Annotated in this window: 56 protein-coding genes, 1 tRNA gene and 2 pseudogenes (1 of these 59 only partly in view); 20 read left to right on the top strand and 39 right to left on the bottom strand. The window is 72.4% G+C overall.

Annotated features, from left to right (window positions below; translation table 11 throughout):
* From AB0H52_RS19015 to AB0H52_RS19005, 3 genes are all read right to left on the bottom strand, one after another.
* A protein-coding gene (locus AB0H52_RS19015; RefSeq protein ID WP_357948892.1) for a protein kinase crosses the window boundary here: on the bottom strand, positions 1-809 show its 5' portion. 664 nt of this gene lie to the left of the window's left edge; only the first 809 of its 1,473 coding nucleotides appear in the window; it begins with the start codon at positions 807-809; its stop codon lies beyond the left edge, outside the window.
* 90 nt (positions 810-899) lie between these two features.
* The gene (locus AB0H52_RS19010; RefSeq protein WP_151490517.1) at positions 900-1,667 is read right to left on the bottom strand and encodes an enoyl-CoA hydratase/isomerase family protein; all 768 of its coding nucleotides are present in this window, start codon (positions 1,665-1,667) and stop codon (positions 900-902) included.
* Positions 1,668-1,868: 201 nt separating this feature from the next.
* Positions 1,869-4,241 carry a M4 family metallopeptidase gene (locus tag AB0H52_RS19005; protein WP_151490518.1) on the bottom strand — a complete coding sequence of 791 codons (2,373 nt, stop codon included), beginning with the start codon at positions 4,239-4,241 and terminating at the stop codon, positions 1,869-1,871.
* A 209-nt stretch (positions 4,242-4,450) separates the two neighbouring features.
* Between AB0H52_RS19005 and AB0H52_RS19000 the strand changes: the two genes are divergently transcribed.
* On the top strand, positions 4,451-4,942 hold the full coding sequence (locus AB0H52_RS19000) for a protealysin inhibitor emfourin (protein ID WP_192580307.1): 492 nt from the start codon (positions 4,451-4,453) through the stop codon (positions 4,940-4,942).
* A gap of 10 nt (positions 4,943-4,952) precedes the next feature.
* On the opposite strand, the gene AB0H52_RS18995 is transcribed toward AB0H52_RS19000, so the two are convergent.
* The 5 genes from AB0H52_RS18995 to AB0H52_RS18975 all read right to left on the bottom strand — a co-directional run bounded on the left by AB0H52_RS18995 (position 4,953) and on the right by AB0H52_RS18975 (position 6,721).
* Entirely contained in the window at positions 4,953-5,243 is a 291-nt protein-coding gene (locus tag AB0H52_RS18995; RefSeq protein ID WP_357948888.1) for a histidine phosphatase family protein, read from the bottom strand.
* Entirely contained in the window at positions 5,240-5,596 is a 357-nt protein-coding gene (locus AB0H52_RS18990) for a histidine phosphatase family protein (RefSeq protein ID WP_357948885.1), read from the bottom strand. Before AB0H52_RS18990 ends, AB0H52_RS18995 begins: the two co-directional genes overlap by 4 nt.
* A gap of 71 nt (positions 5,597-5,667) precedes the next feature.
* Complete coding sequence (locus AB0H52_RS18985) at positions 5,668-6,087, bottom strand: VOC family protein (RefSeq protein ID WP_151490521.1); 420 nt, start codon at positions 6,085-6,087, stop codon at positions 5,668-5,670.
* 35 nt (positions 6,088-6,122) lie between these two features.
* Positions 6,123-6,524 (bottom strand): helix-turn-helix transcriptional regulator, encoded by a 402-nt coding sequence (locus AB0H52_RS18980; RefSeq protein WP_151490522.1) that lies wholly within the window; start codon positions 6,522-6,524, stop codon positions 6,123-6,125.
* Positions 6,525-6,644: 120 nt separating this feature from the next.
* Positions 6,645-6,721 (bottom strand) — tRNA-Thr (locus tag AB0H52_RS18975).
* Between the two features lie 342 nt (positions 6,722-7,063).
* Here AB0H52_RS18975 and ugpC point away from each other — a divergent pair.
* A complete protein-coding gene (ugpC, locus tag AB0H52_RS18970; protein WP_151490540.1) occupies positions 7,064-8,155 on the top strand; it encodes a sn-glycerol-3-phosphate ABC transporter ATP-binding protein UgpC in 1,092 nt (363 codons plus the stop codon).
* Between the two features lie 170 nt (positions 8,156-8,325).
* Complete coding sequence (locus AB0H52_RS18965; protein WP_151490541.1) at positions 8,326-8,634, top strand: hypothetical protein; 309 nt, start codon at positions 8,326-8,328, stop codon at positions 8,632-8,634.
* A gap of 51 nt (positions 8,635-8,685) precedes the next feature.
* Here AB0H52_RS18965 and rlmB read toward each other — a convergent pair whose 3' ends face one another.
* Positions 8,686-9,819 carry a 23S rRNA (guanosine(2251)-2'-O)-methyltransferase RlmB gene (rlmB, locus tag AB0H52_RS18960; protein ID WP_151490542.1) on the bottom strand — a complete coding sequence of 378 codons (1,134 nt, stop codon included), beginning with the start codon at positions 9,817-9,819 and terminating at the stop codon, positions 8,686-8,688.
* Complete coding sequence (cysS, locus tag AB0H52_RS18955) at positions 9,819-11,234, bottom strand: cysteine--tRNA ligase (protein ID WP_151490543.1); 1,416 nt, start codon at positions 11,232-11,234, stop codon at positions 9,819-9,821. Before cysS ends, rlmB begins: the two co-directional genes overlap by 1 nt.
* A gap of 282 nt (positions 11,235-11,516) precedes the next feature.
* Between cysS and AB0H52_RS18950 the strand changes: the two genes are divergently transcribed.
* Together AB0H52_RS18950 and AB0H52_RS18945 are read left to right on the top strand one after the other, a co-directional pair.
* Positions 11,517-12,125, top strand: a complete 609-nt coding sequence (locus tag AB0H52_RS18950) for a helix-turn-helix domain-containing protein (protein WP_357948970.1) — start codon at positions 11,517-11,519, stop codon at positions 12,123-12,125.
* Positions 12,126-12,442: 317 nt separating this feature from the next.
* The gene (locus AB0H52_RS18945; protein ID WP_357948880.1) at positions 12,443-13,666 is read left to right on the top strand and encodes a hypothetical protein; all 1,224 of its coding nucleotides are present in this window, start codon (positions 12,443-12,445) and stop codon (positions 13,664-13,666) included.
* A gap of 161 nt (positions 13,667-13,827) precedes the next feature.
* Here the strand turns inward: AB0H52_RS18945 and AB0H52_RS18940 are convergent.
* From AB0H52_RS18940 to AB0H52_RS18930, 3 genes and pseudogenes are all read right to left on the bottom strand, one after another.
* Positions 13,828-14,187: pseudogene (locus AB0H52_RS18940) on the bottom strand (S8 family serine peptidase); the annotation flags it as partial.
* Positions 14,188-14,303: 116 nt separating this feature from the next.
* Positions 14,304-14,966, bottom strand: a pseudogene (locus tag AB0H52_RS18935) (HAD family hydrolase); the annotation flags it as partial.
* 12 nt (positions 14,967-14,978) lie between these two features.
* Entirely contained in the window at positions 14,979-15,929 is a 951-nt protein-coding gene (locus AB0H52_RS18930; protein ID WP_151493162.1) for a DMT family transporter, read from the bottom strand.
* A gap of 86 nt (positions 15,930-16,015) precedes the next feature.
* Between AB0H52_RS18930 and AB0H52_RS18925 the strand changes: the two genes are divergently transcribed.
* Complete coding sequence (locus tag AB0H52_RS18925; RefSeq protein WP_151493163.1) at positions 16,016-16,561, top strand: CGNR zinc finger domain-containing protein; 546 nt, start codon at positions 16,016-16,018, stop codon at positions 16,559-16,561.
* Here the strand turns inward: AB0H52_RS18925 and AB0H52_RS18920 are convergent.
* Genes AB0H52_RS18920 through AB0H52_RS18910 form a run of 3 tightly spaced genes read right to left on the bottom strand, consistent with a single transcriptional unit; the run spans position 16,528 to position 18,149 of the window.
* On the bottom strand, positions 16,528-17,112 hold the full coding sequence (locus AB0H52_RS18920) for a GNAT family N-acetyltransferase (protein ID WP_357948876.1): 585 nt from the start codon (positions 17,110-17,112) through the stop codon (positions 16,528-16,530). The two genes, AB0H52_RS18925 and AB0H52_RS18920, sit on opposite strands and share 34 nt — an antisense overlap.
* 51 nt (positions 17,113-17,163) lie before the next feature.
* A complete protein-coding gene (locus tag AB0H52_RS18915; RefSeq protein ID WP_151493165.1) occupies positions 17,164-17,346 on the bottom strand; it encodes a DUF397 domain-containing protein in 183 nt (60 codons plus the stop codon).
* Entirely contained in the window at positions 17,337-18,149 is an 813-nt protein-coding gene (locus tag AB0H52_RS18910) for a helix-turn-helix transcriptional regulator (protein WP_357948873.1), read from the bottom strand. Before AB0H52_RS18910 ends, AB0H52_RS18915 begins: the two co-directional genes overlap by 10 nt.
* 513 nt (positions 18,150-18,662) lie before the next feature.
* Between AB0H52_RS18910 and AB0H52_RS18905 the strand changes: the two genes are divergently transcribed.
* Positions 18,663-18,977, top strand: coding sequence for a hypothetical protein (locus tag AB0H52_RS18905; RefSeq protein ID WP_151489237.1), 315 nt, complete (start codon positions 18,663-18,665; stop codon positions 18,975-18,977).
* Here AB0H52_RS18905 and AB0H52_RS18900 read toward each other — a convergent pair.
* The 5 genes from AB0H52_RS18900 to AB0H52_RS18880 all read right to left on the bottom strand — a co-directional run bounded on the left by AB0H52_RS18900 (position 18,954) and on the right by AB0H52_RS18880 (position 27,385).
* A complete protein-coding gene (locus tag AB0H52_RS18900) occupies positions 18,954-20,363 on the bottom strand; it encodes a class II fumarate hydratase (protein WP_192580200.1) in 1,410 nt (469 codons plus the stop codon). The genes AB0H52_RS18905 and AB0H52_RS18900 overlap by 24 nt on opposite strands.
* 35 nt (positions 20,364-20,398) lie before the next feature.
* Positions 20,399-23,377, bottom strand: coding sequence for a BTAD domain-containing putative transcriptional regulator (locus AB0H52_RS18895; RefSeq protein WP_357948869.1), 2,979 nt, complete (start codon positions 23,375-23,377; stop codon positions 20,399-20,401).
* Between the two features lie 260 nt (positions 23,378-23,637).
* A complete protein-coding gene (locus AB0H52_RS18890; protein ID WP_151489234.1) occupies positions 23,638-25,305 on the bottom strand; it encodes a fumarate hydratase in 1,668 nt (555 codons plus the stop codon).
* A 70-nt stretch (positions 25,306-25,375) separates the two neighbouring features.
* The gene (locus AB0H52_RS18885; RefSeq protein WP_151489233.1) at positions 25,376-26,812 is read right to left on the bottom strand and encodes a PQQ-binding-like beta-propeller repeat protein; all 1,437 of its coding nucleotides are present in this window, start codon (positions 26,810-26,812) and stop codon (positions 25,376-25,378) included.
* Positions 26,813-26,890: 78 nt separating this feature from the next.
* Positions 26,891-27,385, bottom strand: a complete 495-nt coding sequence (locus AB0H52_RS18880; protein ID WP_151489232.1) for an Lrp/AsnC family transcriptional regulator — start codon at positions 27,383-27,385, stop codon at positions 26,891-26,893.
* Between the two features lie 130 nt (positions 27,386-27,515).
* Here AB0H52_RS18880 and hppD point away from each other — a divergent pair, with 130 nt between their 5' ends.
* The 6 genes from hppD to AB0H52_RS18850 all read left to right on the top strand — a co-directional run bounded on the left by hppD (position 27,516) and on the right by AB0H52_RS18850 (position 33,230).
* Entirely contained in the window at positions 27,516-28,721 is a 1,206-nt protein-coding gene (hppD, locus tag AB0H52_RS18875) for a 4-hydroxyphenylpyruvate dioxygenase (RefSeq protein WP_151489231.1), read from the top strand.
* A gap of 11 nt (positions 28,722-28,732) precedes the next feature.
* Positions 28,733-29,425, top strand: a complete 693-nt coding sequence (locus AB0H52_RS18870) for an RDD family protein (RefSeq protein WP_357948864.1) — start codon at positions 28,733-28,735, stop codon at positions 29,423-29,425.
* Positions 29,422-30,423: an RDD family protein gene (locus AB0H52_RS18865; protein WP_357948861.1), complete on the top strand. Its 1,002-nt coding sequence runs from the start codon at positions 29,422-29,424 to the stop codon at positions 30,421-30,423. Before AB0H52_RS18870 ends, AB0H52_RS18865 begins: the two co-directional genes overlap by 4 nt.
* A complete protein-coding gene (gene hisC / locus AB0H52_RS18860) occupies positions 30,420-31,523 on the top strand; it encodes a histidinol-phosphate transaminase (protein WP_357948858.1) in 1,104 nt (367 codons plus the stop codon). The genes AB0H52_RS18865 and hisC overlap by 4 nt, the downstream gene beginning before the upstream one ends.
* A 134-nt stretch (positions 31,524-31,657) precedes the next feature.
* Positions 31,658-32,212, top strand: coding sequence for a hypothetical protein (locus tag AB0H52_RS18855; protein ID WP_357948853.1), 555 nt, complete (start codon positions 31,658-31,660; stop codon positions 32,210-32,212).
* Positions 32,213-32,339: 127 nt separating this feature from the next.
* Positions 32,340-33,230 (top strand): DUF916 domain-containing protein, encoded by an 891-nt coding sequence (locus AB0H52_RS18850; protein WP_357948850.1) that lies wholly within the window; start codon positions 32,340-32,342, stop codon positions 33,228-33,230.
* A 41-nt stretch (positions 33,231-33,271) separates the two neighbouring features.
* Here AB0H52_RS18850 and AB0H52_RS18845 read toward each other — a convergent pair whose 3' ends face one another.
* From AB0H52_RS18845 to AB0H52_RS18820, 6 genes are all read right to left on the bottom strand, one after another.
* On the bottom strand, positions 33,272-33,613 hold the full coding sequence (locus AB0H52_RS18845) for an LPXTG cell wall anchor domain-containing protein (protein ID WP_151489227.1): 342 nt from the start codon (positions 33,611-33,613) through the stop codon (positions 33,272-33,274).
* Between the two features lie 99 nt (positions 33,614-33,712).
* The gene (locus AB0H52_RS18840) at positions 33,713-34,969 is read right to left on the bottom strand and encodes a PQQ-binding-like beta-propeller repeat protein (protein ID WP_357948847.1); all 1,257 of its coding nucleotides are present in this window, start codon (positions 34,967-34,969) and stop codon (positions 33,713-33,715) included.
* Between the two features lie 91 nt (positions 34,970-35,060).
* Positions 35,061-35,546, bottom strand: coding sequence for an SRPBCC family protein (locus AB0H52_RS18835; protein WP_151489225.1), 486 nt, complete (start codon positions 35,544-35,546; stop codon positions 35,061-35,063).
* A gap of 134 nt (positions 35,547-35,680) precedes the next feature.
* Positions 35,681-35,890: a DUF397 domain-containing protein gene (locus tag AB0H52_RS18830; protein ID WP_151489224.1), complete on the bottom strand. Its 210-nt coding sequence runs from the start codon at positions 35,888-35,890 to the stop codon at positions 35,681-35,683.
* Positions 35,891-36,075: 185 nt separating this feature from the next.
* On the bottom strand, positions 36,076-37,272 hold the full coding sequence (fahA, locus tag AB0H52_RS18825; RefSeq protein WP_278126012.1) for a fumarylacetoacetase: 1,197 nt from the start codon (positions 37,270-37,272) through the stop codon (positions 36,076-36,078).
* Positions 37,269-38,138, bottom strand: a complete 870-nt coding sequence (locus AB0H52_RS18820) for a hypothetical protein (RefSeq protein WP_357948842.1) — start codon at positions 38,136-38,138, stop codon at positions 37,269-37,271. The genes fahA and AB0H52_RS18820 overlap by 4 nt, the downstream gene beginning before the upstream one ends.
* A 94-nt stretch (positions 38,139-38,232) precedes the next feature.
* Here AB0H52_RS18820 and AB0H52_RS18815 point away from each other — a divergent pair, with 94 nt between their 5' ends.
* Complete coding sequence (locus tag AB0H52_RS18815; protein ID WP_151489221.1) at positions 38,233-39,429, top strand: homogentisate 1,2-dioxygenase domain-containing protein; 1,197 nt, start codon at positions 38,233-38,235, stop codon at positions 39,427-39,429.
* Here AB0H52_RS18815 and AB0H52_RS18810 read toward each other — a convergent pair.
* From AB0H52_RS18810 to AB0H52_RS18795, 4 genes are read right to left on the bottom strand one after another with little or no spacing between them, the layout of a single operon-like run.
* Positions 39,426-40,454 carry a tetratricopeptide repeat protein gene (locus AB0H52_RS18810; protein WP_151489220.1) on the bottom strand — a complete coding sequence of 343 codons (1,029 nt, stop codon included), beginning with the start codon at positions 40,452-40,454 and terminating at the stop codon, positions 39,426-39,428. The two genes, AB0H52_RS18815 and AB0H52_RS18810, sit on opposite strands and share 4 nt — an antisense overlap.
* Positions 40,455-40,464: 10 nt before the next feature.
* Positions 40,465-40,947 (bottom strand): 2-C-methyl-D-erythritol 2,4-cyclodiphosphate synthase, encoded by a 483-nt coding sequence (gene ispF / locus AB0H52_RS18805; protein WP_357948838.1) that lies wholly within the window; start codon positions 40,945-40,947, stop codon positions 40,465-40,467.
* 16 nt (positions 40,948-40,963) lie between these two features.
* Positions 40,964-41,659, bottom strand: coding sequence for a 2-C-methyl-D-erythritol 4-phosphate cytidylyltransferase (gene ispD / locus AB0H52_RS18800; RefSeq protein WP_151489218.1), 696 nt, complete (start codon positions 41,657-41,659; stop codon positions 40,964-40,966).
* Positions 41,660-41,715: 56 nt separating this feature from the next.
* Positions 41,716-42,201: a CarD family transcriptional regulator gene (locus AB0H52_RS18795; protein ID WP_007073334.1), complete on the bottom strand. Its 486-nt coding sequence runs from the start codon at positions 42,199-42,201 to the stop codon at positions 41,716-41,718.
* A 327-nt stretch (positions 42,202-42,528) separates the two neighbouring features.
* Here AB0H52_RS18795 and AB0H52_RS18790 point away from each other — a divergent pair, with 327 nt between their 5' ends.
* Complete coding sequence (locus tag AB0H52_RS18790; RefSeq protein ID WP_151489217.1) at positions 42,529-43,197, top strand: hypothetical protein; 669 nt, start codon at positions 42,529-42,531, stop codon at positions 43,195-43,197.
* Positions 43,198-43,242: 45 nt separating this feature from the next.
* Here the strand turns inward: AB0H52_RS18790 and AB0H52_RS18785 are convergent, their stop codons facing one another.
* From AB0H52_RS18785 to AB0H52_RS18770, 4 genes are all read right to left on the bottom strand, one after another.
* On the bottom strand, positions 43,243-43,875 hold the full coding sequence (locus AB0H52_RS18785) for a hypothetical protein (protein WP_151489216.1): 633 nt from the start codon (positions 43,873-43,875) through the stop codon (positions 43,243-43,245).
* 32 nt (positions 43,876-43,907) lie between these two features.
* Positions 43,908-44,966 carry a type III polyketide synthase gene (locus AB0H52_RS18780; protein ID WP_151489215.1) on the bottom strand — a complete coding sequence of 353 codons (1,059 nt, stop codon included), beginning with the start codon at positions 44,964-44,966 and terminating at the stop codon, positions 43,908-43,910.
* 85 nt (positions 44,967-45,051) lie between these two features.
* Positions 45,052-46,218, bottom strand: a complete 1,167-nt coding sequence (locus AB0H52_RS18775; protein ID WP_151489214.1) for an acyl-CoA dehydrogenase family protein — start codon at positions 46,216-46,218, stop codon at positions 45,052-45,054.
* Between the two features lie 41 nt (positions 46,219-46,259).
* Positions 46,260-47,033 (bottom strand): methyltransferase domain-containing protein, encoded by a 774-nt coding sequence (locus AB0H52_RS18770; protein WP_151489213.1) that lies wholly within the window; start codon positions 47,031-47,033, stop codon positions 46,260-46,262.
* Positions 47,034-47,078: 45 nt separating this feature from the next.
* Here AB0H52_RS18770 and AB0H52_RS18765 point away from each other — a divergent pair, with 45 nt between their 5' ends.
* From AB0H52_RS18765 to disA, 4 genes are all read left to right on the top strand, one after another.
* Positions 47,079-47,918 (top strand): UbiA family prenyltransferase, encoded by an 840-nt coding sequence (locus AB0H52_RS18765; protein ID WP_151489212.1) that lies wholly within the window; start codon positions 47,079-47,081, stop codon positions 47,916-47,918.
* A 140-nt stretch (positions 47,919-48,058) separates the two neighbouring features.
* Positions 48,059-48,838 (top strand): hypothetical protein, encoded by a 780-nt coding sequence (locus tag AB0H52_RS18760; protein WP_151489211.1) that lies wholly within the window; start codon positions 48,059-48,061, stop codon positions 48,836-48,838.
* Between the two features lie 87 nt (positions 48,839-48,925).
* Positions 48,926-50,383: a DNA repair protein RadA gene (gene radA, locus AB0H52_RS18755; protein WP_151489210.1), complete on the top strand. Its 1,458-nt coding sequence runs from the start codon at positions 48,926-48,928 to the stop codon at positions 50,381-50,383.
* A 131-nt stretch (positions 50,384-50,514) separates the two neighbouring features.
* Positions 50,515-51,699: a DNA integrity scanning diadenylate cyclase DisA gene (gene disA / locus AB0H52_RS18750; protein WP_151489209.1), complete on the top strand. Its 1,185-nt coding sequence runs from the start codon at positions 50,515-50,517 to the stop codon at positions 51,697-51,699.
* Between the two features lie 6 nt (positions 51,700-51,705).
* Here disA and AB0H52_RS18745 read toward each other — a convergent pair whose 3' ends face one another.
* From AB0H52_RS18745 to AB0H52_RS18735, 3 genes are all read right to left on the bottom strand, one after another.
* A complete protein-coding gene (locus AB0H52_RS18745; RefSeq protein ID WP_151489208.1) occupies positions 51,706-52,425 on the bottom strand; it encodes a hypothetical protein in 720 nt (239 codons plus the stop codon).
* 112 nt (positions 52,426-52,537) lie between these two features.
* Positions 52,538-53,110 (bottom strand): peptide deformylase, encoded by a 573-nt coding sequence (locus AB0H52_RS18740; RefSeq protein WP_151489207.1) that lies wholly within the window; start codon positions 53,108-53,110, stop codon positions 52,538-52,540.
* On the bottom strand, positions 53,107-53,619 hold the full coding sequence (locus AB0H52_RS18735; RefSeq protein ID WP_151489206.1) for an ACT domain-containing protein: 513 nt from the start codon (positions 53,617-53,619) through the stop codon (positions 53,107-53,109). Before AB0H52_RS18735 ends, AB0H52_RS18740 begins: the two co-directional genes overlap by 4 nt.
* 96 nt (positions 53,620-53,715) lie before the next feature.
* Here AB0H52_RS18735 and AB0H52_RS18730 point away from each other — a divergent pair, with 96 nt between their 5' ends.
* Positions 53,716-54,627, top strand: a complete 912-nt coding sequence (locus AB0H52_RS18730) for an A/G-specific adenine glycosylase (protein ID WP_151489205.1) — start codon at positions 53,716-53,718, stop codon at positions 54,625-54,627.
* 126 nt (positions 54,628-54,753) lie between these two features.
* Here AB0H52_RS18730 and AB0H52_RS18725 read toward each other — a convergent pair.
* Positions 54,754-55,683: AAA family ATPase (locus tag AB0H52_RS18725; RefSeq protein WP_357948828.1), on the bottom strand; the 930-nt coding region annotated here is incomplete at its 5' end.

The following is a 55,683-nucleotide window of genomic DNA, read 5'->3' as shown; positions in this document are numbered from 1 at the left end:
CCGCTGGCGGCGACGCCCAGGATGCGGGCCGCCTCGGCGGCCGGTGGCCGGTCGGCGGGGTCGCCGGCCAGGCACCAGCGGTAGAGCCGGTGGATCTCCGCCGGCACGCCGTCGATCTCGGGCAGCGGGGCCGGCTCGACGTGGACGTGGGCGGGCAGCATCCCGGCCTGCGCCTCGGTGGCCGAGGGCAGCCGACCGGTGAGCGTCCGGTGCAGGAGCAGGCCGAGGGCGTACACGTCGCAGGCCGGCAACACCTCGCCGGCCGCCAGCCGCTCCGGCGCGAGGTAGGCCGGCGTACCCAGCAGCCGCCCCTCGAAGTCGACCTCCGGATCGCCGACGGCGGCCGCGATGCCGAAGTCGAGCACCTTGGCGCCGGTGGGGGTGAGCATCACGTTGCCCGGCTTGATGTCGCGGTGCACCAGCCCCTGGGCATGCGCGGCCTCCAACGCCGACGCCACCTCGGCGCAGACCCGCAGCCCGGCGAGGGGTGGCAGTGGGCCGGTGGCCAGCCGTTGTTCGAGGGTGGTGCCGCTGAGCAGCTCCAGCACCACGAACGGAACCTGCACTCCGTCGAGAAGCGACTCCCCGAAGTCGTAGACGCTGGTGACATGCGGATGCGACAACCGGCCGGCCGCCTTGGCCTCAGCCCGGATCCGCTGTCGGGCGGCGACGTCCGAGGCGACGAGCACCTTCACCGCCACGTCCCGTTCGAGCACCTCGTCGTACGCCCGGTGCACCTCGGACATGCCGCCGCTGCCGAGGCGCTCCAGGAGCCGGTAGCGGCCCGCAAGCAACCGATCACGCTGCACGACCGACAGCCTGCCGTACCACCCCGGCCCGACACCACCCGGGATCGAGGTTTCGCAATGGCTGAAACTCCGGCCGCGGTGCCTGCGCGTTCAGCCGCCGGTGGGCGCCTGCCAGGCGAAGCGGGGTGCGCGGCGCTCGGCGACGGCCGCCACGCCCTCCCGGGCCTCACCGCTGTCCGCGACCTTGCGGTGCCACCAGGCGATCCGCGCCGGTCCGGCCCGGTCGTCGATGATCTCCTTGGCCGCGGCGATGCTCAGCGGCGAGCGCTGGGCGATCGTGGCGGTGAGGTCGTCCAGCCGCGCGGCGAGCCGGTCGCCCGGCAGCACCTCGTCGACCAGGCCGATCCGCAGGGCACGTTCGGCGTCGATCAGCTCGGCGGTGAACAGCAGGTGCTTCGCCGCGGACGGACCGACCAGCCGGGACAGCCGCCGGGTGGTCGGCGCCGGGTAGACCAGCCCGAGCCGGGCCGGGGGTACGCCGAACCGGGCGTCGTCGGCGGCGATACGTAGGTCGCAGGCGACCGCGAGTTGGGCGCCACCTCCGACACAGGCGCCCCGGATGGCGGCCACGGTGGGTTTGGCGAAGCGAGCGAGCCGTTCCTCGGCGGCCACCGCGATGCTGGTGTCGCCGGCGTCCAGCAGCTCGGCCAGGTCGCCGAGATCGGCACCGGCGCAGAAGGTGTCGCCCGCTCCGGTGAGCACCACCGCCCGTACGCCTGGGTCGGGTTCCAGCCGGTCGAGCAGGTCGGGAAGCTGCCGCCACATGGCCGCGGTCATCGCGTTACGACGAGCCGGGTTGTGCATCACCACGGTCGCGACCGGTCCGGCCACCTCGACGGTCAACGTCGCGTCCGACACGTCCACCCCTTCCCGCGCCGCACGTCCGACGCCGCCGATCTGGCCCCCGGCGTCGTGCGCCGGTGCCGCGACCATAACGGCGCGAGCCGGGCGGCGATCGGTCAGGTCACACCCGGCACGGCCGTGCTGCTGACGCAGCGTGGCCCGGCGCGAGCCCGGCGGCCTCCGAGGGGAGGCCGCCGGGCCGGTGCGACGGTCAGGTCAGGAGACGGTGAGGGCGGTGTCGTCGACCACGAAGGACGTCTGCAGCGAGGCGTCCTCGGTGCCGGTGAACTTCAGGCTGACGGTCTGGCCGGCGTACGCGGCCAGGGAGAAGGACTTCTGGCTGTAGCCGGTGGCCTTGTTCAGGTTCGAGTAGGTCGCCAGCGTGGCCAGCACCGTCCCGGACGGGTTCAGCACCTGAACGCGCAGCGTGTCGTACGCGACGCTGGTGGTGGTCTCGGCCGAGTCGATGTGCAGCCAGAAGCTGACCGTGTACGACGTACAGCCCGCCGGCAGGGCCACCGACTGGGCGAGCGTGTCGGTGTGGCTGGTCCCGTACCCGTTCAGCCACGCCTTCCACGACCCGGTGCGGGCCGCCTGGCTGCTGGAGCTGGTGATGACTCCGGAGGTGGCCGTCCAACCGGTCGCGCCGGACTCGAAGCCCGGGTTGGCCAGCTTCTGCCCCGGCGCGGTGCAGCCGCCCCCGGTTCCGTTCACGGTCAACGTGTAGGTCGCGGTCCGGGTGACCGAGCCGGCGCCGTTGACGGTCACCGAGTACGTGCCGGGAGGCGTGCTCGCCGACGTGCTGATGGTGAGGGTGGACGAGCCGCCCGAGGTCACCGAGGCGGGGCTGAACGCGGCGCTCGCCCCGCTGGGCAGTCCGGACGCGGAGAACGTCACCGTCTGCGCCGAGCCGCTGGTGGTGGCGGTCGAGACGGTGGTGGAGGCCGAGCTGCCCGGGTTCACCGAGCCGGCGGTCGGCGACAGCGACACGGAGAAGTCGTTGCCGGTCGAGCAGGGCGCGTCGTTGCCGGCCACGTTCACCGCGGTCCAGGCGGCCTGCACGGTCTTGTACTCGGTGGAGCAGCTGCCGTACAGGTCGGTGGCCGCGCGCAGGCTGTAGGCCCGCGCGGTGTTCGCCGGGTTGCTGGTGTTGACGTACGCCGTGTTGGAGGTGAAGTAGACGTCCAGCGCCCGGAACCAGATCTTCTCGGCCTTGGCCCGGCCGATGCCGGTCACCGCGGGGGCGGAACCGCAGACCGGTGAGGTGCCGTACGCGGTGGCGCCGGTGCCCTCGGCGAGGTTGAAGTAGAAGTGGTTGGCGACGCCGGAGGAGTAGTGCACGTCCTTGTTCTTGGTGCTGGTGGACCAGCAGCTGTCGGACGCGCCGTCCAGCGACGGGTTGTACATGTATCGCAGCGGCGTGCCGTTGCCGTTGATGTTGATCTTCTCGCCGACCTGGTAGTCACCCGGGTCGCTCGGCGCGGCGGCGTAGAACTCCACCATGTTGCCGAAGATGTCGCTGGTGGCCTCGTTGAGGCCGCCGGACTCACCGGAGTAGACCAGGCCGGACAGCGCCTCGGTGACACCATGGCTCATCTCGTGCCCGGCCACGTCCAGCGAGACGAGCGGGCGGGAGTTGCCCGAGCCGTCGCCGTAGGTCATCTGGGACCCGTCCCAGAACGCGTTGACGTAGTTGGTGCCGTAGTGCACCCGGCTCGGCACGCCATTGCCGTTGCCGAAGATGCCGTTGCGGCCGTGCACGTTCTTGTAGTAGTCGAACGTCTTCGCGGCGCCGAAGTGGGCGTCGACGGCGGCGGACTGCCGGTTGGAGTTGGCGCCGTTGCCCCACGCGTTGTCGGCGTCGGTAAAGGTCGTGCAGGTGGACGTGCCGTTGTTCATGTCGCAGGTACGGCCGTTGCCGTGCGACGGGTCGATCATTTGGTAGGTGCTGCCGGAGAGCGTCGTGTCGATGCTGACCGTGCCGGTGTAGATGCCCTGGCCGCTGCCGACCACCGACTCGATCTCGTCGTACGACCCGACGGCCGCGCCGGTGGTGGCGTCGGTGATCACGTGCAGCCGGGACGGGGTCTGCCCGTCGGGCTGCCAGCCGCTGACCACGGTCTCCCAGGCCAGTCGGCCCGTGCCGGAGCTGGCGTCGACGAACAGTTCCGGGGCGCCCACGGCCTCGACCTTGCCGGTGAACCCGGCGCGGGCGGCCTTCTTCGCCGCGCCCGCGGTGACCTTGGCCGTGGTGGCGAGGGTCAACGGCGCGACCAGGCCGACCGAACTGCCGGCGTACGTGCCGTTCGGCGCGGTGTGGATGACGAAGTCACCGCCGTACACCCGCAGCCCTTGGTAGGTCCGGGTGTAGCGGGTGTGGGCGGCGCCGGTGACGTCCACCTTGGTGCTGTGCACCTGGTAGGACTCGGCGCTTGAACCCTGGACGGCACCGGGGTTCGTCCGTAGGACGGTTGCCGCCTGAGCCGGCGCGGGGGCGGTGGGCGGAGCCGCGTGCGCCGCGGTGGCGACACAGGTCAGCAGGCCGCTGGTGAGCAGCGCTGCGCTGACGGCGGCGATGGGTCGTTTCACATGCCCTCCTGGAAGGAGAAGAGTGTGACGGGGGTAGTCACGCATGTAGATATAGCTATGTGTTGAGCAAAAGAGAAGGCTTGGAACGCTCCCAGACATCGACACTGGCCGAACGGATGAGTGCCGTGACGAGGGAACCCACGTCCGGTGTCGTGCGTCCGACGGACATGAGACCCGCCTCGACAACCGGCGTTACCATCGCGCTCCTGGTGGCCCTCCTGTCCGGCTGCACCGGCACCGACCGGGGCGGCAGCCCCTCGAGCCAGTCACCCGGCACCCTCGGCCCGACCCCGACCGGCACGACCACCGGCACCCCGCCGACCATCGCCCCCACGATCGCTCCGACCACCCGCGCGGTGGCACCCCAGGTCATGCTGCGGCGCTCCGGCGGCTTCGCCGGGCGCGGTGACGCCGTCACCATCGAGCCCGACGGGCGGTGGACGGCCGTGGACCGGGCCGGCAGCCGGCGTACCGGCCAGCTCGGCACCGCCGACCTCGGCCGGCTGGGCGGGCTCGTCGCCGACCCCCGTCTGGCCGCCGAGGCACGCCAGACCGCCACCCCGAGCGGGTGCGCGGACGCGTTCAGCTACCGGTTGACCGTCGGCACCATCGAGACCGGGTACATCGACTGCCCCAGTGAGGTGACCCCACCACCGGCCACCCGCGCCCTGGTCGATCTGATCCTGCGGGCCACCGACTGACCGCCCGGGATCAGACCAGGTAGTCCGCCGGCAGGCCGGTGCCCCGCAGCTCCGACGGCAGGTGCGCCACATCGTTGAAGGCGACCAGGGTCGGCGGGCCCGCCGGCCCGTACCGGATCACGGTCAGCCCCGCGTTGTGCGAATTCACGCCCAGCCAACGCCGCTCCGGCGCGTCGAGGGCCTGCCGGACCAGCCAGCCGATCAGGAAGGTGTGCGTCACGAGCAGCTCGCGAACCGGCTCGCCGCCGTCGGCTTCCGCAGCGACCGGGCCGGTGAACCGCCGCACCGCCGCCGCCGTCACGCGCGGCCCGTCGGCCCGCTCGGCCGCCGTGAACTGGGCCAGGAAACTGGCGTACGCCGGGGGAAGGCCAGCCGGATCAGTGTCTGCGGGAGGTGGTCACCGGCCAGCTCCGTCTCGTACACCGGAACCCCCGGCAGCGACGCCGCGACCAGGCGGGCGGTCTCCGCGGCCCGGCGCAACGGCCCGTGGTGTACGGCGGTGAACGCGTGGCCCCGCAGCCGCTCGCCGAGCAACGTGGCCTGCCGCCGGCCCCGTTCCGTCAGGCCGGTGTCCGGCTCCGCGACGGCCGGCTCCCCCATCTCGGTCAGGTCCTGCTCACCGTGTCGGGCCAGATACAACAGGCGGGTGATCATGCCCCCCACCCCAACACAACGGGAGGTGCGGGGTTGACCCCGCACCTCCCGACACCGCAATAATCGGCCGGCTACGCCCGCGGGAACATCTGGCCGATGCGGATCCGGTTGCCGAACGGATCCCGGATGCCGAAGTCGATCCCGTAGGGACGCTCGGTCGGCTCGTCGGTGATCTCGACGCCCTTCGCGACGAGATCCTCGTGCGTCTTGCGCGCGTCATCGGTGGTCATGAAGAGGTACCCACCCAGGGCGCCCTTGGTGAGCAGCTCCCGGACCTGCTCGGCGGTGGCCGGGTCCAGCGCCGGCGGACCGGGCTTCTCCAACAGGATCTCGCGCTCCGGGTCGCCGGGCAGGTTGACCGTCAACCAGCGCATGAAACCGAGGTCCTGGTCGGTGTTGACCTCCATGCCGAGCTTGTTCACGTAGAAGTCGAGCGCCTCGTCCTGGTCGAGGACGTAGATCTGGGAGCGGCTGATCGCGTTCATCGTCATGCCCATGACGCTAGAGGTCTCCCCTGACCTGCTGCTTATCCAAAACTACTTGGTCGCGTCCAGGCCTTCGCGAAGCACGACGGCACGTTCGCCGGGGCGGCGCGGGAACGGCGGAAATCGGAGGGCGACTCACCCACGATCTGCCGGAACGTCCGGCTGAACGTGCCCAGACTGCTGAAGCCGACGGCGTAGCAGATGTCGGTCACGTCCCGGTCGGTCTCCACCAGCAACGCCATCGCCCGCTCCACCCGCCGACGTTGCAGGTAACGGTGCGGGGTCTCACCGAAGGTGGCCCGGAAGGTACGGATGAAATGGGACTCCGAGACGAGGGCGATCCGCGCCAGCGCCGGAATGTCCAACGGCTCGGCGTACGCCCGATCCATCGCGTCGCGGGCACGCAGCATCGCCCGGTTCGACTCCTCCACCGCGCGACTCATCGGCCCCCCGCCCTACTCCGTTCGCCACGCTCGTTCAGGCGCTCGGTGGGAACTCCCGTGAGTCCCGTTGCTGTCAACCGGTCGACGCGGGCAGCGCCGCTTGGGAATGCCTGGTGGAATTGGAGCCCCCGGCCGGGATCGAACCGGCGACATCTCGCTTACAAGGCGAGTGCTCTGGCCAGCTGAGCTACAGGGGCGCGTGTGTCGTGGTCAGCATAGCGAGTGACGTCCGGGTATCCCGCTCGCGAGGGCTCCCGAGCACGGGAAACGTCAACAACCCGACGCCCGGGGGTTTCCCGGGGCGTCGATTGATGTCCGACCGTGCCCGAGTGACCGGAATGCGTAGACGGTCTGGCGCGTTCGAGGATCCCCCGCCTTGGCAGCGCGGGGAAACCCGTTTACGGTTCAGTCACACGGACGACAACCCGGGCCGCCCCCGCGACCGGGCCGCCGTCCGCTGACCGGCGCGGACACGTGCCGGTCGCTCCTTCACTCGGATCGTCCGGCACGTTCCTGCCGGTGAAAGGAAGCGCTTCACCATGGCTACGGTCACCTATTCCAAGGCGTCCCGGATCTACCCGGGCACCGAGCGTCCCGCCGTCAACGAGCTGGACCTCGAGATCGGCGACGGCGAGTTCCTCGTCCTGGTCGGCCCCTCCGGTTGCGGCAAGTCCACCAGCCTGCGGATGCTCGCCGGCCTGGAGGACGTCGACGCGGGCTCGATCTACATCGACCAGCGCGACGTGACCCACCTCCCCCCGAAGGCCCGCGACATCGCGATGGTCTTCCAGAACTACGCCCTCTACCCGCACATGACGGTGTACGAGAACATGGCGTTCGCCCTCAAGCTGCGCAAGACCTCGAAGTCGGAGATCGACCGTCGGGTCAAGGAGGCCGCCGGGCTGCTCCAGCTGGAGGAGTACCTCAGCCGCAAGCCGAAGGCGCTCTCCGGTGGTCAGCGTCAGCGTGTGGCGATGGGCCGCGCGATCGTCCGCGAGCCGCAGGTCTTCCTCATGGACGAGCCGCTGTCGAACCTCGACGCCAAGCTGCGCGTGCAGACCCGTACGCAGATCGCGTCGCTGCAGGCCAAGCTGGGCGTCACCACGGTCTACGTCACGCACGACCAGGTCGAGGCCATGACCATGGGTCACCGGGTCGCGGTGCTGCTCGACGGTGTCCTCCAGCAGGTGGACACCCCGCGGGCGCTCTACGACACCCCGGCCAACGTGTTCGTCGCCGGCTTCATGGGCTCTCCCGCCATGAACATCAAGACCGTTTCGCTGAACGAACAGGGTGCCGAGTTCGCCGAGCTGCAGATCCCGCTCACCCGTGAGCAGGTCGCGGCGGCTCGCGCCGAGGGTGGCGACGGCAAGGTGACGGTGGGCTTCCGCCCGGAGGACTGCGACCTGGTCAGCCCGACCGAGGGCGGCATGCCGGTCGTCGTCGAACTGGTCGAGGACCTCGGCTCGGACGCCAACGTCTACGGCCACGCCGCGCTGGGTGGCAACTCGGAGCGCTTCGTCGTCCGCACCGACCGGCGCAGCATGCCGAACATGGGTGACACCGTGTTCGTCAAGCCGCGCACCGGCCGCAGCCACGTCTTCCACGCCGCCACGGGCAGCCGGATCTGACGTAACGCCGTACCGGAAAGGGGTGGTCCGCTTCGGCGGGCCGCCCCTTTTCGTCATACCGGCGGTGGGTTCTCACCCTGTGGTGCCAGCACGGAGATGGCTCTGCGGGGTGACCCGGCTGGGCCGTGCGCGCTCGTACCGTCACGGCACGCCGAACCCGAGGAGACGCCGTGACCGCCACCGCTCACCCGATCAGCCGTTCCGGGCCGTACCGGATCGCCCGCCTGGCCGGGCGCAGCCTCGCCTACTGCGCGACGCTGGTGCCGGTCGCCCTGCTGGCGCTGGTGACCGCCCCGCTGGGCGGAGCCGGTAGCGCCGCCGCGCGCTGGCGTGCCCTGCGTACCGGACTGCTCGCGATGCCGCCGACACCCGCGCCCGGCCGGCGACCCGGCCCGGCCGCGGTGCTCGGCCACGCCCTGCTCAGCCTGCTCCTCGGTCTGGTGGCGCTGCTCTTCGTCGCGTGGACCCACCAGATTTGACGACGAGGGCCCCCTCCCGCGAACGGCGGGAAGGGGCCCTCGTCGATGTCGTTACAGGTCGACGGCGCGCCGACGGGCCACCTCGGCCAGGGTGACCGCGGCGGCCACGCTGGCGTTGAGCGACTCCACCTCGGAGATCATCGGGATGCTGACGGTCAGGTCGCAGGTCTCCCCGACCAGCCGGGACAGCCCGCGCCCCTCGGAGCCGACCACCACCACCAGCGGACCGACGGCGGCCTCCAGGTCGTACAGGTCGGTGTCGCCGTCGGCGTCCAGGCCGACCACCATGAAGCCGGCGTCGCGGCACGCCTTCAACGACCGGGTCAGGTTGGTCACCTGCGCCACCGGCACCCGCGCGGCCGCGCCGGCGCTGGTCCGCCAGGCGGTCGCGGTGATCCCGGCGGCCCGCCGCTCGGGTACGAAGACACCCTGCGCGCCGAACGCGGCGGCCGAACGGATCACCGCACCCAGGTTGCGTGGGTCGGTGACCCCGTCCAGTGCGACCAGCAGCGGTGCCTGCTGCTCCAGGGCGGCGGCGACCATGTCCTCGAACGGCTGGTACGCGAAGGGCGGCACCTGCAACCCGACACCCTGGTGCAGCACTCCACCGGTCATCCGGTCCAGCTCGGCGCGGCTGATCTCCAGGTTGGCGATGCCCCGGTCGGCGGCCGTCCGGATGATCTCGTTGATCCGGTCGTCCATGTCGATGCCCTGAGCGGTGTAGAGCGCCGTCGCCGGCACCTGGGCGCGCAGTGCCTCCAGCACCGGGTTACGCCCGACCAGCAGCTCCGGGGTGTCCTTGGAGGGGTTCGACTTGCGCCCCGGCGTGACCCGCGGGCCACCGGTCCGGCCGGCGGGCCGGCCGCCCCGACCGGCAGAACCACCCCGACTGGCCGGTACGCCCCGACCGCCACCCTTGCCCCAGGTGGTGTCCTTGCTGCCCGGCTGACCGATCTTCGGGGCACGCCCCTCCTCGGCCGCCGCCCGGCGCTCCTTGTCCTGCTTCCAGGCCGTCCGCTGAGGCAGCTTCTCGGTGCCCGAGTAGCCCTTGTGCCACGGTCGTTCGTCGGCGGGCAGGGTGCGTCCCCGCCCGGCGAGGGAGTCCTTGTTCTTGCCGCCGGAGCCCTTGGGGGCACCCGCCTTCGGCGTCAGTCGCCGGCCACGGCGCTGCGAGTTGCCGGCCATCAGTCCTGCTCTCCAATAGTCCAACGGGGGCCCTGGGGGGTGTCCTCGACCACCACGCCGGCCAGCTTGAGCTGGTCGCGTACCGCGTCGGCGGCGGCCCAGTCCTTGCGGCCCCGGGCCTGCGCGCGCTGCTCCAGGGCCAGCGCGATCAGGGAGTCCACCACGGCACGCAGATCATCCGGGCGGCCGCCACCGGTCCAGGCCGGGTCGAGGGGGTCGATCCCGAGGATATCCAGCATTGCCCGCACCACGGCCAGGGTGGTGCGGACGGTCACATCGTCACCGGCGCTCAGCGCGGTGTTGCCGTCCCGGAGGTGCTGTTGCAGCACGGCCAGGGCGGCGGACGTGTTGAGGTCGTCGTCCATGGCGGCGACGAAGCCGGCCGGAAGCTCACCGAGCTGCCCGGCACCGACCCGCTCGACGGCCCGCTGCACGAAACCCTCGATCCGGCGGTACGCGGTGGCCGCCTCGCGGAGCGAATCCTCCGAGTAGTCGATCACCGAACGGTAGTGGGCGGCGGCGTAGTAGTAGCGCAGCTCCACCGGCCGCACCCCCAGCGAGTCCACGTACGCCAGGCCCAACGCGTTGCCCGCCGACTTGCCCATCTTGGCCCCGCCGATGCTGAGCAGCCCGTGATGCACCCAGTAGCGGGCGAACGGCAACCCGGCCGCCTGGGACTGGGCGATCTCGTTCTCGTGGTGCGGGAACGTCAGGTCCAGGCCACCGCCGTGGATGTCGAACTCCGGGCCCAGGTACCGCCAGCACATCGCCGAGCACTCGATGTGCCAGCCCGGCCGGCCCAGCCCCCACGGCGACGGCCAGTAGGCGTCCGCCGGCTCGTCCGGCTTGGCGCCCTTCCACAGCGCGAAGTCGCGCGGATCCCGCTTACCCCGGTCGGGGGCGTCGCCGGCCGACTGCATGGCGTCCGGGGACTGACCCGACAACGATCCGTACGCCGGCCAGGACGCCACGTCGAAATAGACGTCACCGGAGCCGTCGGTGGCCGGGTACGCGTGCCCATCGGTGATCAACTTGGCGATCAGCTCGTGCATTTCCGGGATGTGCCCGGTGGCGCGCGGCTCGTACGTCGGCGGCAGCACGTTCAACGCCCGGTACGACTCGGCGAGGATCAACTCGTTGGCGTACGCGATCGACCAGAACGGCCGGCCCTGCTCGCCCGCCTTGACCAGGATCTTGTCGTCGATGTCGGTCAGGTTGCGGATGAACGTGACCTCGTAGCCGGCCGCCAGCAGCCAGCGGCGCAGCACGTCATAGTTGACGCCGGAGCGAAGGTGACCGATGTGCGGCGGAGCCTGGAGGGTGAGACCACACAGGTAGACCCCCACCTTGCCGGCTTCCCGCGGGACAAAGTCCCGCACCGATCGGGTGGCGGTGTCATACATGCGTAGCGTCACCGTACAAGGGTAGCCGTCCACGCCTGTCCGGGTCCGCCGGTGCCGGGTCGTACGCTGCCAGGCGTGGATGCGACCGCACGCTCCGGTGAGCCACCCGCCCGCACCAGCGCGTCCGCCGATGCCGTCGCGGGCCGGGCCGACACGGGCGCCGGCCCGGACGACGCTGTCGCCAGCCCGGTCGACACGGCCGCTGCCCCGGTCGACGCCGTTGCGGGCCGGGTCGACGCGGGCGCCGGCCCGGTCGACGCGGGCGCCGGGCGGGGTGGGGAGACGGCGCAGACCCTGGACCGGGGGTTGCGGCTGCTGCACCTGGTCGCCGACGCGCCGGGCGGGCTGACCGTCACCGAGGCCGCGACCCGGCTGGAGATCGGCCGGGCTGCCGTGTACCGGCTGGTCGGCCCGCTGACCGGGCACGGGATGCTGCGCCGCGACGCCGACGGGCGGCTCCGCCTCGGCGCCGGAGTGCTGCACCTGGCCCGGCGCGCCCAACCGCTGCTCGCCGAGGGTGCCCTGCCGGCCCTGCGTCGGCTCGCCGAGCAGGCCGGCGCGACCGCGCACCTGACCGTGGTCGAGGGCGGCGAGGGCGTCGCCCTGGCCGTGGTCGAGCCGAGCTGGACGTCGTTCCACGTCGCGTACCGGACCGGGGCGCGGCATCCGTTGGATCGGGGAGCCGCGGGACGGGCCATCCTCGCCGGCCGGACCGGGGTGGCGGAGGCGGTGAGCAGCAGCGGCGAGTTGCAGTCCGGGGCGTACGGGGTGGCCGCGCCGGTGCTCGGCGTACCCGGGCTGGAGGCGAGCGTCGGCGTGGTCGCGCTCGCCCCACTGGACGTCGACCTGATCGGCCCGCAGGTGCTGGCCGCCGCCGACACCGTCGCCACCGCCCTGCGCTGACCGCCCCGCCCGCCGGCCGCGCGCCCGCCGCGCGCCAGCCCGCCGCGCGCCAGCCCACCGCGCGCCCAACCCGCCGCGCGGCCAGCCCGCCGCGCGGCCAGCCCGCCTCCCGCGCTTGATCGACTCGGGTTCATGGAAGACGCGGCATCCCGGCGCTCACGACAGCACGACTTCCATGAACGCGAGTGGATCACCGCCGGTGCCATACCACGATCGGCGGGCCGGCCCGCGGTTGTCCACAGGGGCCGGCGGACGGCTCGGGCCGGGTTGTCCACAGGGGTTTCGGCGGTCGACCGGCAGCCGGCACGCTGCTCGACATGCCACCTCGTCCGCACCGACCCGATGCCCTGACCTGGCAGGTCTTCCGCGGCTCCGACGCCGTCCGGGACGGCCTTCTCACCGAGCACCAGTTGCGTAGCGCCGCCTGGGTGCGGCTGCGCCACGACATCTACGCCGACGCACGGCTGGAACGGGACCACGCCCTGGCCTGTCGTGCCACCCTCCTCCGACTACCGCCAGGCGTGCTGGTCGGCGGCCCGTCGGCCGCCTACCTGCACGGCATCGAACACGCCGCGTCCTTCACCGACGACGTGCACGTCCTGGTGCCCCGGCAGTTGCGAGTGGGCGCACAGCGTGGCCTCCGCGTACACGTCAACGCCTTCACCCCGCTCTCGGACCCGGAGCCGAGTCACCCGGCCGAGATCCTCTCGGTCGCGGGCGCTCCGACCGGCGCGCCCCACCCGACCGGCGCGGCCCACCCGACCGGCGCGGCCCACCCGACCGGCGCGGCCCACCCGACCGGCAGGCCCCACCCACCTGGCGCGGCCCACCCATCCGGTGCGGCGCGTCCACCAGAGGCGACCCGTCACCCGGACACGACTCGCCCCCGGAGCATCGCTCGCCCGCCGGGCACGGCTCGGTCACCAAGCACGGCCCGCCCTGCAGGCGCGACGCGCCCACTGCGCACAGCGGGTCCGGCGGGCGCAGTGCGGCCCAACTGGGCCTCGGGCGGGCCGATCCCGCGCTCGGACCCCGGTCGAGCCGCCTGGGAGACGGCCGTCTGGCTCGATCCGGTCCGCGCGGTCGGGATCGTCGACTCGCTGCTCGGGCGGGGGTTGACCGACCGCGTCGCGCTGGCCGGGATTGCGGGCCGGAACGCACATCAGCACGGTGGGCGACGGGCGCGGTGGGTCTTCGACCTGGCCGAACCCGGGGCGCAGTGTCCGCCGGAATCGCATCTGCGCGTACGGCTGGTGCTCGGCGGGCTGCCGCGGCCGATCGTCCGACATCCGGTGCGCCTGCCCAACGGCGTCGTCCTGCACCCCGATCTGGCGTGGCGGGAGTACCGGGTGGCGGTCGAGTACGACGGCCAGTGGCATGCGGACGCGGATCAGGTGCACCGGGACCGTCGCCGACTCAACCTGCTCCTCGGCGCGGGCTGGCTGGTGCTGCACGTGACCAGCCGCCGTCTGCACTCCGAGTTCCCGGCGCTGCTCGGCGAGGTACGCGCCGCACTGGTCGCTCGCGGATGGCGGCGGTGATCCCCCGAGTCCGGCCGAGCCTGACCAGCTCGGGTTCCTGGAAACCGCGCTGTCCGACGGAACCTGACACCCCATCGTCAAGGAATCCGAGTCGATCAAGGGGCGGGACGCGGTCGGGGCCTGGCCGACCGTGGTCGACCGGGCCCCGAGGCGGTGCCTTGTTACGGGCGGGCGTTCGACTTGAGCGGGGTCTTCACCGCCGCGTACGCGTCGACGATCCCGTAGCCGTAGAAGCCGTTGAAGTTGACCCCACCGGCGCAGTACGCGTCGTAGGTCTCGTCACGGCCCTCGTTGCGGTACTGCTGCAGGCGCGGCTCCGGGCAGGCGTGCTCGGCGGCCGTGCGGTACAGGTGCTGCTCGACCAGGTCCGGGGACATCCCGAAGCCAGCCCGACCCTGCGTCTTGCCGTACCGGCTGACGATCAGCGCGGCGACGCCGGCGGCGTGCGGGGACGCCATCGACGTGCCCTGGAGGTAGGTGTAGTAGCCGCACTCACCGTTGGCCTTGCACTGCTTGAAGACCGACTCTTCGAAGCCGGCCACCCCAGCTCGATGCCGGCTTCCACCAGGTCGGACGACCCGCCCGGCACGTTCGGCAGGACTACCGGCACGTTCGGCAGGACTACCGGCACGTCCGACAGGACCGCTGGCAGGTCGGCCAGGGTGGACACCTCGGCGTCGGGCGTGAACCCGGCCGGGCGCGACTGGCCGTTTCGGTTCAACCACACCGACCGCAAGCCGGCCCGCCGGGGTGCCACCACGTCGTGCTCCCACGAGTCACCGACGTACACGATCTGCCCGGCGGGGACGCCGGCCGCCGCGACCACCGCGGCGTAGAACTCCGGGGCGGGCTTCTTGGGCAGGCCGTTCTCGTGTGCGTACACCTCGAAGGCGAACTCTCCGGCGAGCCCGCAGCGTTCGGCGCGGCTGTTGCCGTTGGTGGCGAAGCCCAGCGCGTACCGGGTGCGCAGGGTGGCCAGCGCCGGTACGGCGTCCGGGAAGGGCCGGGTGAGGGCGAAGCGCCGGGCGAAGAAGAGGGCGGCGATCTCGTCCAGGTGGTCGTCGAGGCCGGCTCGGGCCAGCGACCGGGCGAGGGCGGCACGGCGGATCTCCATCACCGGGGCGGCGCTCAGCTCGCCGAAGACCGCGCCCCAGTCCGACTCCAGTTCGGCGAGCGACACCCCGGCCGCGGCGGGTGCGCGCCGCCGCATCTCGTCGAGGACGGCTACCAGGCCGCCGGTCACCGCCGGGCGTAGATCCAGCAGAGTCTCGTCGGCGTCGAACACCACGTGGGTCAGCACGGCATCACTGTCTCACCGGGCCGCGAGCGCGGGCTCGGGCGTGGCCGGCACCGGTGCGCCGCGCAGTTCGTCGAGGCGCACCAGCGCGACCCCGGCGACGATCAGCGCGCCACCGAACAGTTGCCAGCCGGTGGGCAGTTCGTTCAGGAACAGCCAGGCGATCAGCACCGCGAACAGCACCTCGGTCAGCCCCAGGAACGACGACAGCCGGGGGCCGAGGATCCGGGTGCCGGCGACCCCGGAGAGGTACGCGACGACGGCCGCCACCAGGGAGAGCCCGGCGATCGGCAGCAGCCAGCTGGTGCGCTGCCCGGCGAAGGTGACCGCACCGAAGGTGGCGTGCAGCGGCAGCAGACCGGTCAGCCCGATCAGGAGCAGCACGGCGGCGCCGACGGCCATCCCGCCGCTGGCCAGGGCGACCGAGGGCAGCCGGGGGTCGACGCGACCGGCGAGCACGAAGTAGCCGGCCAGGCCGAACGCGGCACCGAGCCCCCAGAGCACACCGACCGGGTCGAAGCCGGCGGTGCCGGCGAGGTCGAGCACGAACACCAGCCCGGCCAGGGCGGCAACCGCGCCGGCCACGGTGAGCCGGCGGGGACGCTGCCCGTGTCGCAGCCACATCCACCCGACGACCAGGATGATGCCGAGGTATTCCAGGAGCAGCGCGACGCCGACCGGCAGGTAGCGCACGGCGTTGAAGAAGCAGACCTGGGCCAGCGCGACCCCGAGCAACCCGAAGAGCCCGATGGCCGTGCCATTGCTGCGCAGCACGTGCCACCTGCCGCGCAGCGACAGCAGGGCGGGGAGCGCCAGCACCAGGGCGGCGATGCCGACCCGGGCGATGACGGCGGACTCGGCCGACCAGCCGGCCTCGATGAGCGACCGCGCGAAGGTGCCCGACGTGGCGAAGGTGACCGCGGACAGCAGCGCCAGCGCAACGCCTGCGGCGGGTCGTGAATGCATCTCGCGCTCCTCGGAACGGCATGGGTGTCATGAGCAAACTATCCTTGTGCTCATGACGCTAGGCGGAGTCTGTGACAGGAGTCAAGATGCTTTTCACTCATGACACCGAGTGTTCGCTGATCGCCGCCGCCGCGCTCGTCAACACGGCGGGCCGCGACGGCGAACTGCTGCCCGACATCGCCGCACTGGACGCGTTCTACCTGCGGCACGCCTACAGCGGTCGGCACGAGCACACCGACGCCGAGTTGCGCGCCGTCCGTGAGCTGCGGCCCCGGCTGCGCCGCATCTGGTACGCCGACCCGCCCGAGATCGTCGCCGTGGTCAACGGCCTACTGCTGGAGCACCAGGCGTTGCCGCAGCTCATCGAGCACGACGACCTGCCGTACCACCTGCACGCCGTCCCCCGCGACGCCCCCCTGGCGACCCGTATCGCGGTGGAGGCGGCGATGGCCATGGCCGACCTGGTCCGGGCCGGAGAGCTGAGCCGGCTGCGGATCTGCGAGTACCCGGACTGCGACAACGTGGTCATCGACCTGTCCCGCAACCGCTCGCGGCGCTTCTGCGAGGCCGGTTGCGGCAACCGCGCCGCCGTGACCGCCTACCGGGCGCGCCGGGCCGCCGGCCGTTCCTGATAGGCGTCGGCCCGCAACTCGTACTCCACCTCGCCGTGCTCGGTGCCCGGAATCGGGTCGTCGAACTGGAGGTGGAAGGTGCGCACGTAGCGCAGCCCCGCCTTCACCATCACCCGCCGGGACCGCTCGTTGACCGCCATCGTCTCGGCCCACACCCGCCGCACCCCGACCGTCTCGAAGGCGTACCGGACCAGCGCCCGCGACCCCTCGGTGGCCAGGCCACGCCCCCACGTCGAACGGCGCAGCCGGTAGCCCAGGTCGGCCTCCGTGCCGTCCGCCGACGGGTCGAGCGCGAACCAGCCCAGGAAGTCGCCGGTCCCCCGGTCGAGCGCCGCCCAGCGGCCCAGCCCGGGATGCCGCTCGTACTGGGCGAGCAGCCTCGGCAACTGCTCGTCCCGGACCATGGCTGGCGGCGTCGCGACACCGCCGGTGAGGAAACGCATCACCTCGGGATCGCTGTCCAACTCGACCAGCGCGTCCACGTCGGCCACCGTCAACCGCCGCAACCGCAACCGCTCGGTCGAAGGCAGGTCGAGGCCATCCACACCCATGAGAGGATCATCCCTCAGGATCCGCGCGCCGTCGCGCGCGGTGCGGTCGCGTCAGCGCGGGAGCGCCGCCACGAAGAGCCGCCAGGAGTACGCGTCGACCACGAGCACAGGCCCGTCCGAGTCCTTGCTGTCTCGCACCCCGACGACGCCCCCAAGGTTCGTAGCCACCTCGACGCAGTTGGCGTCCTGGTTGCTGCGGCTGCTCTTTCGCCATCGAGCGTCGGTCAACTCCACGATTCGGCCACCTCGTGCATCAACTCGATGGACGCCTGCGGGGGCAGGGCTTCGCCCAGGGTAACCTCCCAGACTCGCTGCAACCGCGCCAGATCCGCGGGCTGGTCCAGCTCTTGGCCACGGACCTGACAGTCCAGGTAGGCCACCTCCGTGCCGTCGGGCAGGACGGCAAGCGCGAACTGCCCACCGAGCCCCGGATACTCCTCCGCGGATCTCGGCACCACGTGCAGCCGGACCCGGGGGTGGCCGGTGGCGATGCCGGCCAGGTGCAGCGTCTGGTCGCGCATCACCTTCCGCTCGCCCACCCGTCGCCGCAGAACGGCCTCATCCAACACCGCCACGATCTGCGGCGCACGGTCGCTGTGCAGCACTTCCTGGCGATCCATCCGGGCGGTCAGTCGCCGGTCGACCTCATCCGGAGCGAGCAGGCCGCCAGCCTCGAAGACCGCACGCGCGTAGGCCTCCGTCTGGAAGAGCCCCGGCACGTAGCGCGGCTCATACCACCGGAGCGTGCGCGCATGCTCGAAGATCGCCTGCCAGCCGCGTAGCCAGGGTTGCGCCCGGTCAAGGCTGACCAGCTCTGTTGACATGCGGCTGAAGAGGCCGCCGGTGTCGAGGGCGCGGTCGACGAGTTCCAGGTATTTGGCGGTGGGCGGTTGCTGGCCCAGCTCGACGGCGCTGACCATCGACGCCGAGTAGTTGACCGCCCGGGCCAGCTCGTCCTGACTCCAGCCCCGCCGAGCCCGCGCCCGCCGCAGCTCCGCGACCAGGAACGCCGCCGCCGTCATCTGCCCATCGGCCATGCCGCGCCACCCTCCACCCCGCCGATGATCAACTCCAGCCGACCGCCAGAGCCGCCACCACCCGAAACAGAGCGGCTACGACGACGCGGCCAAACCCTTCCGACCGTAGTCGCCTGATCACCAGACTGTGAAGTGCGGCACCGCTCCCCGTCCCCCGGGTCCGCATGCGTCGCAGGGACCGCCCGATCCCCCGTGCCGGGCGGTCCAACCCCCAGACAGCTCACCCGAAACACCCCGCCCCCGCCCCCCGCCCCCGCCCCCGCCCCCCGCCCGGGTCGATCATGGAGTTGTGGTGGGAGACATTCCGCTCTTCCGTGGCCAAGGCGCCCACCACAACTCCATGATCGACGTGGGTCAGGGCTCGGCGGGGGTCATCGCAGGCGCGGGGGCCACTACATCCAGGATCGAGCACGATCTTGGCGGGGCGTCGCGGGGCGGGGCGGGGCGCGGACGCTGGGGCGAGCAGGGGGGGTGATAACGCCAACCGCATCAACTCCAAAGGAAGGCCGCAGCATGCCCCGGACCGCCCTGGACGACCGCACCGCCCCTGCCCGGCGACCCCATCTGCCGCTGCGCCCGCTCTGGCTCTGCCGGGCCTGCGCCGGGCCCTGGCCGTGCTCGGTCGCGCGGCTCACCCTCTGTCAGGAGTACGCCCACGACCGGATCGCGTTGAGCATCTACCTGTGCACGGTGCTGCACGACGCGGCCGCCGACCTGTACCGGCTCAACCCGCACGACGGCCCGGACCCCGCCGCGCTGTACGCCCGCTTCCTCGGCTGGGCGGCACCGCGCGGCGACCCCGCCTCAGGGGTGGGTCATCCGGAGTAGGTCCAGGGTCTCGTCGAGCTGGGTCTCGGTGAGCTTGCCGGAGTCGACGTGACCTCGGGAGATCACCACCTCGCGGATGGAGGCTTGCTTGGCCAGCGCCTCCTTGGCGATCGAGGCGGCCTCGTCGTACCCGAGGTAGCGGTTGAGCGGGGTGACGATCGACGGCGACCCTTCGGCGTACGCCAGGCAGACCTCGGCGTCCGCGACCAGGCCGACCACCAGGCGGTCGGCGAACAGCCGGCTCACCGCGGACAGCAGCCGGATCGACTCCAGCAGGTTGCGGCCCATCACCGGGAGCATCACGTTCAGCTCGAAGTCGCCCTGCGAGCCGGCGAAACCGACCGTCGCGTCGTTGCCGATCACCTGTGCGCAGACCTGCCGCATCGCCTCGGCGACCACCGGGTTGACCTTGCCCGGCATGATCGACGATCCGGGCTGGAGGTCGGGGATGCGCAGCTCACGCAGACCCGCGCGGGGGCCGGAGCCCATCCAGCGGATGTCGTTCGCGACCTTGTAGAGGCCCACGGCGATGGTCCGGAGCTGCCCGGACGTCTCCACCAGCGCGTCCCGGGCGCCCTGCGCCTCGAAGTGGTTGCGCGCCTCGGACAGCGGCAGCCCGGTCGACTCGCGCAGCTTGCCGATGACGGCGGCGGCGAACCCGAGCGGCGTGTTGATCCCGGTGCCCACGGCCGTGCCGCCCAGCGGCAGTTCCGCCAGCCGGGGCAGCGAGCCCTCCAGCCGCTCCACGCCGTAGCGGACCTGGGCCGCGTACCCGCCGAACTCCTGACCCAGCGTGACCGGGGTGGCGTCCATGAGGTGGGTACGCCCGGCCTTCACCACCGTCTCGAACTCCGCCGCCTTGGCCTCCAACGCCGCGGCCAGGTGGTTCAGCGACGGCAGCAGGTCTTCCACGATGAACTGGGTCGCGGCCAGGTGGATCGACGACGGAAACACGTCGTTGCTCGACTGCGACGCGTTGACGTGGTCGTTCGGGTGCACCGGCGCGCCCAGCTCACGGCTCGCCAGGGTGGCGATCACCTCGTTGGTGTTCATGTTCGACGAGGTGCCGGAGCCGGTCTGGAACACGTCCACCGGGAACTGGTCGTCGTACCCGCCGTCGGCCACGTGCGCGGCGGCGGCGGCGATGGCGGCGGCCACGTTCGCGTCGATCACGCCCAACTCGCCGTTGACCTCGGCCGCCGCGCCCTTGATCTGCGCGAGCGCCTTGATCTGGGCCGGTTCGATGCCCCGGCCGGAAATCGGGAAGTTCTGCACCGCACGCTGGGTCTGGGCCCGCCACAGCGCCTCGGCGGGCACCTCCACCTCACCCATCGAGTCGCGTTCGATGCGGTAACCGGTCGCCTCTGGAGTCGTCACGCGTACCATCCTGCCGCGCCCGTGGCCGACTCGCAGATGATCCGTCAGCCCAACTCGGCCAGCAGGCGTTCCGCCTCGTGCTGGTCCGGCGCCTCGATCTGCCGGAACAGGAACAGCGCACGGCTCAGCTGGGCCCGCGCCGCCGCCGGGTCGGTCGGGCGCAGGCAGCGGGCGACGCCCACCAGCGCGCGGCCCTGCTCCTGGCGGGCACCCAGATTGACGGCGTCGGCCAATACCCGACGATGAAGGTCCAACGCGCTGGTCACGTCCCCCTGGTCAAGGATCGCCCGGGCCAGCAGATTGCGCGAGGTGCACTGGGCGATGCGGTCGCCGACCTCGGTCATCGCGACGAGCGCCGCACGGTGCAGGTCGGCGGCCCGCTCCTGGTGCCCGGCCTCCCGTTCCATCGTTCCGATCTCGTTCAGGATCTCACCCTCACCGAAACGGGCGCCCACCTGTCGCTTGACGCGCAGCGCCACCCGCAGCAACCGGCCGGCCGGCACGAGGTCACCCATCCGATGTCGGATCATCCCGAGGTGCCCTAGGGCGTTGCCGATCCGGCGCGGTTCACCGAGTTCGCGAGCGATCCCCAGGTGTCGTCGGGCGGTACGCAGCGCCTCGTCGTGCCGTCCCCACAGCAGCAGGGTCATTGACAGGTTGTTGAGTTCGTTCGCCAGCGCCTCCTTGTCGCGCATCCGCGTCGCCAACGCACGGGCGGCGTCGTAGCACTCCCGGGCCTGGTGAAACTGGAAGTTGGCGGCGTACGAGGTGCCCAGGTTGCCCAGCGTGTTGCGGAACTCGCGGCGCAGACCGAGCCGACGGAAGATCTCGAGCGACCTCTCCATCACCCGGATCGACCCGGGAAAGTCGCCCAGCCGGTAATGAGCCGAGGCGAGATAGTTGAGCATCGTCGCCACCGCCCGGTCGTCGCCCAACTCCTCGGCCGCGCGCAGGCCGACGGTGTGTGTCTCGATCAACTCGTCCAGGCGACCGCTCTCGAACTGGGCATACCAGCAGGCTCTCGCCAACTGCCAGCAGTAGTGGAGGAAACCCTCGGTCTCCGCCAACCGGACCAGCGCGGTCCACGCGGCCAGGTTCTCGTCGAGCCAGGCTCGTCCCTGCTCGGCGACGAGCGCGACCAGGTCAGGGCGGAGCGGCTCGGCCACCACGATCAACGAGTGGAGCGAGGACAACTCCCTCCGGCGGGCGATCGCCGTGGCGACGTGCAGGTGATGGTCGAGCAGACGCTCGATGGCATCCCGGCGCTCGGCTGCCCGCTCCGGCTCGGCGACGAGCGTCCGCGCATACTCCCGGACCAGATCGTGCAGCCGGTAGCGGCCCGGCTCCGCCTCCTCGACCAGGTGCGCGTCGACCAACTCGTCCAGCAGGTCCTGCGCCCCGGAACCCGTCAGCTCTGTGAGGGCGGCGGCGACCGCGTTGTCGAACCGCACCCCCGGGTGCAGGCCCAGCAGCCGGAACGCGCGCTGCGCGGCCGGCGACACCTGCGCGTACGACAGGGCGAAGGCGCGGCCGACGGACCGCTCACCCGCTTCGAACTCGGCCAACGGATCGCGGCGGGAGATCAGCCGCTCGGCCAGGTCGGCGATGCGCCAACGTGGCCGGTGCGCCAGCCGGGCACCGGCCAGCCGGATGGCGAGAGGCAGGTGCCCGCAGCGGCGGACCACCTCGGCGGCCGCTTCCGGCTCGGCCGCCACCCGATCCACGCCGGCCACCCGCCCGAGCAGCTCGACCGCCTCGTCGGTGTCAAGCACGGGCAGCGACGACGGGCGCCCCTCGTCCACCCCGACCAGCCGACGGCGGCTGGTGACCAGGATCAGGCATTGGGAGCCGTTGGGCAGCAGCGGTGTCACCTGGTCGGCGGTGGCCGCGTTGTCCAGCACCACCAGGGCCCGCCGGCCGGCCAGCTCGGTCCGCCAGAGCGCCAGCCGGTCGTCCGGGTTCGCCGGCACCCGCTCGTCGGGCACGCCGAGTTGCCGCAGCAGCGTGGCCACCGCCGCCGCCGGCGTCAACGGGGTGCGCTCACTGTGCCCGTGCAGGTCGATGTAGAGCTGGGCGTCGGGGTAGTCGTTGGCGAGGGCGGTGGCGACGTGCACCGCGAGGGTGGTCTTGCCGCTGCCGGCCATGCCGTCGATGAGCTGGATCCGCGTGCCGTTCCGCACCTCCTTGACCAGACGGGCCATCGTCTCCTGTCGGCCGGTGAAGTCGCCGATCGCCCGGGGCAACGATCGGACCGGCGCGACCGCCTGGGACTCCCGGCCGGCCAGGGCCAGGTCGCCGGCGAGTACGCGCTGATGCAGTTCCTGCAACTCGACGCCCGGTTCGATGCCCAGCTCATCGGCGTAGAACCGCCGCCCCTCCCGGTAGACGGAGAGCGCGTCGGCCTGCCGGCCGACCGAGGAGAGGGCGAGCATCAGCTGGCCGCGCAGCCGCTCCCGCAGCGGGTGCTGGTCGACGCCGTCGGTGAGTTCCTCGATCAGTTCGGCGGCCCGCCCGAGGCGCAGCTCGACGTCGACGCACTCCTCCAACGCGGTGAGGCGCTGCTCGTCGAGCATCTGGGCGCGACGGCGGACACTGCGGCTGGGGATGCCGCCGAGCGCCGGCCCGCGCCACAGCGCCAGGGCCGCGCGGAACCGTTCACCCGCTTCGGCCAGCCCGCCGGCCGCGACGGCGGTACGGGCCGCCTCCAGCGTGCGGGCGAAGACCTCGGCGTCCAGGTCGCTCGGGGCGGTACGGACGCCGTACCCGACCGGGTCGGTGATGATGGTTTCCGGTGCCAGTCCCAGTTCGGTGAACCGTCGGCGCAACCGCGACACGCAGGTCTGCAACTGCGCCCGCGCGGTGGCCGGCGGGTGTTCCTCCCACACCGCGTCGACCAGCTCCTCGACCGGCACCAGCCGACCGGCCCGCAGCAGCAGCATGGCGAGCACGGTCCGGTCGCGACCCGCGGTGACAGTGGACTCGCCACCGCCGACCCGCAGAGGCCCCAGGATCCCGAACCGCATCTACTCCTCCGCTTCAGTGGTGCAACTTCCAGCAGAGTAGTCCGGCGATCACAGATCGACGCAGTCAGGCGATAGTGATCTGAGAGCGGATCGACAGCGGTGCGCAGCACACTCGCTCCGGGTTGTCGGTGACGGCATCCGACGGGGGCGGTGCGCCCGCTCCACCCCAGCGGGGCGGGCGCACCGATGTCGGTGGAGCACAGGCGACAGAAGGGGCGTCGGGCGGATTCGCCCGACGCCCCTTTCGCGTACGTCCTGAGTCAGCGGCGGCCGACGGTGAGCACCGGCTTGGTGACCTCGGCGAAGAAGTCGTTGCCCTTGTCGTCGACCACGATGAAGGCGGGGAAGTCCTCCACCTCGATCTTCCAGACCGCCTCCATGCCCAGCTCCGGGTATTCGAGCACCTCGACGTGCTTGATGCAGTCCTGGGCGAGGCGGGCGGCGGGACCGCCGATCGAGCCGAGGTAGAAGCCGCCGTGCTGCTGGCAGGAGCGGGTCACCTGACCGGACCGGTTGCCCTTGGCCAGCATCACCTGTGAGCCGCCGGCGGCCTGGAACTTCTCCACGTAGGCGTCCATCCGGCCGGCGGTGGTCGGGCCGAAGGAGCCGGAAGCGTACCCCTCGGGGGTCTTCGCCGGGCCGGCGTAGTAGACGGCGTGATCGCGCAGGTACTGCGGCATGGGCTCGCCGGCGTCGAGCCGTTCGGCGATCTTGGCGTGCGCGATGTCCCGGGCGACGACCAGTGGGCCGGACAGGGACAGCCGGGTCTTCACCGGGTACTTGGACAGTTCGGCGCGGATCTCGTCCATCGGCCGGTTGAGGTCGACCCGGACGACCAGCTCGGCGTCGAGGGAGTCGTCGGTGACGTCGGGCAGGAACCGCGCCGGGTCGGTTTCCAGGCGCTCCAGCCACACGCCCGAGGGGGTGATCTTGGCGACGGCCTGACGGTCGGCGGAGCAGGAGACGGCGATCGCCACCGGGCAGGATGCGCCGTGCCGGGGCAGCCGGACGACCCGCACGTCGTGGCAGAAGTACCGGCCACCGAACTGCGCGCCGATGCCGAAGTTGCGGGTCAACTCCAGCACCTCCGCCTCCAGCTCCAGGTCACGGAAGCCGTGCGCGCTCATCGAGCCGGCGGTGGGCAGCGCGTCGAGATACTTGGCGCTGGCGTACTTCGCGGTCTTCAGCGCGTACTCGGCGGAGGTGCCGCCGATGACGATGGCCAGGTGGTACGGCGGGCAGGCGGCGGTGCCGATCAGCCGCAGCTTCTCCTCCAGGAACTGCATCATCCGCGTCGGGTTGAGCAGAGCCTTGGTCTCCTGGTAGAGGTACGACTTGTTGGCCGAGCCGCCACCCTTGGCCATGAACAGGAACTTGTACGCGTCGGGGTGCCCGTCCGGGTCCTCGGCGTACAGGTCGACCTGGGCGGGCAGGTTGCTGCCGGTGTTCCGCTCGTCCCACATGGTCAGCGGCGCGAGCTGCGAGTAGCGCAGGTTCAGCCGGGTGTACGCCTGGTAGACGCCCCGCGAGATGGCCTCGGCGTCGGCCCCGTCGGTCAGCACGTGCCGGCCGCGCTTGCCCATGACGATCGCCGTGCCGGTGTCCTGGCACATCGGGAGCACCCCGCCGGCGGCGATGTTGGCGTTGCGCAGCAGGTCCAGTGCGACGAACCGGTCGTTCGGCGAGGCGGCCGGGTCGTCGATGATCGACCGGAGCTGGGCCAGGTGCGCCGGGCGCAGGAAGTGCGCGATGTCGTGCATCGCCTCGGCGGTCAGCGCGGTGAGCGCGGCCGGCTCCACGGTGAGGAACCGGCGGCCTCCCGGGCCGTGTACGACGTCCACGCCCTCGTCGGTGACCAGGCGATAGTCGGTCTGGTCGGGGCCGGTCGGCAGGAGGGGGGCGTACGAGAATGCGGCGGCACTGCTCATGAGCGGCAAGCCTAGGGCAGACCGGTCGATCATTCCCACCCGCCGGGCTGGGTCTGGGACGCCGCTCTCATCAGCCGTCCTTGCCGCCGCCCGTCTCGGGGCAGAGTTCCCGTTTGGGCCCGCAGGTGTCGCCGTCCGGTCCGGCGGGTCCGGTGCCGCCCGGGCCGGGGACGCCGCCGTTGCCGGGCGGTCGGCCGGGGGTGCCGGCGGTCGCGCCGAAGCGGATGTAGCCGATCTCCCGCCCCTCGCCGATGATCATGCCCGGTGGCCCGACCGCGAGGGCGTTCGCGGAGGTCCGCACGACGGCCAGCTCCCGACCGGTGCGCGGGTCCAGCGCGGTCAACCGGGACGGCTTCTCGTCGGCGATCACCGCCGCGTACGGGGTGAGCGCCGCGCCGGCCTTGCCGCTGGCCGGGCGGGTCCACGCCGTCCGGTCGGCGCCCAGCTCGCGGGACACCACCGAACGCTTGTCGGCGGCCCGGAACACGGCGTAACGGTCGTCGACGGCGATCAGCTTCGTGCTGGGCTCGCCGACCCAGAGCAGCCGTCCGTCGTACCCGTCGATCACCGCCTCGCGGCCGTCCGCGCCGACGCCGATCAGGACGTTCCGCGCGCCCTGCGGGTCCTCGCGCTGCGCGCAGCCGGCGTTGTCGGCGGTACGCAGGTTGACTCCGGCCCGCTGCCAGGCCTCCTGCCCGGTCGCCGGGTCGCGGGCGGAGATGGCGAAGTAGCAGCTGCCGTCCTGGGAGCGGGCGGCGATCCGCAGCATCCGGCCGCCCACCACCGAGAGCCGCTCGTCCTGCCCGGGCTCGACGTTCTGCAGGACCCGGCCGGTCGCGGTGTCGACCACGTGCACCCGCCCGTCGACCGGGAAGCCGAGCAGCGGCGGCACCGGTTCCGGACCGGCCACCCCGTCGTCGATCCGGGTGGCGGTGAGCCGGCGGGTGCCGCGCAGGCCCGGGTTGTCGGCGAGCAGGCCGCTGTGCACCCCGGGCAGGAACGCCGTCCACAGTGGGGTGGTGCCGCGTGGGTCCCAGGCGCTCAGGGTGCAGTCGGTGGCGTCCGTGCAACGGGCGTCCAGCAGCAGGTTGCGGTACGTCCACACGGCCACCGCGTCGTCGTCGCGCCGCCGGGTCGCACCGGTGGTCGGGTCGAGCAGCTCGTACCCCTTGACCAGCAGCTTGCCCACGGCGACGACCGGGTCGCGGTCACCGCCGGCGACCGCCGACCAGTCCGCCTTGCGCTCCCACAGCTGGGTGCCGGTGGCCAGGCTGCGGGCCTCGACCCGGGTGCGCTGCTCCACCACCACCGTGTCACCGGCGATGGTCACGCTGCGCGGGGTGCCGCCGATCCGCTGCTGCCAGACCACGTCCGGCTCGGAGATGGGTTCGCTGCGGTCGACCCAGTCCCACAGACCGGGGAAGGGATTCCAGACGCCGGTGGCGGCGAGGGCCACGACCACGGCGAGGCCGGCCAGCAGGCCGACGCGCACGCTCCCCTTCGCCACCCGCACACCGTAGCCACGATCACGGATCTTTCGTACGCCCGCGCCGCCGTGTCGCCGCGCTTTCTGGGCCCGGAGGTGTTACGAGGACGCTCGCACGGCACTACGCACCAGGGGAAGCGTGCGGTAGGGGATCTGCTCGGCCAACGCGATGATCGTCGACGCCCGGGTGATGCCGGCGGAGGAGACGATCTGGTCGATGACCCGCTGCAGGTCGGTGTTGGAGCGGGCCACGATCCGGCAGAGCAGGTCACTGGAGCCGGTGATGGTGTGCGCCTCCAGCACCTCGGGGATCGCCGCGAGGTGGGCGGTGACCGGGTCGTGGCCGTGCCGTTGGCTGATCTCCAGGGTGACGAAGCTGGTCACCCCGAAGCCGATCGCGGCCGGCGAGATCTCCGGGCCGAAGCCACCGATGACCCCCCGGTCGACCAGCTTGTCGAGGCGGGCCTGCACGGTGCCCCGGGCCACGCCGAGCCGCCGGGAGCACTCCAGCACGCCGATCCGTGGCTCCTCGGCGAGTAGTTCGATCAAGCGAACGTCGAGCGCGTCGAGCTGTACAGCCTGCTCACCCTTCATGGGTTCAGACCATACTGAATGCGCAACCTGACCAGCATTTACACCGACGGTTGCCCACTCGATGCCGGCACGACGATCCTTCGGTCAAGAACCGGCCCACGAGGCCGGCCGGTACGCGAGGGAGGCCACCATGACCCAGGCGATCGACCGACCCCAGTCGACCGAGGACGTCGACGTCGACCAGCTCGTCGGCGCTGTCAACCACGACATCAGCCACGACCCGTTCCCGGTCAAGGGCCTCGACCACGTGCACTTCCTGGTCGGCAACGCCAAGCAGGCCGCGCACTACTACTCCACCGCGTTCGGCATGACCTGCGTGGCGTACCGCGGCCCCGAGCAGGGCTACCGCGACCACGCCCAGTACGTGCTGACCAGCGGCTCGGCCCGGTTCGTCCTGACCGGTGCGGTACGCCCCGACGCCCACGGCAGCGAGCACGTGGCGAAGCACAGCGACGGGGTCAGCGACATCGCGCTGGAGGTGCCGGACGTCGACGCCGCGTACGCGCACGCCATCGCGCAGGGCGCCGCCAGCGTCGTCGAGCCGCACGAGGTGAGCGACGAGCACGGCACCGTCCGGATGGCCGCCATCGCCGCGTACGGCGACACCCGGCACACGCTGGTCGACCGGTCCCGCTACACCGGCCCGTTCCTGCCCGGCTTCGTGGCCCGCGGCCCGATCGTGGACCGCCAGCCGATGATCGACGCCGGCATCCAGCCGAAGCGCTTCTTCCAGGCCGTCGACCACGTGGTCGGCAACGTGGAGTTGGGCCGGATGGACGAGTGGGTCGAGTTCTACAAGCGGGTGATGGGCTTCTCCAACATGGCGGAGTTCATCGGCGACGACATCGCCACCGATTACTCGGCCCTGATGAGCAAGGTCGTGGCGAACGGCACCCGCAAGGTGAAGTTCCCGCTCAACGAGCCGGCCATCGCCCGCAAGAAGTCGCAGATCGACGAGTACCTGGAGTTCTACCAGGGCCCGGGCGCCCAGCACATCGCGGTCGCCACCAACGACATCCTGGCCAGCGTCGACGCGATGCGGGCCGCCGGTGTCGAGTTCCTGGACACCCCGGACTCGTACTACGACGACCCGGAGCTGCGCGAGCGGATCGGCAACGTGCGGGTGCCGATCGAGGAGCTGAAGGCCCGCAAGATCCTGGTCGACCGCGACGAGGACGGCTACCTGCTGCAGATCTTCACCAAGCCGGTGCAGGACCGCCCGACCGTCTTCTTCGAGCTGATCGAGCGGCATGGCTCGCTCGGCTTCGGCAAGGGCAACTTCAAGGCGCTCTTCCAGGCCATCGAGCGGGAGCAGGAAGCGCGCGGCAACCTGTAACACTTGCGAGCGTGACGCAGCCTCCGTCGTACCCGATGCCGCCGGCCGGTGGGCTCCCGCCCGCCGCCGGCGGCTTCGCGCCGCCCGGACCACACCCCCAGGGGTACGCCGTGCCGCCGCAGTACGCCCCACCCGGATACCCGCCGCCGCCCTGGCCGGTGACCCCGCCGCCGGCGCTGAGCCCGGGCGGGCAGCCGCTGGCCAGCTTCGGTGACCGGCTGCTGGCCTGGCTCATCGACACGGCACTGGCGAGCATCGTCTCGCTGGTGCTGTTCATGCCGGTCTTCCTGGTCCTCTGGTGGCGGATGTTCAGCGAGATGACCCGGACCAACCCGGACGGCACCCTCGTGGAGCCCGACCCGGCCACCTTCTTCACCCAGTTCTTCCTGCCGATGCTGCTGTTCCAACTCGGGCTGCTCGTGGTGCTGCTCGGGCTCTACTGGCTCTACCACGTGGAGTACCTCAAGCGCGGCGGCCAGACGCTCGGCAAGAAGCTCATGAAGCTGCGAGTGGTGCCGCTCGACCCGACCGGCACGCTCGACCGGCGGATGGCCGGCCGGCGGTGGCTGGTGCAGTACCTGGCGTGCTCACTGGCGCCGGGCCTGAGCTACGCCGACGGGCTGTGGCAGCTGTGGGACAAGCCCTGGCAGCAGTGCCTCCACGACAAGTTCGCCGGGACGGTCGTCGTTAAGGTGTCTGCGTGAGCGTTGAAGCCGGCTGGTACGTCGACCCCGCCGATCCTGAGACCCGGCGGTACTGGGACGGCGAGGGCTGGCTCGGTGCGCCCATCCCCGTCGACGCCACCCCACCGGACGGGCCACCACCGGCCGAGCCGCCGCCCGTCCCGGTCACCCCGGCGGTCCCCGCCGCGACGACCGCCGCACCGGGCTGGGCACCCCACCCCGGATCCGGCCCTCCCCCGGGGTACCGCCCACAGCCGGGGTACGGCCCGCAGCCGGGCCAGGGCGGCCCGGGTTGGACACCGCAGGCCGGCCCACCGGGTTGGCCGCCGCAGGGCGCTCCTCCTGGCTGGTCGCCGCAGGGCGCTCCCCCCGGGTGGGCACCGCAGGGCGTACCGCCGGGCTGGCCCGGACGGCCGCCCGAGCCACGCCCGCACGGCCTGAGGCTGGCCGGGTACGGCCGCCGCTTCGTCGCCCGGCTGATCGACTTCACCGTCGTCTTCGCACTGAACGCCCTGGTCAACGGCTGGTTCGTCTGGCGGCTGATCGAGGACATGCTGCCGTACTGGCGGGAGGTGTTCCGGCGGGCGTTCGCGGGCGACACCTCCACCGAGAACCTGCCGCAGATCGGCGAGCAGGCCGGACTGCTCCAGGTGGTCATCCTCCTGATCGCCACGGCGCTCTGGGCGGCGTACGAGGTGCCCGGGATGGCGGCCCGCGGGCAAACCTTCGGCAAGCGGGTGATGCGGATCCGCGCCGTGCCGCTCGCCGCCGACCAGCCGCTGGGCTTCGCCCGGGCGTTCGGGCGGTGGACCACCATGGGTCTGCCCACCCTGCTCTGGTACTGCGCCGGCCTCGGCCTGGTGCTGCAACTGGTCGACGCCCTCTCCCCACTCTTCGACCACCCGCTGCGTCAGGCGCTGCACGACAAGCGCGTACAGACGGTCGTCGTCGAAGTTCCTGTCAGCACCGATCCCACCCCCACGAACGACCGCGACCAACCCTCGGGAGACACCCCATGACCGACTCCGGACGTCACCAGCCGGCCCTGCGGCTGACCCGCGCCGACCTGGACGCGCTGCCCAGCTACGTGCCGGGGCGCAGCCCCGCCGACCTGGCCCGGGAACTGGGCCTGGCCGAGGCGATCAAGCTGGCCAGCAACGAGGTCCCGTACGGCCCGCTGCCCGGCGTGGTCGAGGCGGTCGCCGAGGCGGTCACCGCCTCGCACCGGTACCCGGACATGGGCGTGGTCGCGCTGCGCGACGCGCTGGCCGAGCGCTACGGGGTGGACGCCGAGCGGATCGCCACCGGCTGCGGGTCGGTGGCGCTCGCCGAGCACCTGGTCCGGGCCACCTGCCTGCCCGGCGACGAGCTGCTCCACTCGTGGCGGTCCTTCGAGGCGTACCCGATCATCGCGGCGACCAGCGGTGCGACGAGCGTGCGGGTGCCCAACGACGCCGGGCACGGTCACGACCTGGCGGCGTTGGCCGCCGCGGTGACCGACCGGACCCGGATGATCCTGGTCTGCAACCCGAACAACCCCACCGGCACCGCGGTACGCCGTACCGAGCTGGACCGCTTCCTCGACGCGGTTCCGGACGACGTGCTGGTGGTCATCGACGAGGCGTACCGGGAGTTCGTCACCGATCCGGAGGTGCCGGACGGGCTCGACTACCTGGACCGGCCGAACGTGGCGGTGCTGCGCACCCTGTCCAAGGCGTGGGGTCTGGCCGGGCTGCGGATCGGCTGGCTCGTCGCGCAGCCGGTGGTGGCGGCGGCGATCCGCAAGGTGGTGACGCCGTTCTCCACGAGCTCGGCGGCTCAGGCCGGCGCGCTCGCGGCGTTGGCCCAGGCCGCCGAGATGGAGCGTCGCTGCGCGCTGGTCGTGGCCGAACGGGACCGGGTCACCGAGGCGCTGCGCAAGTTCGTGCCCGACGTGCCGACCAGCCAGGCCAACTTCGTCTGGATGCCGCTGGGCGACCGGGCGGTGGCGTTCGGCAAGGCGTGCGAGGCGCGCGGGGTGATCGTGCGGCCGTTCGCCGGCGACGGCGTCCGGGTCACCATCGGCACACCGGCCGAGAACGACGCGTTCCTGGTCGCTGCGGAGGCGGCGCTGACCTGAGCGACCACAGTATGACCAAACGGTGACATAAGTCTGGTTTGTCTTGTTTCGAGCTTTATTTGCCCTATCTTCCGAAGTAGCCGGTGCGGCGCGGACCCGCGCCGGCTCACTTCGAGAAAACGGGGTAACGAACAGTGCGTACTGCCAAGATCTGCCTCGCCGGAGCGGCGGCCGCCGCGATGGTGGGCTTCCTCGCCGCGCCGGCCGCCGCCGCGCCCACCGACGACACGGCCACCACGTTCGAGGTGCTCGCCGGCACCCTCGACATCGTCGCGCCGGCCACCGCCGACCTCGGCACCGGCGCGCCCGGTGGCACCATCACCGGGCAACTCGGCACGGTGACTGTCACCGACTCCCGAGGCTCCGCCGACGCCTCCTGGGTCGCCTCGGTGACGGCGACGGTGTTCCAGACCGGCGGTGGCTCCCCGCCCGAGACGGTGCTGCCCTCCGAGATCGACTACTGGTCCGGTCCGGCGACCGCGACGACGGGCGACGGCACTTTCACCCCGGGGCAGGCCAACGCCGGCGCCGCCGCGCCGCTGGACAGTGTCACGCCGCTCACCGCGTTCACTCACGCTGGCGGCACCGGCGGCAACACCGCCGCCTGGAACCCCACCCTGGTGGTCAACGTCCCGCTGGACAGCATCGCGGGCGTCTACACCGGCACGGTGACACATTCGGTGGCGTGACCGCCGGGGGCGGTCGACCATCGCGGTCGCGCTCGCCCTGTTCTGCCTCGCCGGTCCGGGTCTGTCGACCCGGGCCGGCGCGGCCGAGCCGGACGCGGGATCGGACGAGGGCAGCATCGGGATCCGGTTGCTGGAGGCCCCGGCCGACCGCCGCGACGACCCCCGGGCGTTGCGCTACATCGTCGACCACCTGCCGCCGGGCACCACCATCAAGCGACAGGTGCTGATCGTCAACCGGACCGACGAGCGGCAGAAGATCGACGTCTATCCGGCGGCGGCGAGCCTGGAGAAGGGGAAGTTCGCCTTCGGCGAGGGACACGCGAGCAACGAGCTGACCTCGTGGATCACGCTCGACCACGAGGTGGTCGAGCTCGAACCGTCGCAGGAGGCCCGGGTCAGGGCGACCATCACGGTGCCGGAGAAGGCCTCCGCCGGTGAACGGTACGGGGTGATCTGGGCTTCGGCGGTCTCCGCACCGCGGCCCAGCGGCAGCGTCACCCAGATCCACCGGGTCGGCATCCGGATCTACCTGGACATCGGCCCCGGGGGTGAACCCGCCTCCGACTTCACCATCGGCGAGATGCTGCCGGCACGGAGCCCGCAGGGCGAGCCGTCGGTCGCCATCGAGGTCTCCAACACCGGGGGTCGGGCCCTGGACCTCACCGGCAGGGTGAGCCTCTCCGAGGGACCGGCCGGCAGCCGGGCCGGCCCGTTCGACGTCGTGCAGGGCACCACCTTGGCACCGGGCGCGTCCGGCCAGGTCACCGTCCGGTTTCCGAACGAGCTGACGAACGGGCCGTGGACGATCCAGGTCAACCTGGAGAGCGGCCTGGTGAAGAAGGACGCGACCCGGCAGATCGAGTTCCCCGCCCCGGGCAAGGTCGGCAAGCCCGGGACGCTCCTGTCCCGGATGGCTGCCGGCTGGAACCTGGCGATGACCGCCGCGGGTCTGCTGGTCGTCGCCGGCCTGATCTGGCTGGCCCGCCGGCACCGCAAACGGCTCTCGGCTGCGCGGTGAGCCGTCGGTCGCCGGCCGGTTCACGCCGCCCGCCGGCCGGTTCACGCCGCTCGTCGGCGACGGGCCACCGCCCAGCCGAGGAACACCAGGGCCAGCCCCAGCAACGCCAGCGCACCGGCCGCCGACGATCCCGACCCGGTCACCGGCAGCTCACCGCCGGAACTGGTGGGTGCGGGCTGCGTCGGGGCGGGCGGGGGCTGCGTCGGGTCCTGTGTGGGCCGGGCCGGTACGACCTCGAAGGTGACGCCGGTGTCCGCCGACGGCTCGGCCCGGACGGCGGTGACCACACTCGCCACGGCGTGCGGGGCGAACGCCGGCGTCACCGCCGGCGTGAGGCTCGCGGCCGCGGCGAGGACACCGCCGGCGAGCCGCCTGGCTGCCATCCGACCCATGCGCCGACCCCTTTCATCGCCAACCTGAACCGTGAGAAACGTACCTTTTCCGGTCAGAAGCGGTGAAAGTTTGTCGGCTCAGTGCCCCTATCAGGTGGCGGCCAGGATGAGCGCCTCGGCGGTCAGGTAGTACCGCTGGTCGTCTCCGTCCGGGTCGACCGGCTCGCGGAGTCGTTCCACCGCGACATAGCCGTCCGTGGCGGCCACCGCACCCGGCGCCCAGCCCGTACCGTCCGAGCCGACGTTGAGCGTGAAGCGGGACAGCTGCGCGCCGGTCACCGGGTCGAGCGTCACCAGCTCGTTCGCCTCGGTCAGCAGATGTACCCGGCCAGCCTGCACGGCGAGCACCCGCGCCGGGCCCAGGCCGCCGAAACGCCACAGCTCGGCACCCGTACGCGCCGACCGGCCCACCGCCACCCCGTCGCGCACCGCGACGGCCTGCTCGCCGGCCAGGGTCGCACCGGTCGGATCGAGCGCCGACGCGGGGATCGGCTCGCCGGTGCCCAGCAGCCAACCCCGGCCATCCGCGTCGCCCGGCCCGGAGGTCCGCAGCCCCGGGCAGTCCGACCGGCCGGCACGGCAGCCGAGCGGGGTCACCACCAGCTGATCGGGGCCGCCCGGCGGTCGCCAGCGCTCGCGCACCGCACCCGTGGCCGCGTCCCGGAACTCGACCGTGGCGGGCCCGGCGCAGGTGTCCAGGCCGATCAACTGCCCCGACACGGTGGTGCCGACGTCGCTGTGGCAGGGGCCGGGCAGGTCGACCCGCCACAGCTCCCGGCCGTCGGCCAACTCCACCCCGCGTGCCTGGGAGTCCCCGGTGACCACCAACACCGTCCGGCCGCCCGCGAGGTCGGTGAGGTAGAGCCCGCGCGGATCCCAGACGGTGGCCGCACCGGTGCGTCGCGGCACCGCGCCACCCTCGGCCGGCGCCGGCCCTCCGGCCCGCCACCGCACCCGACCGGTCGACGCGTCGAGCGCGACCACCTGACCGTCGGACCAGCGGCTGACCACGGTACGACCGCTGGCCACCACCCCGATCAGCTCCGCCGGCCAGCGCCGGTACGACCAGAACGGGCTGGTCCGGTACCGCCCGGTGACGGGCCGGTCGGCGTAGACCTGACGGTGCGCCGCGTACACCCGCAGCCGGGCATCAACGATCAACGGTGCGGCGGGGAGCCGGCCGATCACACCGGCGGCCGGTTGGGCCGCGGCCGGGTACTCACCCCGGGCCACCGTGCTCACCTCGGCCGGCGCGAGCACCCGGTGGACGACGAGCGCGACGACCGCGACGGCGAGCACCGCCGCGACCGCCATCACGAGCCGTCGCCGGCCCTTCGGGAACCCCATGCCGCACCTCCGCCCGGCACCCTACCCAGCGCAAGCGGCCGCACCCCGGCTGAGGTCACGTGACCCGCGGTCCGGGGCGGCGGCGAGGGTGTCAGGCGGCGTCGACGGAACCGACGGCGGTGGCCGCCGCGACGGTCAGGTCGGCGAGATCACGCCGGAGGGCCACCTCGACCGCCCGGGCGGCGAGCCCACCGAGCAGCAACGCGACCACCCGAGGGTACGGACCGGTCGGCACCGCCTCCTGGGTGACGGTGACCGCTGTGCACCCCCGGCGGCGACGCCGGACCGGCCGCAGACTCCAGGTGATCCGGTAGTCCACGTTGGCGCCGGACGAGCAGAGCACCAGCCGATGAGGGGCGAGGGCCTCCACCACCAGGAACTCCTCGATCAGGGTGCCGCCGCCCGGCTGGGCGCGTTCCTCGCGCCACGCGGTGCCCGGCCCGAACGGACCGGGTGTGAGCAACTCGGTGGGGCCGGCGGCGGTCATCCGGGCGGCACGGCCGGGCAGGTCGGTCAGCAGACGCCAGACATCGACGGCGTGTGCCTCGATGAACCCGGTAACCGCCACCGTCGACATGCCACCCTCCCGTGTCGTCGACGGTACGCGGCGTGAGCGCCGGACGGGGCCCCCGGGACGGAATTTCCACCACCCGGAGGCCCCGCTGTCCTTTTCGGCGGCCACATCGCACCGGTTGACCGGTGCGGTGCCGCTCAGCGTTCGAAGCGACCGGCCTGAATCGCTCCGATGAACGCTGTCCATCCCGGCGGGCTGACGGCCAGTGTGGGGCCGGCCTGATCCTTGGAGTCGCGGACCGCGACCAGACCGAGGACGTCGACCAGGTTGTCCGCCACTTCCACGCAGAGCCCTTGATCGTTGGAGCGGCTACTGGTACGCCAGACCGCGCGCGCGAGATCGTGCATCGTCTACCTCCGTGTGCGATGGGTTGCCCCACCGCTGACACCCGGGCGAGGGCCCGGCGCGTACCGCCGGTGGGGCGACGGAATCCGCGACGATCAACGCGGCAACCCGGCCTGGCCATCGCACAGTCGGTGCGATCAAGAGTCCCGTCGACGAGACAGGAGCCGGCCCCTGCACGGCACAGCGCTCAACGGGCCGGGCGGACCGTGCCGGTGACCTCGCCGAGGGCGATGGAGGTGCCGTCCGGGCCGGGCGCGGTGGCGGTGATGGTCACCGTGTCTCCGTCGGCCAGGAAGGTGCGGGTCTCGTCGCCGAGCCGCACCGGCTCGGCGCCGCCCCAGGTCAACTCCAGGAACGACCCGACCTGCCCCCGGTCAGGGCCGGAGACGGTGCCCGAGGCGTACAGGTCGCCGGTACGCAGGGACGCGCCGTTGACGGTGAGGTGCGCCAACTGCTGCGCCGGCGTCCAGTACATGGTGGCGAACGGCGGCTCGCTGACGCGTTCGCCGTTCCACTCGACCGCCAGCCGGAGGTCGAGCCCGAGGTGCGGCACGTCGCGCAGGTAGTCGACCACCGGCGGGTCCTGGTCGGGGGCCGGCACGAATGCGTCGGCGAGCGCGTCCAGCGGCGTCACCCAGGCCGAGACGGAGGTGGCGAAGGACTTGCCGAGGAACGGGCCGAGCGGCTGGTACTCCCACGCCTGGATGTCCCGGGCCGACCAGTCGTTGACCAGCACCACACCGAAGACGTGGTCGGCGAAGTCGTCGACGGACACCCGGTCGCCCAACGTGCTGGGTACGCCCACCACGAAGCCCACCTCGGCCTCGATGTCCAGGCGTACCGACGGGCCGGTGACCGGACCCTCGGCGGAGGCCCGCTGCCCGGTCGGCCGGGTCACCGGCGTGCCGGAGACGACGACGGTGCCGGCCCGCCCGTGGTAGCCGATCGGCAGGTGCTTCCAGTTCGGCAGCAGCGGCGGCTGACCGGGGCGGAAGATCTGCCCGACGTTCGACGCGTGGTGCTCCGACGAGTAGAAGTCGACGTAGTCGGCCACCTCCACCGGGAGCAGCAGCTCCACGTCGGCCAGGGGCACCAGCAGCGGCTCCACCGCGGCCCGGTGCGCCGGGTCGGTCAGCAACTCCGTGATCCGCTGCCGTACCGACGTCCACTGGGGACGGCCCAGCGCCATGAAGCCGTTCAGGGTGGGCCGACACAGCGTGCCGGCGGCCAGCACCAGATCGGCGGCCTCCGCCCCGGCCAGGTCGAACACCCATGACCCGATCCGTACGCCGATCCGCGGCTCGCCCCCGTCCGACCGGAACACTCCGTACGGCAGGTTCGTCACCCCGTACGGCGACCCGTCAGCGCCGGTCACCCAGGTCATGCGTCGTAGCCCCCGTTCACCAGCCCCAGCCGGATCAGATCGGTCAGTGGTTCCAGGATGCTGCACGAGCCGAAGCCGACCCACAGGGGGCGCGGCGCGTCCAGCCCCGCGTTCGCGCGTTCCAGCAGGGGACGCGGGTCGAGCACGGTGAGCAGCTCGGTGACCGCCCCCACGCCCTCGCCGTGGGCGGCCGCCAGCGTCGCGGCCAGCACGTTGGCGTAGCCGTGGTGGGTGAAGCCGGTCTCCGGGTCGAGGTGCCGGACCGCCTCGTGCAGCCCGGCCGTGAGCTTGAACGGCAGGTCCCGGTCGCGGCAGGCGCAGATCACGGCGGCCAGCTCGGCCGGGGTGGGGAACAGCTCGGCGGCGAGACCGCCGGTGCGGAACTTGGCGGCGATCGGCACCCCGTCCGCGCGGGCGGCGGCGAGCGCGTCCAGCGCACCCATCAGCCCGAAGGTCAGCGGCAGCTCGGCGTAGACGGTCTCGACGCCCGGCAGCGTGCCGGTCAGCGCCAGCAGTTCGGCGATGCCGGGCAGCGGGTCCTCGCCCCGCTTGGCGACGGCCACCTCGATCTGGCGTGCCGTGACGCCGTCCGGGGCCAGAAAGGAGTGCGCGAGGGGCAGGCCGCTGATCCCGGTGTCGCCGATCAGGCCGACCACCAGGCCCTCGCCGGGATCGACGAGACCGCTCAGCTCGCCGGACGCGACGGTCGAGGCGGGCAGGAGCAGCGGGCCGACCAGGTCGGCGTACCAGGCGGCGCGGTGTCGGCGGTGGGCGGTCAGCGCGTCGGCGAGCGTGGCGCTGCCCGGAGGGAAGACGGCGGCGTCGTCCACCAGGCCGTCGAGGAGTGCGGGCACCTGCGTTGACACGGAACAAGAATGTACGGGACGCTACGAGGAACGGACAACAGCGTCCGATTATCGGACGCCACCGGCCGGTGAACGGGACTTATCGGGAGGCGAGATGCCGTACTACCGCAGCGTCGGCGAGGTGCCCCGCAAGCGCCACACCCAGTTCCGCCAGCCCGACGGCAGCCTCTACGCCGAGGAGCTGATGGGCCAGGAGGGCTTCTCCTCCGACTCGTCCCTGCTCTACCACCGGCACGCGCCCACCGCGATCCTCGCCGCCGACGAGTTCACCCCGCCCGCGTTCACCCGGGCACCAAACCTGCCGCTCAAGCCCCGCCACCTGCGCACCCACAAGCTGGACACCGGCGGCGCCGACCCGATCCTCGGCCGGCAGTACCTGCTCGCCAACGACGACGTACGGATCGGGTACGTGCTCGCCGACCGGCCCTCGCCGCTGTTCCGCGACGCCACCGGCGACCACTGCCTCTACGTCGAGGCGGGCACGATGCGGGTCGAGTCGCCGTTCGGGGCACTGGACGCGGTCGCCGGCGACTACGTCGTCATCCCCACCTCGACCATCCACCGGCTCGTGCCCACCGGCGACCAGCCCGTCCGGCTGCTCACCGTCGAGGCGTCCGGGCACATCGGCCCGCCCAAGCGCTACCTCTCCGTCCGCGGCCAGTTCCTGGAGCACTCGCCGTACTGCGAGCGCGACGTCCGGGGGCCGGACGCGCCGCTGCTCGTCAACGGCGAGGAGGTCGAGGTGCTGGTCCGCCACCGGTCCCGGGCCGCAGGCCCCGGTGGCAGCGGCACTGCGTGGACTCGTCACACCTATGCCAACCACCCGTTCGACGTGGTCGGCTGGGACGGGCACCTCTACCCGTGGGCGTTCTCCATCCACGACTTCGAGCCGATCACCGGCCGCATCCACCAGCCCCCGCCCGTGCACCAGACCTTCCAGGGGCCCAACTTCGTCATCTGCTCCTTCGTGCCCCGCAAGGTCGACTACCACCCGGACTCGATCCCGGTGCCGTACAACCACCACAACGTCGACTCCGACGAGATGCTCTTCTACACCGGCGGCAACTACGAGGCCCGGCGCGGCTCCGGCATCGAGCAGGGGTCGATCTCGCTGCACCCGTCCGGCTTCACCCACGGCCCCCAGCCGGGCGCCGCCGAACGCTCCATCGGCGCGGACTACTTCGACGAGCTGGCCGTCATGGTCGACACCTTCCGCCCGCTGGATCTCTGCGACGCGGCCCGCACCTGCGAGGACGACGCGTACGCCTGGACCTGGGCGCGACGGGCCTAGCGGATCGCGGTACGGGTGAAGACGGCGAACTCGGCGATCGCGGTGGCGGCGATGGCCAGCACCAGCGGCCACGGCGAGCCGACCACCGCGTACACCAGGAGCAGCACGGGCGCGGCTCCCACCGCGTAGATCGCCAGCGCCATCGCCCGATCCGAGTGCACCAGGGCGGGCAGCACCGTCCGGGTCAGCCCCGGCAGGCGTGCGGCGAGCTGCCACACCACGACCCCACCGGTCAGCGCGGCGAGCACCGCGACGACGCGGGAGAGCCCGTCGTTGGCCGAGGCCGCGAACGCCACCAGCACCGCCGCCACCAGCGACCAGCCCGCGCCCCAGAGCACCAGGCGGTGCAGGCCGTACGCGATGGTCCGCCCGGAGTCCATCCGGCTCGGGCTGATGGTGACCGCCTCGGCGACATGTTCCAACGCCTGCGACCAGCGGCGCTGCTCGAGGCGGATGACACCCACGTCGTGGGGGGCGTCAGCGAGGAGAGGGTCGAGCCGCAACGCCTCCCGGTAGGCCCGCTCGGCCAGGTCGAACAGCTCCAGCCGGGCGGCGACCAGACCGAGCACGAGGTGCGCCTGCGGTTCGTCCGGCGCCAGCTCGACCCCGCGCCAGGCCGCGTTGAGCGCCGGCTGGCCGTTGCGCGAGTCGGCCAGGATCGCCGCCGCGCTGCGCTGGGCGTACGCGTCGTCGGCGCCGAGCGCGAGGAGCCGGTCGGCGGTGGCGGCCGACTCCGGGTACCGCCCCAGGTCGGCCAGCGCCATGGCACGGGTGACCAGTGGCGGAAGAGCATCCGGTGCGGCGGCCACGGCCGCGTCGGCGGCGGTGAGCGCGTCCGCCGGCCGGCCGGCGGCCAGGTGCACCCGGGCCAGCATGGTGAGGGCGTCCGGGGCGTCGGGGCGCAGGGCGAGCCCGTAGGTCAACTCACCGGCCGCCTCGTCGTGGCGGCCGAGTTCGGCGAGGAGCTGGGCGCGCTGGACGTAGCCGTCGGCGGCGGACTGGTCGGGGGTGGGATCGGTGGACATCGCGGCGAGCCTAGGCGGCCGGAGCGTCGTACACCAGCGCCACCGCGATGCCGGCCAAGCCTTCCTCCCGGCCGGTGAAACCGAGGCCGTCGGTGGTCGCGGCGGAGATGGTCACCGGGGCGTCGACGGCGTCGGAGAGCACCTGCTGGGCCTCCTCCCGGCGGCGACTGATCTTGGGTCGGTTGCCGACGACCTGCACGGACACGTTGCCGATCTCCAGGCCGGCGGCACGCACCCGCCGGGCCGTCTCGGTCAGCAGGGCCACCCCCGACGCGCCGGCCCACTCCGGCTGACCCACCCCGAAGACGGAGCCGAGATCACCGAGGCCGGCGGCGGAGAGCAGCGCGTTGCAGGCGGCGTGCGCGGCCACGTCGGCGTCCGAGTGCCCGGCCAGGCCATCCTGGTCGGGCCAGAGCAGGCCCGCGACCCAGCAGGGCCGGCCGGGCTCGAACGCGTGCACGTCGGTGCCGATGGCCACCCGGGGAACGATCATGACCCGAGGGTACGCGTCAGCCGCCGGCGGCGAGCAGATGCTCCGCGAGCGCCAGGTCGAAGGGCCGGGTGATCTTCAGGGCGTACTCGGAGCCGGGCACACAGCTCACGGTGATGCCCTGCTTCTCGACGAGACCGGCGTCGTCGGTGAGCGGGTCGCCCGCTGCGGCGTGCGCCGCGGTGAGCACAGCCCGGCGGAAACCCTGCGGGGTCTGCACCGCGCGCAGGGCGGACCGGTCGACGGTGCCGAGCACCACCTCGCCGGCACCGACCTCCTTGATCGTGTCGACGACCGGCAGCACCGGGATCACCGCGTCCCGGCCGGACCGGACCGCCGCCGCGACGGACTCGACCAGCTCGGCAGGGGTGAGCGCGCGGGCGGCGTCGTGCACGAGGATGATCGTCGGGCCGGCGGGCACCGCGGCCAGCGCGGCGGCCACCGACGCCTGCCGCTCCGCCCCGCCGGGCACCACGGTCACCGGTGCCACCGGGGCGAGCAGCTCGCGGACGGCCGTCACCTCGGCGGCCGGCGCCGCCACCACGATCGTGTGCACCGAGGGTGCCGCCGCCAACCGCCGTACGGCGTGCACCAGCAGCGGTTCGCCGGCGAGCAGGCGCAGCGCCTTGGGCCGGCCGGGGCCGAGTCGTACACCGGCACCCGCCGCAGGCACGAGGACCGCGACGTCACCGCGCGGATTGAGCTGCGCGGTCACGTCGCGGTCCTCGGTGGTTTCTTCGCTACGAATCGGATACGACGGTGCTGTGCGGACTAGGCCTCGGTGAGCACCTTGTCGAGCAGCGTCTCCGCCTCGTCCTTGGTGCTCTTCTCCGCCAGCGCGACCTCGCCGACGAGAATGTCGCGGGCCTTGGCGAGCATCCGCTTCTCACCCGCGGACAGGCCCCGCTCCCGCTCCCGGCGCCACAGGTCACGCACGACCTCGGCGACCTTCAGCGGGTTGCCGGAGGCCAGCTTTTCCAGGTTGGCCTTGTAACGCCGCGACCAGTTGGTCGGCTCTTCGGTGTGCGGAGCCCGAAGAACGTCGAAGACCTTACCGAGGCCCTCTTCGCCAACCACCTCGCGCACGCCCACGATCTCGGCGTTCTCGGCGGGCACCCGGACCGTCAGGTCACCCTGCGCGACCCTCAGGACGAGATATTGCTTAGGCTCGCCCTTGATGACCCGAGTCTCGATTGCCTCGATGAGTGCGGCCCCGTGGTGGGGGTAAACAACGGTCTCGCCGACACTGAAAACCATAGGTTCGAAACCCCTTTCGCTGTGTCTAGGGTAACACGGTCAGGCACCGATGTCTCACCGATGTCCTGACCGTTGGCGCAGCTCAGGGGCCCTGTGAGAGGTCTTTCTTCAGCTTGACAGGCGGTCAAACCGATGGTTCGAACACGCTCCGTAACGCACGGATGACTGCCCGGTACGGGTGAACAGAACGTCGAGATCAAGGGCTATGCGCTCACTTCATGGTATCCCGGGCAGCGGGACCGCGCCCAGGTGTAGCGAGAGGTGCCCCCGATGGGGGACGCTGGAGGCCGAACAGCATTCCGCTCTCGAGACGCTTCAGGGGGTCCGATGGGCAAGCCGGACGCAGAGGGCCACGGGCCGTCCGACGGCCTGCCCGACCTGCCACCCGAATGGGGTCGCGTGGTCATCCCCGACGACGCCTCGGCGCTCGCCAGCGAGGCCGCACAGCTCCGCCGTGAGCTACGCCGCGCCGCCGGCCCACACCGGGCGCTGGCCCTGCCGATGCTGGTCCTGCTGATCGCGGTGCTCACCACGCTGGCCGGCCTGCTCGCCGTCACCTGGCCTCGCGCCACCCGCGGCACCGACCGGCCGACACCGACACCGTCCTCACCACCCGCGTCCCTCACTGGCCGGGCGTTGCCCGCGCTGGACCTGGTTGACGCCGGCCAGGCGCCGGTGCCGCTGCGCGGCCTGCTGCCCGCCATGATCATCCTGGTGGACGACTGCGCGTGCCCGGACGTCGTCGCCGAGGCCGTCGCCGCAGCGCCCGCCGGGGTCACCGTGGTCACCGTGACCGAAGGGCGGGCGGTCAGCACCCCACCGCCGATCAACGGCGTCCGGGCACTTGCCGACCCCGCCGGCGGGCTGCGCTCGTTCCTGGGGCCCGGTGCCGCGACCGCACTGCTGGTCGACCGCACCGGCGTGGTCACCCGGGTGCTGCCCGACCTCGGGCCGGTCGACGCGTACCGGGACGACCTGAGCGCCCTCGCCGCCTGACCGGCCCTCACCGCCCGACCGGCCCGCGCCGTCTGAGGGGCCTGCCTAGCGCGGAGGCAGGGCGACGAGCTGCACCTCGACGTCGATGGGCTGGTCGCCGACGGCCGACAGGGACACCCGGAACGGCCCGCCACCGGGCAGCACCTCGGCCGAGGCGACCGAGCCGTCGCAGTCGATGCGCGGCGGGCCGGCGATCTCGGCCCCGGTGCCCGTCACCGCCATGGCGCCCGGTCGGGTGCACCGGTACTGCAGCAGATAGCGGGAGCCGTCGTCGGACGCCTGCCTGGTCAGCCCCTGGCCCGGCGCGAGTTCCCGGTCCTCCCGCCAGATCGTCTGGTGGAACGACGGCAGGTCACTCCCCGAGGAGAGCACCCCCTCGTCGCTGTCGATGCCGGTGAGCGCGCCCGTCGTGGGGTCGATCAGCGACGGGCGGCGCTGGAAGCTGATGATGTCGCCGGTCTGCGGATCCACCCGCATCGTCACCCGCTCATCGAGCGCACCGGAGGCGACGACCCGGTCCAGGTCGGTGCTGACGCTCGACGCGGCCGTCGGCGGGCCGGCCGACCCGGCCGTCGGGGCAGGGGCGGCGGCCCGCCACCACCAGCCGCCCACCGCCAGCACGGCCAGGGTCACCCCGACCAGCACCACCGACCGCAGCCGATCGTCCGCCGTGTCCATGGTGCTGAGCGTACCGCCGGGCCGCGCGGAGATCACTCCTGTCGATCGAGAAGGGCCGCGTACAGGGTGAGGCCGGGGCCGAACGCCAGCATGACGATCCGGCGGGGCGCCGTGGCCGCGCGGCTGAGCCGATCCACGATCAGCAGCACCGTCGGCGAGGAACAGTTGCCGTGCTCGTCGAGCGTCGCCCGGGACGCCGCCAACGCCTGCGGCGGCAGAGCCAACTCCCGCTCCACCACGTTGAGGATCCGCGGCCCACCCGGGTGCACCGCCCAACCGTCCACCTCGGAACCGGTCGTGCCGTGCCGGGCCAGCAGGTCGTCGACCAGAGCACGCACATGCCGGGACAGCACCTGCGGCACCTTCGGCGACAACCCCATCCGGAAACCGGCGTCGGTCACGTCCCAGGTCATGTGGTCCGCCGTCGAGGTGTCGGTGACCGAGGTGACCTCACGCAGCGCGTACCCCCGACCATCCGGCACCACCACGGCGGCGACCGCGGCGTCCGAGAAGAGCGCGTGCGAGACGATCTGCTGAGTGTCCACCCGGGCGCTGGACGGCTGGATGTGCAGGCTGGTCAACTCCGCGCAGAGCAGCAGCGCCGGACGCCCCCGGGCGGTGACGAAGTCACTCGCCGCGCCCAGCCCTGGCAGTGCTGCGTAGCAGCCCATGTGACCCACGAACATCCGCTGCGTGTCCGGAGCCATGCCGAGATCCCGGGCCAGCAGGATGTCCAGCCCCGGGGTGGCGTACCCGGTGCAGGAACAGACGATGAACAACCCCACGTCGCCGGCACCGAGCCCGGCCGCCGTCAACGCACGACCGACCGCCTCCTTACCCAGCGGCAACGCCTCCACCTGGTAGCGGCGCATCCGGCGTTCGGTCGGCCAGTCCGAGACGTCCTCCAACAGGGGATTGACGGCCGCCTGCCGCCGGGTCACCCCCGAGTTGGCGAAGATCCGCTGAGCCAACGACCGGGTGGTGCCGGAGAAGTGCCGGGAGAAGAAGCCCTCCCACAACTCGTCCTGCGAGGCCGACGGCGGCTGCGCCGTTCCGAGCCCCGCGATCACTGGTACGGGCACGATCCCCACCTCTCGTCCGAAGCTGTCCTCCCCCGGTCCGTCCCCCCGGCCATCGTGCCCGGCCGTCGCACCACCTCACCCGAGCCGCGCCGGCTCACCAACGCGGAGTCGATCCGTCGCGGTCCGGGTCGCCGCCCAGCGCGGCGATGCCCAGCCAGTCGGCGCAGACATCCGACGTCGCCGGGTGCAACGACCCGCAACGGGCGTCCCGGTAGAGCCGCTCCAACGGATGGCCGCGCCGCGTCGCCGAGGTGCCCGCCGCCTCCAGCACCGACGCCGCCACCTCGGCGGCCGTGGTGCCGGCGAGCAGCTTGGCCCGCCACACCCACCGGTTGGTCTCCGCGTCGCCCGGCGCATCGTCCACCCGGCGGGCCGCCTCGGCGACCACCAGCCGGGCCGCCGCGGTCGCCGCGTCCGCCCGCCCCAACCGCGCCCGCACCGCCGGCAGGCCGGCCAGGTTGCGGGCGTTGAGGTGCTCGGCCGCCGCGTCGATCGCCGCCTGGGCCACCCCCACGTAGACCGCCGCGTAACTCGCCACCAGCCAGTGCGGCATCAGCTGGGCGACCACCAGGGCCAACCCCTCCACCCCACCGAGCAGCCGGTCGGCCGGCACGGTGACGTCCAGGTGCAGGTCATGCGAGGAGGTGGCACGCATGCCGAGCGCGTCCCAGGTCGGCTCGACGGTCAACCCGTCGCCGGCCGGCACCAGGAACTGGGACACCACCGACTGGTCGGCGGCACTGCGCGCGGCCACCAGGTAGCCGTCGGCGTGCCCCGCCCCCGAACAGAAGGTCTTGCTGCCCTTGAGATGCCAGCCGCCGTCGGTCGCCTCGTAGACCGTACTCAGTTGCGAGAGCCGTGCGCCGGCACCGCGTTCGCTCATCGCGACCGCGTACCACGAACCCTGCGCCGCCGCGGTGAGCAGCCGATCCCGGGCGGCCAACGCCTCGTCCGGCACACCCAGCGCCTCGGCCAACTCCTCGGTGACGGCACCCAGCGCCCCGGTGACCGACGCGTGCATGTTGAACACCAGGGCCGTCGCGCCGTTGCCCCGGGCAAGCTCGGTGGCCACGGCGGAGTACTCGGCGAAGCTGGCGCCGAGACCACCCAGCGCCCGGGGCACCATCAGCCCGAACAGGCCGGCCTCCCGCAGGTCACGAAAATCCTCGACCGGGAAGGAGCCGTCCCGGTCGTGCTCCGCCGCCCGCGCGGCGAACCGCGGCGCCAACCGGCGGGCCGCCTCCAGCGCGTGCACCGTCATATTCGCCCCCTTCTCGGCGTCCATACCCCCGCCACGGCCGACTATCCCTTGCGGACCCCCCGGCCCTGGTAAAGCACGGCCGTGGAACGGGTCGGCACGATGCGCGGGGCGCGGCCGACCGCCACCGCACCGGAGGACCGGGACGCGCGGGCCCGCCGCACCAACCAGGCCAGCAGGCCGCCCACCTGCGGCCGAATCCCCCGCAGCCGCAGGTCGACGCCGTGCCGGGCGCACTCGGCCACCAGCTCGCGAGCGTCCACAAACAACTGTGGATCGTGGATGCCGCGCGGCACCGTCGGCAGACGCTCGGCGATGCGTACCGCGACGAGCCGCGCCAGCGCCGTGTCGTTCAGGGTGTCCAGCACCAGCAGGCCACCGGGGCGCAGCATCCGACACGCCTCGGCTACCACACGCGGCCACGCCGGCACATGTTCCAGCAGCTCGCCGGCGGAGACCACGTCGGCGCAGCCGTCCGGCAGCGGGACCGACGTGGCGTCGGCCTGCACGACGCGTACCCCGTGCTCGGCGGCCTGGACCAGCGCCGACCGGGTCAGGTCCACCCCGACATGCCGGTAACCCTTACCAGCCAGGTGTGGCGCGAGCAGGCCGGCGCCACAGCCCAGGTCGACGAGGAGCGCGTCGGGCCGACTCGCCGGCGGCACCAGCGCCGCGCGGGCCTCCGCCAGCCAGTGCAGCATCGCGAACGCGCCATCCGGCCGCCACCACTCACCGGCCAGGTCGTCGTACTGGCGCGGATCGTTGCGCGGCAGCACCCGGGGGCCGGTGGACGCCGGGGCCGCAGCCACGTCTCGCATGGCACGAGCGTGGCACGACTGCTCGGTAACGACCAGACTTCCCTTATGTCGTCGAGGGTGTTAGGGCTGGTCAGGGCGAGCCATCCGGAACCGGCCGCAGCGGTGACCACGGTGGCCGGTCTGCTGGCCTGGGGGGTGGGGCACCGACCGTCCGGAATCGCCTCGGTGGTGCTCGCCGTGCTGGCCAGCCAGCTGGCCGTCGGGTGGACCAACGACGCGCTGGACGCCGAGCGGGACGCCACCGTGGGGCGTACCGACAAACCGGTCGCAGCCGGCGCGGTCGGCCGGCGCACCACGGCCTGGGCCGCCGCGGTGGCCGCGGTGGCCTGCCCGCTGCTGGCGCTGACCACGAACCCCACGGCGGCGTTCTGGCTCACCGTCGCCCTGGTCTCCGCGCTGCTCTACGACTGGCCGCTCAAGGCCACCGCGTTCTCGGTGCTGCCCTACGCGGTCTCGTTCGGGGCACTGCCCGCCTTCGTGGTGCTGGCCCTGCCCGGCCAGCCGACCCCGCCGGCGTGGCTGCTCACCGCTGCGGCGTGCCTCGGCGCCGGCGCGCACTTCGCCAACGTGCTCCCCGACCTGGCCGACGACGCCCGCACGGGTGTGCGCGGGCTGCCGCACCGGCTGGGCGCCACCGGCAGCCGGCTCGCCGCCGCCACGCTCCTGCTCGCGGCGACCGCCGCCCTGGTCCTCGGGCCACCCGGGCCGCCGTCGGCGGTCGGCGTCGCGGCGGTCGGCGCGGCCGCCGTGGTACCGCCGCTGAGCTGGTACGCCGGTCGCTCGGCGCTCCGGGCCGGCCGGCGGCCGGTGGCGGCCTTCCGGGGGGTCATGCTGATCGCCCTCATCGACGTGGTCCTGCTGGTGGCGAGCGGTCGGGTGGTGTGACCGGCACCCGGGAAGGTGGCATTGCCGGGTCCGCGTGCGGGCCTCGATCAGCCCCAACTACCCTGGAGCGCGGTCTGCGCGGGTATGGCCACCGTGCCCGGCGTGGAGGCCGGGTGGGGATTGTGACGAGGAGGACCGACGTGACGCGCTCGATCAGGGGATCCCGGCGGGCGGCCCTGTTGCTGTCCGGGATCGCGGCGGCCAGCCTGCTGGCGTCCGGCTGCGGCACCGGTCAGATCGCCGAGACCGCTTTGAAGGAGCCGTCGATCCAGGGCGTCAACCTCACGACCAGCAACGGCTCGTACTCGGTGCGCGGCCTGCTGGTCGACTATCCGGGCCCCGAGGGCTACCGGGCCGGTCAGGACGCCCTGCTCAACGCCGTGATCTACAACGACTCCAAGGAGACGGTGACGGTCACCGTCACCACCGACAGCGCCCGCGAGCTGGTGATCAGCAGCGGTTCGGCGAGCCCGTCGCCGTCCGCCTCGGAGTCCGCGTCGCCCAGCGCGACCCCGTCCGATTCGTCCAGCCCGTCGACCTCCGGGTCCCGCTCGGCCAGCCCGTCGGCGACCCCCTCCGAGACCGGGTCGTCCTCGGCCACCCCGTCCGCCCCGGAGTCGGCGCGGGCGTCGGGTTCGGCCAGCCCCGCCGCGCCGGGTCAGCCGGCCCGCATCGAGCTGGCCCCGCTGAGCTACCTCCAGCTCAACTCCGAGGCCACCACGCAGCTCCGGCTGATCGGCCTGACCGAGGCGCTGCGTTCCGGCCAGAACGTCTTCGTTACCTTCGACTTCGGTAACGGCAACACGGTCAGCGGCCAGGCGCCGATCGCGGTGCCGCTCACCCCGGCGGCGCCTCCCTCGCCGATCATCGAGCGTGAGGGCGGCTACGAGGGCAACGAGGGCGGCACGACCCACGACTGACCCGGCACCCCGACATCGACGAACGCCCCGGCGTGGTGACCACCACGCCGGGGTGTTTTCGTCGTACGAGAGGGCTAGCGTCCTGATGTGACCACCTCCCGATCGACCTCTCCGCGCGGCGGGACGGCCGGTGCCCCCCGCGCTCGGTCCGCCCCACGCGATCCGCGTCCGGCCTACGAGTGCGACGCCTGCGGGCACCAGCCACCCAAGTGGGTGGGGCGCTGCCCGGAGTGCGGCGAGTGGGGTTCGGTGGTCGAGTCCACGGTGACCGGGCCGACCGTCTCCGGGCGGGTGGTCAGTTCCCGGATGCCGTCCGAGCCGGCCCGACCGATCGCCACCATCAGCGCCGCTCCGGCCCGCGCCCGACCCACCGGGGTGAGCGAGCTCGACCGGGTGCTGGGCGGTGGCCTGGTCCCGGGCGCGGTGGTGCTGCTCGCCGGCGAGCCCGGGGTGGGCAAGTCGACCCTCCTGCTGGACGTCGCACAGCAGTGGGCGGTGGGCGCCGGCAGCCCGTCGCTGGTGGTCAGCGGTGAGGAGTCGGTCAGTCAGGTGCGGTTGCGTGCCGAGCGGATGGGCACGCTGCACGACCAGCTCTACCTCGCGGCCGAGAGCGACCTGGCCTCCGTGCTCGGGCACCTCGACGCGGTCAAGCCGGGCCTGCTGGTGCTCGACTCGGTGCAGACCATCTCGACCACCGGCACCGAGGGGGTGCCGGGCGGGGTGACCCAGGTCCGGGCGGTCACCGCGGCCCTGGTGTCGGTCGCCAAGGAGCGGGGCATCGCCACCGTGCTGGTCGGGCACGTCACCAAGGACGGCCAGGTCGCCGGCCCCCGGGTGCTGGAGCACCTGGTGGACGTGGTGCTGCACTTCGAGGGCGACAAGCACTCCTCGTTGCGGCTGGTGCGCGGCGTCAAGAACAGATTCGGCGCGGCCGACGAGGTCGGCTGCTTCGAGATGCACGAGGGCGGCATCAGCAGCCTCGCCGACCCGTCCGGCCTGTTCCTGACCCGCTACTCGGAGCCGGTCCCCGGCACCTGTGTGACCGTGGCCATGGAGGGGCGTCGTGCCCTGGTCACCGAGGTGCAGGCACTGATCGGCGCGACGGTGGCCGGTTCACCCCGCCGCACCGTCTCCGGCCTCGACTCGGCCCGGCTGGCGATGGTGCTCGCGGTGCTGCAACGTCGTACGGAGCGCTTGACACTGCACGACCGGGAGGTCTTCGCGGCCACCGTGGGTGGCATCCGGGTGGTGGAGCCGGCCGCCGACCTGGCGGTGGCGTTGGCGGTCGCCTCCGGCGGGCTCAACCTGGCCATCGCACCGCACCTGGTGGCGATCGGCGAGGTGGGGCTCACCGGCGAGGTGCGTCGGGTCGGTGCGGTGCCGCGTCGGCTGGCCGAGGCGGCCCGGCTGGGGTTCAAGGTGGCGCTGGTGCCGCCCGGCTGTGGCCCGGAGAGCACCGGTGCCGGCCCCGGGCAGATGCGGGTGACCGAGGTCACCGACGTCCGTTCCGCACTGCATCATGCGGCGCGCGCGTCCGCCGAGTGACCCACCGTGCCGGCGCGGAGGGCGATACCGGACAGCACGCCGCAAGCGGGCAACGGTTGTAAGGGCGGCATCGTGACACATCACAGTAACCACGACAGCACCCACCGCACGGCAGTCCGTAGACTGTGCCCGTGCCGATCGACCGCGATACCACCAAGCCAGCCGGCGCGCCGCCCCACGCCCGCACCGGCGCCGTGGGCTCGCCCGCCCGCCCGATCAGCGTGAGCGTGACCGCGGGGGCCACCGGGAGCGCCGGGGACCCGCTACGGGCCAACCTCGCCCTGATGGCGCCCGGCACCGCGCTGCGCGACGGTCTGGAGCGCATCCTGCGCGGCCGCACCGGCGCGCTCATCGTCCTCGGCTACGACAAGGTCGTCGAGGGTCTGTGCACCGGCGGCTTCCCCCTGGACGTGGAGTTCTCCGCGACCCGGGTGCGCGAGCTGTGCAAGATGGACGGCGCGGTCGTGCTCTCCAGCGACGGCACCCGGATCGTCCGGGCGGCCGTGCACCTGATGCCCGACCCGTCGATCCCGACGGAGGAGTCCGGCACCCGGCACCGCACCGCCGAGCGGGTGGCGCGGCAGACCGGCTACCCGGTCATCTCGGTCAGCCAGTCGATGCGGATCATCAGCCTCTACGTCAACGGTCAGCGCCACGTGCTCGACGACTCGGCGGCCATCCTGTCCCGCGCCAACCAGGCGCTGGCGACCCTGGAGCGCTACAAGCTCCGCCTGGACGAGGTCTCCGGGACGCTCTCCGCGCTGGAGATCGAGGATCTGGTTACCGTCCGGGACGCGGTGGCCGTGGTGCAGCGGCTGGAGATGGTCCGCCGGATCGCCGACGAGATCGCCGGTTACGTGGTCGAGTTGGGCACCGACGGCCGGCTGCTCGCCCTCCAACTCGACGAGCTGATGGCCGGCGTGGACGCCGACCGGACGCTGGTCATCCGCGACTACCTGCCGGTCGGGCGCAAGTCCCGCACCCTGGACGAGGCGCTTGTCGAACTGGACCTGCTCGGCGCCACCGAGCTGATCGACCTGGTGTCGGTGGCCAAGGCGATCGGCTACCCGGCCGCATCGGACGCGCTGGACGCCGCCGTCAGCCCCCGTGGCTTCCGGCTGCTGGCGAAGGTGCCGCGGCTGCCGGTGGCGGTGGTCGACCGGCTGGTGCTGCACTTCGGCAGCCTCCAGCGGCTGCTGGGCGCGACCGTGGAAGACCTGCAGGCCGTCGAGGGTGTCGGCGACGCCCGTGCCCGGGGCGTCCGGGAGGGGCTGTCCCGGCTCGCCGAGGCGTCCATCCTGGAGCGGTACGTCTGATCCGGCTCAGCCGGTGATGGTGAGCTTCACGGGAGCGCTGAGCTTCGTGCCGACCCGGGCGAGCACCTGGTAGGTGCCCGCGGGCGGGAACGGCCCGGCCGCCAGGCCGTTGTCGTCGCAGCGGGTGGTGTCGCGCCCGTTCCAGCCCACCTGGTAGGAGCGCTCGAAGTCGGGCGTGAAGGACTGCACGTCGGAGCCCTGGACCTTGCCGCAGGTGTCGGACGACCAGACCTTCTCGGCACCTGACTTGATGAAGATCTCCTGAAGGTCGGCGCCGACGTTGCGGCTGCACGTCCTCTCGGAAACGTTCTTGATCTTGAGCTGGAGGTCGACGACCATCCCGCGCTGCACCGAGACCGGCCGTGCCACCGACGTCACGCTGATCTCGGCGTCGGTGCAGGTGCCGTCGTCCACCGAGCCGGCGGCCGTACCCGGCGGCGGGTTGTTGCTGGTGATCTCGGGGCTCGGACCCGTCGTGGCCGGATCAGCGGACGCGGGCACCGACGGGGCGCCGGTCTGCGGAGTCAGCACCGGCCCACCGGCCCCCGGCGGCGCAGCGGACGACGCCGAGGGCGACCCGCCCGCCTTCGGCCGGCCGCCGTCGGAACGACCCGAGCCGGTGCACGAGTAGAGCAGGACAATCAGGAAGAGAAGCCCCGCTCCGAGTACGACGGCGCGACGCCGCCAGTACACGGCGGGTGGCAGGGGGCCGACCGTCAGACGCATGATGCCCCCCACGGTAGCCGCGCGACGCCCAGCAGTCCGGCGCGACGCGCCGGAAAGGCCACGACCCGCCACTCCAACCCTCCACTGAGGACAGCAGCGGCGCGGGCCCCGTTCAGAGGTAGACCTTGCGCTGATAGACCGCGTGCGCACTTGCCACCCGGTCCAGGAACAGCAGCCCCGCGCAATGGTCGATCTCATGCTGCAAGGCCCGCGCCTCGAAGCCGTCGGTCACCAACCGGACCGACTCCCCACTGCCCGGCAGATCACCCTCCACCACCAGCCGGCTGGCCCGCTTCACGTCCCCGGTCAGATCCGGCACCGACATGCACCCCTCCCGGCCCGGCTTCCACCGGGTGGCCTCCACCACCCGGGCGTTGCACAACACGAAGGTGCCGTGCACCGTGACCGCCTTCGGATGCCCCGTCACATCGACCGCGAAAACCTGGGCGCCCACCCCGATCTGCGGCGCCGCCAACCCGACGCAACCCGGCGAGACCCGCATGGTCGCCACCAAATCGGCGGCCAACCGGACCGTCTCCTCGGACGTCGGATCGACCACACCGCCGGCCCGACTCAACACCGGATGCGGGGCCGACACCACCGCCCGGATCTCGCCCTCGACGGACAACGACTCCGGCGTCCAGTCACCCAGACCGGCGTACGCCCCGCCCTGCCCGCCGGTCACAGCAGATCCGGGTCCGCCGGCCGGAGCGTGACCTCCACGCCCAACTCGGCAGCCGTCCGATCCAACCGGTCGACGAGCGTCTCGGCCACCCCCGCCGGCAACTCGACTTCGGCCAGCACCACATAGAGCGAGCCCGCCAAGCGGGTACTCAGATCGGTGACGTTCCCTCCCGCGTCCACCAGCACCCGGGTCATCGCCGCCACGATGCCCATCCGGTCCGAACCGTGCACCGCCATCACGTACGGCTCACCCCCCGGAGGCACCTCGCCGTCCGGGGTGACCGCGCGTACCGTCGCCAGCAGTTGACCCTCCGCGGCCAGCGGCGCCAACGCGGCCTCGACCTCCTCGGCGGCCGGACCGGTGCAGATCAGGGTCATCGCGAAATGCCCCCGCAGCCTCGTCATCGTGCTGTCGGTGAGGTTGGCGCCCAGCCGGGCCAGCACCTCCGCGACATCGGCCACGATGCCCGGCCGGTCCCGACCGATGACGGTGATCGCGAGCTCGTTCATCCGCGCATTCTCCCCGATCCGCCCGCCGCCGCCGCGACACCCCGCCCGATCCGCCCATCCAGCGGGAACACGCCCCGTGACATCATCGACGACGCCATGACTCAACCCGATTTCGCCACCCTGGTCAGCCGATGGTTCCAGCAGAACACCCGGGACCTGCCGTGGCGTGCACCCGGCGTCACCCCGTGGGCCATCCTCGTCAGCGAGGTCATGCTCCAGCAGACGCCCGTCGTCCGGGTGGTGCCGGCCTGGCAGGCATGGCTGGCCCGCTGGCCCGACCCGGCCTCGTTGGCGGCGGACACCCCCGCCGAGGCGATCCGGATGTGGGGACGCCTCGGCTATCCCCGCCGGGCCGTCCGGCTGCGCGAATGCGCCGTCGCGATCGTCGACCGGCACGGCGGCCAGGTGCCCGACCGGCTGGAATACCTGCTGGCACTGCCGGGAGTCGGCACGTACACGGCACGCGCGGTGGCCGCGTTCGCGTACGGGCAGCGGCACCCCGTCGTCGACACCAACGTACGTCGCGTGGTGTACCGGGCCGTGGCAGGTGAACCGGACGCCGGACCGGTCACCCGACCGGCCGACCTGGTCGCCACCGAAGAGTTGCTGCCGGCGCAGCCGGCCGCCGCGGCACTGGCCAGCGCCGCGTTCATGGAACTGGGCGCGGTGATCTGCACGGCCCGATCACCACGCTGCACGGCCTGCCCGGTCGAGTCGGTCTGCGCGTGGCGGGCCTCCGGCCAGGAGGCACCGGCCGGACCGACCCGTCGCCCGCAGCGGTACGCGGGCACCGACCGACAGGTACGCGGACTGCTGCTCGGGGTACTCCGGGAAACCACCGGGCCGGTGCCACACCAGCGCCTGGACCAGGTCTGGACCGACGACGTCCAGCGTGCCCGCGCCCTGGCGGGGCTGGTCCAGGACGGGCTGGTCGAACCGGTCGACACCGATTCCTTCCGCCTGGCCGGTGACGGCCCGACCCCACCGGCGGCAACCCTCACCCCCTGACCCACCCCGCCCCGGTCTGTGGCTGGTCGGCGGCATCAGCCTGAGCGGGATGAACGAGCGCGCACAGAAAGGGCGGAGCCCCGGTGGCTTGTGCCACCGGGGCCCCGCCCTTTGCTGCTGGTAGTGCTACTCGTCCGCGCCTGCGGTGGCGGTGCTGCCGCCGAGGTCGGCCGGCACGGCGTCCGGAACTTCCACCGGCTTCTCCGCGCCCCGGAAGACGAGCTTGGACTTGTCGATGTCGTTCGGGTCGCCCTCGCAGTCCACCACGACGATCTGACCCGGGGTCAGCTCGTTGAACAGGATCCGCTCGGACAGGTTGTCCTCGATGTCGCGCTGGATCGTGCGACGAAGCGGACGGGCACCGAGCACCGGGTCGAAGCCCTTCGCCGCCAGGTACTTCTTGGCGTTGTCGGTCAGCTCCAGACCCATGTCCTTGTTGCGCAGCTGCGTCTCGATCCGCTGGATCATGATGTCCACGATCGAGAGGATCTCGGTCTGGCGCAGCTGGTGGAAGACGATGGTGTCGTCGATCCGGTTGAGGAACTCAGGCCGGAAGTGCTGCTTGAGCTCGTCGTTGACCTTCTGCTTCATCCGGTCGTAGTTGGACTCGGAGTCCTCCGACGCCTGGAAGCCCAGCGACACCGCCTTGGCGACGTCACGGGTGCCCAGGTTGGTGGTCAGGATGATGACCGTGTTCTTGAAGTCCACGATCCGACCCTGACCGTCGGTGAGCCGACCGTCCTCCAGGATCTGGAGCAGCGTGTTGAAGACGTCCGGGTGGGCCTTCTCGATCTCGTCGAAGAGGACCACCGAGAACGGCCGACGCCGCACCTTCTCGGTCAGCTGCCCGCCCTCGTCGTAACCGACGTAGCCGGGAGGGGCACCCACGAGCCGGGAGACCGTGTAGCGGTCGTGGAACTCGGACATGTCCAGCTGGATGAGGGCGTCCTCGCTGCCGAAGAGGAACTCGGCGAGCGCCTTGGACAGCTCGGTCTTACCCACACCGGACGGGCCGGCGAAGATGAACGAGCCCGACGGGCGCTTCGGGTCCTTCAG

The organism is Micromonospora sp. NPDC050695 (genome assembly GCF_040654415.1).
GTDB lineage: Bacteria > Actinomycetota > Actinomycetes > Mycobacteriales > Micromonosporaceae > Micromonospora.
The sequence above is the reverse complement of the archived record's forward strand: the minus strand, read 5'-3'. Positions and strand labels throughout refer to the sequence as shown.

What these genes read in the sequence shown, in the direction of transcription:
- AB0H52_RS18745 (WP_151489208.1), bottom strand. Translation starts at nt 52,425, where the DNA reads ATGCGTCTGACGGTCGGCCCCCTGCCACCCGCCGTGTACTGGCGGCGT.
- AB0H52_RS18945 (WP_357948880.1), top strand. Translation starts at nt 12,443, where the DNA reads ATGCCACCTCGTCCGCACCGACCCGATGCCCTGACCTGGCAGGTCTTC.
- ispF (WP_357948838.1), bottom strand. Translation starts at nt 40,947, where the DNA reads ATGATCGTTCCCCGGGTGGCCATCGGCACCGACGTGCACGCGTTCGAG.
- AB0H52_RS18815 (WP_151489221.1), top strand. Translation starts at nt 38,233, where the DNA reads ATGCCGTACTACCGCAGCGTCGGCGAGGTGCCCCGCAAGCGCCACACC.
- AB0H52_RS18910 (WP_357948873.1), bottom strand. Translation starts at nt 18,149, where the DNA reads ATGGCCGATGGGCAGATGACGGCGGCGGCGTTCCTGGTCGCGGAGCTG.
- AB0H52_RS18980 (WP_151490522.1), bottom strand. Translation starts at nt 6,524, where the DNA reads ATGAGTCGCGCGGTGGAGGAGTCGAACCGGGCGATGCTGCGTGCCCGC.
- AB0H52_RS18765 (WP_151489212.1), top strand. Translation starts at nt 47,079, where the DNA reads ATGTCGTCGAGGGTGTTAGGGCTGGTCAGGGCGAGCCATCCGGAACCG.
- AB0H52_RS18770 (WP_151489213.1), bottom strand. Translation starts at nt 47,033, where the DNA reads ATGCGAGACGTGGCTGCGGCCCCGGCGTCCACCGGCCCCCGGGTGCTG.
- AB0H52_RS18735 (WP_151489206.1), bottom strand. Translation starts at nt 53,619, where the DNA reads ATGAACGAGCTCGCGATCACCGTCATCGGTCGGGACCGGCCGGGCATC.
- AB0H52_RS18880 (WP_151489232.1), bottom strand. Translation starts at nt 27,385, where the DNA reads ATGAAGGGTGAGCAGGCTGTACAGCTCGACGCGCTCGACGTTCGCTTG.
- AB0H52_RS18840 (WP_357948847.1), bottom strand. Translation starts at nt 34,969, where the DNA reads ATGGGGTTCCCGAAGGGCCGGCGACGGCTCGTGATGGCGGTCGCGGCG.
- AB0H52_RS18730 (WP_151489205.1), top strand. Translation starts at nt 53,716, where the DNA reads ATGACTCAACCCGATTTCGCCACCCTGGTCAGCCGATGGTTCCAGCAG.
- AB0H52_RS18895 (WP_357948869.1), bottom strand. Translation starts at nt 23,377, where the DNA reads ATGCGGTTCGGGATCCTGGGGCCTCTGCGGGTCGGCGGTGGCGAGTCC.
- AB0H52_RS18920 (WP_357948876.1), bottom strand. Translation starts at nt 17,112, where the DNA reads ATGGGTGTGGATGGCCTCGACCTGCCTTCGACCGAGCGGTTGCGGTTG.
- AB0H52_RS18925 (WP_151493163.1), top strand. Translation starts at nt 16,016, where the DNA reads ATGCTTTTCACTCATGACACCGAGTGTTCGCTGATCGCCGCCGCCGCG.
- ugpC (WP_151490540.1), top strand. Translation starts at nt 7,064, where the DNA reads ATGGCTACGGTCACCTATTCCAAGGCGTCCCGGATCTACCCGGGCACC.
- AB0H52_RS18775 (WP_151489214.1), bottom strand. Translation starts at nt 46,218, where the DNA reads ATGACGGTGCACGCGCTGGAGGCGGCCCGCCGGTTGGCGCCGCGGTTC.
- AB0H52_RS18830 (WP_151489224.1), bottom strand. Translation starts at nt 35,890, where the DNA reads ATGCACGATCTCGCGCGCGCGGTCTGGCGTACCAGTAGCCGCTCCAAC.
- AB0H52_RS18785 (WP_151489216.1), bottom strand. Translation starts at nt 43,875, where the DNA reads ATGGACACGGCGGACGATCGGCTGCGGTCGGTGGTGCTGGTCGGGGTG.
- AB0H52_RS18890 (WP_151489234.1), bottom strand. Translation starts at nt 25,305, where the DNA reads ATGAGCAGTGCCGCCGCATTCTCGTACGCCCCCCTCCTGCCGACCGGC.
- hisC (WP_357948858.1), top strand. Translation starts at nt 30,420, where the DNA reads ATGACCGACTCCGGACGTCACCAGCCGGCCCTGCGGCTGACCCGCGCC.
- AB0H52_RS18810 (WP_151489220.1), bottom strand. Translation starts at nt 40,454, where the DNA reads ATGTCCACCGATCCCACCCCCGACCAGTCCGCCGCCGACGGCTACGTC.
- AB0H52_RS18795 (WP_007073334.1), bottom strand. Translation starts at nt 42,201, where the DNA reads ATGGTTTTCAGTGTCGGCGAGACCGTTGTTTACCCCCACCACGGGGCC.
- rlmB (WP_151490542.1), bottom strand. Translation starts at nt 9,819, where the DNA reads ATGGCCGGCAACTCGCAGCGCCGTGGCCGGCGACTGACGCCGAAGGCG.
- AB0H52_RS18905 (WP_151489237.1), top strand. Translation starts at nt 18,663, where the DNA reads ATGCCCCGGACCGCCCTGGACGACCGCACCGCCCCTGCCCGGCGACCC.
- hppD (WP_151489231.1), top strand. Translation starts at nt 27,516, where the DNA reads ATGACCCAGGCGATCGACCGACCCCAGTCGACCGAGGACGTCGACGTC.
- AB0H52_RS18835 (WP_151489225.1), bottom strand. Translation starts at nt 35,546, where the DNA reads ATGTCGACGGTGGCGGTTACCGGGTTCATCGAGGCACACGCCGTCGAT.
- AB0H52_RS18985 (WP_151490521.1), bottom strand. Translation starts at nt 6,087, where the DNA reads ATGACGATGAACGCGATCAGCCGCTCCCAGATCTACGTCCTCGACCAG.
- AB0H52_RS18990 (WP_357948885.1), bottom strand. Translation starts at nt 5,596, where the DNA reads ATGATCACCCGCCTGTTGTATCTGGCCCGACACGGTGAGCAGGACCTG.
- fahA (WP_278126012.1), bottom strand. Translation starts at nt 37,272, where the DNA reads ATGACCTGGGTGACCGGCGCTGACGGGTCGCCGTACGGGGTGACGAAC.
- AB0H52_RS18930 (WP_151493162.1), bottom strand. Translation starts at nt 15,929, where the DNA reads ATGCATTCACGACCCGCCGCAGGCGTTGCGCTGGCGCTGCTGTCCGCG.
- AB0H52_RS18790 (WP_151489217.1), top strand. Translation starts at nt 42,529, where the DNA reads ATGGGCAAGCCGGACGCAGAGGGCCACGGGCCGTCCGACGGCCTGCCC.
- AB0H52_RS18900 (WP_192580200.1), bottom strand. Translation starts at nt 20,363, where the DNA reads ATGGTACGCGTGACGACTCCAGAGGCGACCGGTTACCGCATCGAACGC.
- AB0H52_RS18845 (WP_151489227.1), bottom strand. Translation starts at nt 33,613, where the DNA reads ATGGCAGCCAGGCGGCTCGCCGGCGGTGTCCTCGCCGCGGCCGCGAGC.